The sequence below is a fragment of the Nonomuraea sp. NPDC003754 genome (assembly GCF_053605785.1).
Genome location: NZ_JBSGJX010000012.1, coordinates 168,073 through 214,686, shown reverse-complemented (window position 1 = coordinate 214,686; position 46,614 = coordinate 168,073). Strand labels below are relative to the sequence as shown.

At 71.4% G+C, this 46,614-nt stretch carries 43 protein-coding genes and 3 pseudogenes (1 of these 46 only partly in view); 26 read left to right on the top strand and 20 right to left on the bottom strand.

The features are described from left to right. Together ACWEVS_RS17875 and ACWEVS_RS17870 are read right to left on the bottom strand one after the other, a co-directional pair. Nucleotides 1-596: hypothetical protein (locus tag ACWEVS_RS17875; RefSeq protein WP_452552357.1), on the bottom strand; the 596-nt coding region annotated here is incomplete at its 3' end. Nucleotides 597-779: 183 nt separating this feature from the next. Then, on the bottom strand, nt 780-1,343 hold the full coding sequence (locus ACWEVS_RS17870; protein ID WP_449924529.1) for a YbhB/YbcL family Raf kinase inhibitor-like protein: 564 nt from the start codon (nt 1,341-1,343) through the stop codon (nt 780-782). 240 nt (nt 1,344-1,583) lie between these two features. Here ACWEVS_RS17870 and ACWEVS_RS17865 point away from each other — a divergent pair, with 240 nt between their 5' ends. Beyond that, entirely contained in the window at nt 1,584-2,114 is a 531-nt protein-coding gene (locus ACWEVS_RS17865; protein WP_354904562.1) for a PH domain-containing protein, read from the top strand. Next, nucleotides 2,111-3,619 carry a PH domain-containing protein gene (locus ACWEVS_RS17860; RefSeq protein ID WP_449924526.1) on the top strand — a complete coding sequence of 503 codons (1,509 nt, stop codon included), beginning with the start codon at nt 2,111-2,113 and terminating at the stop codon, nt 3,617-3,619. The genes ACWEVS_RS17865 and ACWEVS_RS17860 overlap by 4 nt, the downstream gene beginning before the upstream one ends. A 403-nt stretch (nt 3,620-4,022) precedes the next feature. Here the strand turns inward: ACWEVS_RS17860 and sepH are convergent, their stop codons facing one another. After that, entirely contained in the window at nt 4,023-7,034 is a 3,012-nt protein-coding gene (sepH, locus tag ACWEVS_RS17855; protein WP_452552355.1) for a septation protein SepH, read from the bottom strand. A 165-nt stretch (nt 7,035-7,199) separates the two neighbouring features. Continuing rightward, on the bottom strand, nt 7,200-8,165 hold the full coding sequence (locus ACWEVS_RS17850) for a S8 family serine peptidase (RefSeq protein WP_452552353.1): 966 nt from the start codon (nt 8,163-8,165) through the stop codon (nt 7,200-7,202). A gap of 112 nt (nt 8,166-8,277) precedes the next feature. On the opposite strand from ACWEVS_RS17850, the gene ACWEVS_RS17845 reads away from it, so the two are divergent. Beyond that, entirely contained in the window at nt 8,278-9,075 is a 798-nt protein-coding gene (locus tag ACWEVS_RS17845; protein WP_452414240.1) for a hypothetical protein, read from the top strand. Here the strand turns inward: ACWEVS_RS17845 and ACWEVS_RS17840 are convergent. From ACWEVS_RS17840 to ACWEVS_RS17825, 4 genes are all read right to left on the bottom strand, one after another. Then, complete coding sequence (locus ACWEVS_RS17840) at nt 9,072-9,419, bottom strand: hypothetical protein (RefSeq protein ID WP_452552351.1); 348 nt, start codon at nt 9,417-9,419, stop codon at nt 9,072-9,074. The genes ACWEVS_RS17845 and ACWEVS_RS17840 overlap by 4 nt on opposite strands. Nucleotides 9,420-9,490: 71 nt before the next feature. Next, nucleotides 9,491-10,783, bottom strand: a complete 1,293-nt coding sequence (locus tag ACWEVS_RS17835; RefSeq protein ID WP_452552350.1) for a D-arabinono-1,4-lactone oxidase — start codon at nt 10,781-10,783, stop codon at nt 9,491-9,493. Nucleotides 10,784-10,826: 43 nt separating this feature from the next. Beyond that, a complete protein-coding gene (locus tag ACWEVS_RS17830) occupies nt 10,827-11,546 on the bottom strand; it encodes a polysaccharide deacetylase family protein (protein WP_354904546.1) in 720 nt (239 codons plus the stop codon). 55 nt (nt 11,547-11,601) lie between these two features. Further along, nucleotides 11,602-12,804, bottom strand: coding sequence for an MFS transporter (locus ACWEVS_RS17825; RefSeq protein ID WP_452552348.1), 1,203 nt, complete (start codon nt 12,802-12,804; stop codon nt 11,602-11,604). 122 nt (nt 12,805-12,926) lie between these two features. On the opposite strand from ACWEVS_RS17825, the gene ACWEVS_RS17820 reads away from it, so the two are divergent. Further along, nucleotides 12,927-14,024, top strand: coding sequence for a lytic murein transglycosylase (locus ACWEVS_RS17820; RefSeq protein WP_452552346.1), 1,098 nt, complete (start codon nt 12,927-12,929; stop codon nt 14,022-14,024). Between the two features lie 31 nt (nt 14,025-14,055). Here the strand turns inward: ACWEVS_RS17820 and ACWEVS_RS17815 are convergent, their stop codons facing one another. Beyond that, the gene (locus ACWEVS_RS17815) at nt 14,056-15,003 is read right to left on the bottom strand and encodes a ferrochelatase (RefSeq protein ID WP_449924501.1); all 948 of its coding nucleotides are present in this window, start codon (nt 15,001-15,003) and stop codon (nt 14,056-14,058) included. Between the two features lie 39 nt (nt 15,004-15,042). On the opposite strand from ACWEVS_RS17815, the gene ACWEVS_RS17810 reads away from it, so the two are divergent. Together ACWEVS_RS17810 and ACWEVS_RS17805 are read left to right on the top strand one after the other, a co-directional pair. Continuing rightward, nucleotides 15,043-17,022 (top strand): prolyl oligopeptidase family serine peptidase, encoded by a 1,980-nt coding sequence (locus tag ACWEVS_RS17810; RefSeq protein WP_449924498.1) that lies wholly within the window; start codon nt 15,043-15,045, stop codon nt 17,020-17,022. Next, nucleotides 17,023-17,826, top strand: coding sequence for an inositol monophosphatase family protein (locus tag ACWEVS_RS17805; RefSeq protein WP_452414231.1), 804 nt, complete (start codon nt 17,023-17,025; stop codon nt 17,824-17,826). It abuts the gene before it with no gap. Between the two features lie 78 nt (nt 17,827-17,904). On the opposite strand, the gene ACWEVS_RS17800 is transcribed toward ACWEVS_RS17805, so the two are convergent. Next, entirely contained in the window at nt 17,905-18,069 is a 165-nt protein-coding gene (locus tag ACWEVS_RS17800) for a hypothetical protein (protein ID WP_354904533.1), read from the bottom strand. A 228-nt stretch (nt 18,070-18,297) separates the two neighbouring features. Here ACWEVS_RS17800 and ACWEVS_RS17795 point away from each other — a divergent pair, with 228 nt between their 5' ends. From ACWEVS_RS17795 to ACWEVS_RS17780, 4 genes are all read left to right on the top strand, one after another. Continuing rightward, nucleotides 18,298-18,951 (top strand): response regulator transcription factor, encoded by a 654-nt coding sequence (locus tag ACWEVS_RS17795; RefSeq protein ID WP_354904531.1) that lies wholly within the window; start codon nt 18,298-18,300, stop codon nt 18,949-18,951. Then, a complete protein-coding gene (locus ACWEVS_RS17790) occupies nt 18,948-20,297 on the top strand; it encodes a sensor histidine kinase (protein ID WP_452414229.1) in 1,350 nt (449 codons plus the stop codon). Before ACWEVS_RS17795 ends, ACWEVS_RS17790 begins: the two co-directional genes overlap by 4 nt. Before the next feature lie 284 nt (nt 20,298-20,581). Continuing rightward, a complete protein-coding gene (locus ACWEVS_RS17785; protein WP_354904527.1) occupies nt 20,582-20,881 on the top strand; it encodes a DUF4193 domain-containing protein in 300 nt (99 codons plus the stop codon). Between the two features lie 51 nt (nt 20,882-20,932). After that, the gene (locus ACWEVS_RS17780) at nt 20,933-21,766 is read left to right on the top strand and encodes a hypothetical protein (RefSeq protein ID WP_452552343.1); all 834 of its coding nucleotides are present in this window, start codon (nt 20,933-20,935) and stop codon (nt 21,764-21,766) included. A gap of 51 nt (nt 21,767-21,817) precedes the next feature. Here ACWEVS_RS17780 and ACWEVS_RS17775 read toward each other — a convergent pair whose 3' ends face one another. Both ACWEVS_RS17775 and paaK read right to left on the bottom strand, forming a co-directional pair. Continuing rightward, nucleotides 21,818-22,414 carry a TetR/AcrR family transcriptional regulator gene (locus tag ACWEVS_RS17775; RefSeq protein WP_449924485.1) on the bottom strand — a complete coding sequence of 199 codons (597 nt, stop codon included), beginning with the start codon at nt 22,412-22,414 and terminating at the stop codon, nt 21,818-21,820. Nucleotides 22,415-22,417: 3 nt separating this feature from the next. Beyond that, a complete protein-coding gene (paaK, locus tag ACWEVS_RS17770; protein ID WP_449924484.1) occupies nt 22,418-23,647 on the bottom strand; it encodes a phenylacetate--CoA ligase PaaK in 1,230 nt (409 codons plus the stop codon). Nucleotides 23,648-23,765: 118 nt separating this feature from the next. On the opposite strand from paaK, the gene paaN reads away from it, so the two are divergent. From paaN to ACWEVS_RS17755, 3 genes are all read left to right on the top strand, one after another. Beyond that, nucleotides 23,766-25,412, top strand: a complete 1,647-nt coding sequence (paaN, locus tag ACWEVS_RS17765) for a phenylacetic acid degradation protein PaaN (RefSeq protein ID WP_452552341.1) — start codon at nt 23,766-23,768, stop codon at nt 25,410-25,412. A gap of 14 nt (nt 25,413-25,426) precedes the next feature. Then, on the top strand, nt 25,427-26,260 hold the full coding sequence (locus ACWEVS_RS17760) for a 3-hydroxyacyl-CoA dehydrogenase family protein (RefSeq protein ID WP_452414226.1): 834 nt from the start codon (nt 25,427-25,429) through the stop codon (nt 26,258-26,260). Between the two features lie 69 nt (nt 26,261-26,329). Further along, on the top strand, nt 26,330-27,715 hold the full coding sequence (locus ACWEVS_RS17755; protein WP_354904514.1) for an alpha,alpha-trehalose-phosphate synthase (UDP-forming): 1,386 nt from the start codon (nt 26,330-26,332) through the stop codon (nt 27,713-27,715). Here the strand turns inward: ACWEVS_RS17755 and ACWEVS_RS17750 are convergent. Continuing rightward, nucleotides 27,696-27,977 carry a DUF4235 domain-containing protein gene (locus ACWEVS_RS17750; RefSeq protein ID WP_449924475.1) on the bottom strand — a complete coding sequence of 94 codons (282 nt, stop codon included), beginning with the start codon at nt 27,975-27,977 and terminating at the stop codon, nt 27,696-27,698. The genes ACWEVS_RS17755 and ACWEVS_RS17750 overlap by 20 nt on opposite strands. 69 nt (nt 27,978-28,046) lie before the next feature. On the opposite strand from ACWEVS_RS17750, the gene valS reads away from it, so the two are divergent. From valS to ACWEVS_RS17720, 6 genes are all read left to right on the top strand, one after another. Then, nucleotides 28,047-30,503: a valine--tRNA ligase gene (valS, locus tag ACWEVS_RS17745; RefSeq protein ID WP_452552339.1), complete on the top strand. Its 2,457-nt coding sequence runs from the start codon at nt 28,047-28,049 to the stop codon at nt 30,501-30,503. A gap of 94 nt (nt 30,504-30,597) precedes the next feature. Further along, the gene (locus ACWEVS_RS17740; RefSeq protein ID WP_452552337.1) at nt 30,598-31,749 is read left to right on the top strand and encodes an AI-2E family transporter; all 1,152 of its coding nucleotides are present in this window, start codon (nt 30,598-30,600) and stop codon (nt 31,747-31,749) included. A gap of 46 nt (nt 31,750-31,795) precedes the next feature. Beyond that, on the top strand, nt 31,796-32,233 hold the full coding sequence (gene dut, locus ACWEVS_RS17735) for a dUTP diphosphatase (protein ID WP_449924466.1): 438 nt from the start codon (nt 31,796-31,798) through the stop codon (nt 32,231-32,233). A gap of 13 nt (nt 32,234-32,246) precedes the next feature. Next, nucleotides 32,247-32,906 (top strand): DUF3710 domain-containing protein, encoded by a 660-nt coding sequence (locus ACWEVS_RS17730; protein WP_449924464.1) that lies wholly within the window; start codon nt 32,247-32,249, stop codon nt 32,904-32,906. A gap of 27 nt (nt 32,907-32,933) precedes the next feature. Beyond that, nucleotides 32,934-33,323 (top strand): OB-fold nucleic acid binding domain-containing protein, encoded by a 390-nt coding sequence (locus tag ACWEVS_RS17725; RefSeq protein WP_354904501.1) that lies wholly within the window; start codon nt 32,934-32,936, stop codon nt 33,321-33,323. A gap of 18 nt (nt 33,324-33,341) precedes the next feature. Further along, on the top strand, nt 33,342-33,998 hold the full coding sequence (locus ACWEVS_RS17720) for a DUF3159 domain-containing protein (RefSeq protein ID WP_449924460.1): 657 nt from the start codon (nt 33,342-33,344) through the stop codon (nt 33,996-33,998). 190 nt (nt 33,999-34,188) lie between these two features. Here ACWEVS_RS17720 and ACWEVS_RS17715 read toward each other — a convergent pair whose 3' ends face one another. Beyond that, a complete protein-coding gene (locus ACWEVS_RS17715) occupies nt 34,189-34,551 on the bottom strand; it encodes a DoxX family protein (RefSeq protein ID WP_354904496.1) in 363 nt (120 codons plus the stop codon). A gap of 153 nt (nt 34,552-34,704) precedes the next feature. Here ACWEVS_RS17715 and ACWEVS_RS17710 point away from each other — a divergent pair, with 153 nt between their 5' ends. From ACWEVS_RS17710 to ACWEVS_RS17700, 3 genes and pseudogenes are all read left to right on the top strand, one after another. Next, on the top strand, nt 34,705-35,592 hold the full coding sequence (locus tag ACWEVS_RS17710; protein WP_449924457.1) for a LysR family transcriptional regulator: 888 nt from the start codon (nt 34,705-34,707) through the stop codon (nt 35,590-35,592). A 414-nt stretch (nt 35,593-36,006) separates the two neighbouring features. Continuing rightward, a pseudogene (locus ACWEVS_RS17705) lies at nt 36,007-36,660 on the top strand (serine/threonine-protein kinase); the annotation flags it as partial. Nucleotides 36,661-38,037: 1,377 nt separating this feature from the next. Continuing rightward, the gene (locus ACWEVS_RS17700; RefSeq protein WP_452552375.1) at nt 38,038-38,703 is read left to right on the top strand and encodes a hypothetical protein; all 666 of its coding nucleotides are present in this window, start codon (nt 38,038-38,040) and stop codon (nt 38,701-38,703) included. On the opposite strand, the gene ACWEVS_RS17695 is transcribed toward ACWEVS_RS17700, so the two are convergent. Both ACWEVS_RS17695 and ACWEVS_RS17690 read right to left on the bottom strand, forming a co-directional pair. Continuing rightward, nucleotides 38,704-39,363 carry a potassium channel family protein gene (locus ACWEVS_RS17695; RefSeq protein ID WP_354904480.1) on the bottom strand — a complete coding sequence of 220 codons (660 nt, stop codon included), beginning with the start codon at nt 39,361-39,363 and terminating at the stop codon, nt 38,704-38,706. It lies immediately after the preceding gene. After that, on the bottom strand, nt 39,363-40,028 hold the full coding sequence (locus ACWEVS_RS17690) for a potassium channel family protein (protein WP_354904477.1): 666 nt from the start codon (nt 40,026-40,028) through the stop codon (nt 39,363-39,365). Before ACWEVS_RS17690 ends, ACWEVS_RS17695 begins: the two co-directional genes overlap by 1 nt. Before the next feature lie 89 nt (nt 40,029-40,117). Here ACWEVS_RS17690 and ACWEVS_RS17685 point away from each other — a divergent pair, with 89 nt between their 5' ends. From ACWEVS_RS17685 to ACWEVS_RS17675, 3 genes and pseudogenes are all read left to right on the top strand, one after another. After that, complete coding sequence (locus ACWEVS_RS17685) at nt 40,118-42,160, top strand: APC family permease (RefSeq protein WP_449924446.1); 2,043 nt, start codon at nt 40,118-40,120, stop codon at nt 42,158-42,160. 7 nt (nt 42,161-42,167) lie between these two features. Next, nucleotides 42,168-43,406 (top strand): class I SAM-dependent RNA methyltransferase, encoded by a 1,239-nt coding sequence (locus tag ACWEVS_RS17680; RefSeq protein WP_449924443.1) that lies wholly within the window; start codon nt 42,168-42,170, stop codon nt 43,404-43,406. A gap of 243 nt (nt 43,407-43,649) precedes the next feature. Next, a pseudogene (locus tag ACWEVS_RS17675) lies at nt 43,650-43,823 on the top strand (WhiB family transcriptional regulator); the annotation flags it as partial. A 39-nt stretch (nt 43,824-43,862) separates the two neighbouring features. Here the strand turns inward: ACWEVS_RS17675 and ACWEVS_RS17670 are convergent. From ACWEVS_RS17670 to ACWEVS_RS17660, 3 genes and pseudogenes are all read right to left on the bottom strand, one after another. After that, nucleotides 43,863-44,072 carry an endonuclease domain-containing protein gene (locus ACWEVS_RS17670; protein WP_452552371.1) on the bottom strand — a complete coding sequence of 70 codons (210 nt, stop codon included), beginning with the start codon at nt 44,070-44,072 and terminating at the stop codon, nt 43,863-43,865. 762 nt (nt 44,073-44,834) lie between these two features. Continuing rightward, nucleotides 44,835-45,158: a hypothetical protein gene (locus ACWEVS_RS17665; protein WP_452414530.1), complete on the bottom strand. Its 324-nt coding sequence runs from the start codon at nt 45,156-45,158 to the stop codon at nt 44,835-44,837. A gap of 24 nt (nt 45,159-45,182) precedes the next feature. After that, nucleotides 45,183-45,314, bottom strand: a pseudogene (locus ACWEVS_RS17660) (hypothetical protein); the annotation flags it as partial. Between the two features lie 314 nt (nt 45,315-45,628). Here ACWEVS_RS17660 and ACWEVS_RS17655 point away from each other — a divergent pair. Then, entirely contained in the window at nt 45,629-46,165 is a 537-nt protein-coding gene (locus tag ACWEVS_RS17655; protein ID WP_452552334.1) for a hypothetical protein, read from the top strand. Nucleotides 46,166-46,313: 148 nt separating this feature from the next. Here the strand turns inward: ACWEVS_RS17655 and ACWEVS_RS17650 are convergent, their stop codons facing one another. Beyond that, nucleotides 46,314-46,614, bottom strand: partial view of a protein-L-isoaspartate O-methyltransferase family protein gene (locus tag ACWEVS_RS17650; protein WP_449924434.1) — the final stretch only. Its footprint extends 746 nt past the window's final position; the window shows 301 of its 1,047 coding nt (coding positions 747-1,047); the start codon falls outside the window, past its right edge; its stop codon occupies nt 46,314-46,316.

Here is a 46,614-nt window from a genome sequence, read left to right as displayed (position 1 = left end):
GCGGCCCTGCTCGACCGGGTGGAGCGGGCCGGCCTGGCGGCGGGCGCGGGCGGTGCGGAGGCGGCCGGAGCGGCGGGAGCGGCCGCGGCGGGCGCCGGGGGGGCGGCCGCGGCGGCGGCGGGCCGCGGCGGCAGGGGAAGCTGGACGGTCCGCTCGCCCGAGGGGTCGGCCGCCGGGCGCTCCGGCTCGACGGGCCTGCTGGCCGCCATGCGCGCCTTCACCGTGCCGCCCGCGCCGAAGCCGCCCTCGGTGGCCTCGTTGCGGATGTTGGCCCAGAACTCCTCGTCGTCGTCCTCGGCCGCGCCGTTGCCCCACTCGTCGACACCACGCCTGCCGCGCTGGCCCGTACGTACGGGTTTGGGCTGCTTCGCCTGGTCGATGGGGCTGAAGTCGGGGCTGAAGTTGGACATGCGCGGCTCGTGGGCGGCGAACTCGTCCGTCGACCGAGCCTGGGTCATCTCCTCTTTCTCGGCCATCGCCTTCAGCCGCTCCGGAGGGAGCGAGCTCTCACGCTTGTTCATCGAACGCATGCCCAGTGCCACGACTACGAGCACGAGGAGCACGACGGCGACGAGAACCAGTACGACCGCGGTCATTGCACCACCCTCAAGGCCATGGCCTGCCAGCAGCGCCGGTGAGATCGCGCGGCCATCGACGCGATCTGCCCCCTTTGATCACCAACGCACAGCGAACGGATCTGATTGTGTCGGACCACTATGAGCGTTGTCACACCCAAAGTGAAGAATTGGTAACCATCACTACCGGCAGCGTTTAGGTCATCACTCGATGTGCACCGCCGTCAGGCGCCCGCGCGCGATGGTGTGGTCGGCGATCATCTTCAGGATCTCGGGGAGGGAGGCGCCCACCGGGTCCTGCAGCCGCCCGCTCAACGCGTAGACGCTGAATCGATAGCTTCCGGTCTTCTCGCAGGGCGGCTCGTAGCCGACCTTCGTGCTGGTCACCGCCGCTTGGGCGGCCTCCTTCGGCAGGTCGGAGGCGGCGTCCTCGCCGAGCTCGGTCGTGCGGGGGTCGATGTTGTAGACCACCCAGTGCACGGCGGGGCTGGGGGAGGTGGTTTCGTCGACCACGATCGCGATCGACTTGGCACGGGAGAGCACATCGCTCGACCAGCGCAGCGGCGGGCTCTTCCGGGTGCCGTGACAGGAATATTCCGACGGCAGGGGAGTGCGGTCACGCAGTCGCGAACTGCTGACGTTGATCTCCCTGATCTCCCTCGCGGGACCGTTCAGGATGCCGCAGCCGGACACGCCGAGCGTCAGCGCGGCCACCATCCCCATGACGGTGACGCGCCGTACGCGCGTGGACGTGTTCGCCTGCCCCATGCCGGAAGATGCTACGCGCCTGCCGGTGGTGCGCCGACCGGTTCGGGAGGTTCGGTCGCGAGGAAAGCCACGGAAATCCACCATAATCAGGGCATCGAAGGGTGACCTTGGACACAACCCTGACCGTCGCGGTCAGTTCCGCGCCGCGCCGGCCAGCCGTTTCAGCCGTCCGGTGACCCTTGATCGATCGATACGGCCGAGACGGAGGGAAACCGGGTGGGCCCTTCTAAGCTGGGCAGTGTGAGTGAGCAGCCCGACCCCGTCGCGGGTCCCCTGCGCGACCCCGAGCATCGCGTCTCGCCCAAGGCCGTGCGCCTGTGGCTGCTGGAGGCCGTGGTCGCCTTCGTGATCTTCGCGGGGGGCTCGTTCGGGCTCGCCGCCTGGATCCCGAGCTGGTCATGGCTGCCGGAGTGGCTGTCGGGCAACTCCTGGCTGGTGCCCGTGCTGGTGCTGGTGCCCGGCACGCCGCTGCTCCTGCTGGAGCCTTTCGTGCGCTATGCCGTCCATCGCTGGGAACTGTCCGGCGACGTCGTCTACGCCAGGTCCGGCTTCCTGACCAGGGAGTGGGTGTTCGTGCCCGTCAGCCGCATCCAGACGGTCGACAAGGCGCAAGGGTGGTTCGAGCGGATGCTGGGGCTGGCCACGCTCGAGATCCGCACCGCCTCACACGCCGGGTCGTCCAGCATCCAGGGTCTCGACCAGGCGGTCGCCGCCGGCCTCGCCGAACGGCTGGCGCGAAGGGCCGAGGAGCTCAGGGACGACGCGACATGAGCGAGGAGGCCCCCGGCACGAAGCTGAGCCCCAAGGTGCTGCTCATCGATCCCGTGCGCATGCTGCCCTCGCTGCTCGTGCCGCTGGTGGGCGTGCTGTTCGTGGGCGGCTTCTCGCCGCGCTCGTTCGGGTGGGCCGCCGTCGGCGTGGTCGGCGCCGTCGTCTTCGCCGTCGTGCGCTGGGCGACGTTCAGCTACCGAGTCGCCGGCGACCGGCTGGAGATCAGGCGGTCGCTCATCAGCAGGTCGGTGCGGACGATCCCGCTGGAACGCATCAGGGGCGTGGACGTCAGCACCCCGCCCATGCACCGGCTGCTGGGGCTGGCCGTCGTCAAGATCGACACGGGCGCCAGCGGAGGCGGCGAGCAGGAGGGCGAGCTCGACGGGGTGACCGTCGCGGAGGCCGAGAGGCTCAAGAGCGTCCTGCTGCGCCGCGCCAGAGCGGTCAGGGCCGAGGAGGCGCGACAGCCGGGAGACACCCTCACCGAGGCGCCCCCGCCGCCGCCCGAGGAGCGGGTGATCGTCAAGGTGCCCCGCGCGTGGCTGCTGTACGGCCCGCTGTCGGGCGCCTACTTGCTCACCCCCTTCGCCCTTGCCGGCGGCGCCATCGGCCTGGTCCTCCAGTGGGGCAACGACCTCGGCCTGCGCGACGTCGCCTGGTACGCGGGCGAGTGGCTGTGGCGGCACCCCCTGCTCATCGTGGCCGCCGTCGTGCTGCTGGTGCTGGCCATGCCGTTCGTCGCGGCGGTCATGTACGCCGTCTTCAACTGGGACTTCACGCTGACCGAGCGCGAGGGCTACCTGGTCGCCGAACGCGGCCTGATCACCAGGCGCAGCGTCTCCCTCGAGGCCCGCCGTACCAGGGGCTACGAGATCGTCGACGCCCTGGCCGAGCGCAAGGCGGGCGTCGTCAGGATGTGGGCGATCGTCACCGGCCTCGGCGACTCCGAGACCCGGGGGCAGTTGCTGCCCGACGTCCCCCGCCCCATGGCGCTGGAGGTCGCCGCCCGGGCCGTGGGGCCGTTCACCGCGCCGCTGCGCCCGCACCCGCCCATCGCCCGCAACCGCCGCCTGTTCAGGGCGATCGCCCCCTGGCTCGCCGTGGCGGCCGCCTTCGCCGTCCTGGCCCTGGCGACCGGGACGGGGCTGTGGTGGCTCGTGGCCGGCGTGGCGCTGGTGCTGGCCGGTCTCGGCCTTCCCCTCGGCGACGACCGCTACCGGTCGCTCGGCCACGGCTACGACGGGCGGCTGCTGTCGGTCCGCTCGGGTTCGCTGCGGCGCGCCCAGGCGGTCGTCGAACGGCGGGCGGTCGTCGGGTGGCGGCTGCGGCAGACGTGGTTCCAGCGGCGGGCCGGAGTGTTCACCCTCATCGCGGGGGTGGGCGCGGGCAAGGGCGGCTACGAGGCGGTGGACGTCTCCGCCGTGCAGGCGGTCGGATTCCCCGCCGAGGTCACGCCCGAGTGGATGACCCCGTTCCTGCGCACCCCGGACAGCCGCCACCCCTGACGGCTCCCCCCGCCCGACCGCTCCTGGCCGCCTGTCCGGGATCCGCCTGAGCGCTCGGTGGTCTGCTTGGGGGTTCGCCGGAGCGCTCCCCGGCCGGGCCCGCCCTTTTGGTCGGGCCTGCTCTCTCGGGCGGGCCTGCTATTCGGGTTCGGGCCGGGTCTGCACGTCCGAGGTGGGTCCGCTCGCACGGCTCAGGCGTGGTTGGTTCGCGCCGGGGTTGCTCGCGGGGCTCAGGCCGGGGTGGCTGGCGCTGTTGGGTCGGGTCGCGCGCTCCGCGTGCGGGTGCGGGGACGGCGCCGGGCGGCGCGTGCGGGTGCGGGGACGGCGCCGGGCGGCGCGTGTGCCCCCGATGACGCGAACGAGGGGCGGTCCCGTGGACCACCCCTCGTGTCGGCTGCTCGCGTCAGTCCTGGCGGCGGGCGCCGAACATGATCTCGTCCCAGGTGGGCACCGAGGCGCGGCGGCCCCTGGAGCCCTTCTTGGGCTGGCGCGCGGCGGGCGCCGGCGGCGGCGACGGCACGGGCCCCGCGTCCCCCGGCTTCTTGGGGACGGGCGGCTTGGGCACCGGCGGCTTGTCCGGGACCGGCCTGCTCTCCTTGGCGCCCTCGTCGGTGCTCGGGCGCGCGGCGGGCACCTGGGCCTTCTCCTCGGGTACGGCCTGCCCCGCCGCCTTCACCGCCTCGGCACCCTGCCCAGCCTCGGTGCTCTGCCCGGCCTCGGTGCTCTGTCCGGCCTCGGTGCCCTGTCCGGCCACGGCTGCCGCCGAGTTCTGGACGGCTTCCTCGGCCTGGGGCGCCTTGGGTGTCTCCGCGTCCCGGTCGGCCTGGGCTGCCTCCACGGCGTCGGCGCTCTGCCCGGACTCCGCCCCCTTCGAGACCTCGCCGACCTCGCCGACCTGGTGACCCCGTCCACCCTGGGCGCCCTGCCCTAGCTGCGCTGTCTGGTGAGCCTGTCCTGCCTGGGGAACCTGCCCGGCCTGGTCAGCTTGCCCGGCCTCGTCGGTCTGCCTGGTCTGGTCGGTCTGTCCGGCCGGGTCGGCCTGCCTGGTCTGGTCGGTCGCGTTCGCCGCCGGACTTCCAGCGCCCGGGTCGGTCGCTGTCGCGGTCGCGGTCGGTGTGCCGGTGCTCTGCTCGGTCACGTCAGGCTTCGGCGCCTCGGTGGTCTGGGCGGTCACATCGGGCTTGGGCGCTTCGGCGCTCACGTCGGGCTTCGGCGTCTCGGTGGCTGGCGCGGTCGTGGCGGGCTTGGGAGCCTCGGTGGCCTCGGCGCTTACCGCTGGCTTCGGCGCCTCGGCGGCCTGCCGCGTGGCTGCTTCGGAAGTTCCTGCGGCCTGCTGCGTGGCGGCTGCTTCGGAAGTTCCCGCGGCCTGCGTGGCGGCTGCCCCGGGAGTGTCCGCGGCCTGCGGGGTTGCGGCTGCCTCGAGAGTCTCGACCGCCTGCTGAGTCGCGGCGGCCCCGGGAGTTTCGGCGGCTTGCGGCGACTCGACGGCCTTCTGCTCCCGCACGGACGCGTCAGCTGCCTCCGACCGCCCTTCGGCCGCCTGCGGCTGCTCAGCGAGGTCCGCGTCGACCCCCTGGGAAGCCCCGGCTGGAGTGGTCGCGTGCTGAGCGGCCTCCGGCTCGGCGGTAGCCACCTGCGCGGCCGCAGGGACGACCTCCGGCCCGGCAGGGGCGACCTGCGCGGCACCAGGGCCATCCTGCGCAGCGGTCGAAGCATCCTGCGCAGTGGCAGGGCTGTCCTGCACGGTGGTCGAAGCGTCCTGCGCAGTGGCAGGGCCGTCCTGCGCTGTGGTCGAAGCGTCCCGCGCCGCGGCAGGGCTGTCCTGCGCGGTCGCCGCAGTGTCCTGCGCGGTGGTCTGCGGGGTCGTGGGGACGGCTTGTGCGGTCTCGAGGGCGCCGTCGACAGGCGGGGACACCTCCCCGGTCTCCTTCACCGCGGCGGATCCCTGAACAGCGGCCACGTCGGCGGCTGCCGGTGCGGTCGCGGCGTCAGAAGCAGGCTGCGCGGTGCCGGAAGAGGGCAGCTCGGCGTCGGAAGCGGGCCGTGCGGTGTCAGCGGCTCCTGGTGACTCCACGGCGGTGGCAGCCTGCACGGTCGCGGCGGCCTCCGGAGAAGCGGCGGCCTCCGGAGAAGCAGGAGTCTCCGGAGAAGCGGTGGCCTCCGGAGAAGCAGGGGCGACGGAGGCAGGCGCGGGCGCGACGGCCCCAACCGTGTCCTCGACCAGCGGAGCGGCCGTGACCGGCGCCTCACCGGGACCGGCGTCGCCCGTGGCGGCGGGAGCCGGGACGGCCTCGGCTCCGTCAAGCAGGGGCCGACCGGCGGCGGAACCCGCAGAGCCGTGCGCGGGGCCTGCGGGCGCTTCGGGCGACGGCGACGGTGCGGGCTCGCGCACCGCGGGTGCGTAGATCGACTCCGGCTCCCGGGCGGCGCCGCGCCCCCCGGCCTCGGCCGTACGCGAAAGGCTCGGCGTCCACGCCGCGGGCGGCTCGGCAACGGCGGGATGCGCCACCGGCGGCGGGAAGGCCGTCGGATCCTGGCGTGCCACCGGCGGCGGGAAGCTCGTCGGGTCCTGGAACGCCGCCGGAGCGGGCGGCTCCTGCCTGGCCGCCGGCGCGGGCGCCTCGTGGTGGATCAAGGCGGCCGGCGGCTCGTGGCGGACAACCGGGGCGGGTGGTTCGTGGCGGGCCACCGGGGCCGGCGGTTCGTGGCGGGCCACCGTCGGGAACGGCACGGGCGGCTGCATCAGCGGCTCGGCGGCCAGCGGCGGCACCGGCTGCAGCTTGGCCACACGCGGCGCGAAGGGCGTGACGGTGGTGTCCTCGACCTGCGGGTTCGGGTCGAAGTCGGCCGACGACAGCCGCATGGCCTCGTCGTCGTGCGGGGTGACGTGGCGGCGGCGCGGGTCGAACAGCCACTCGGCGTGCCGGGTGTGACCGTTCCACACGTAGCCGAGCTTGACCCGCCACATGCCGTCGTCGCGCTTGGCGGAGTCCCAGTCGATCTCGTCGGACGGCACGCCACGCCGGGTGAGCCGCTCGGCGACCAGGTCGCCGAGCGTGGGGCCGGGGGCCGACTCCCCAGGCATGCGCACGGACACGCGCTGCGCCTGCTGGGCGACGTACTCCCTCTCCTGGAGCACGGGGCCCTCGAACCAGCGGACCCGCTCGACGGGGATTCCCGCGGTCGCGGCGATCTCCTCCGCGGTCTCCCCGGCTCGGATGCGGGCCTGGATCTCCTTGGGGCGCAACGGACTCTCCACTTCGATCTCGTACTGGCCGAGACGGGAGAAGTTTCCGCGGACGGCAGCGCGGAGCCGGTCGTCCACGGGAAGCGTGAAGCGGGTCCCTCTCCCGGCCGTCGCCAGCACGAGATAGGTGCCGTCCTCGCTCACCGCGACGAGTCGGAGCTCCTGCATGCGAGTCCCTTCGTCAGCGTCGTGCTCAATCTTCCCCCGGACCCTTGAGTCTCTCGCGTGTGCCGGTTGCCTGCCAGCACCGTACCCGGCATGTCCGAACATCGCCTTCATGGGACGGGCCCTGTTCGATGTGACGCCGGTCACATTTGACGTTTCCATCCGGAATTACAGCCCGCCACCGTGCAGCAGGAGGTTAGGCGTCCCCGAGGGATTCTGGCGAATCGCGTCACGCGTCGCCGTGAACTTCGGCCAAGTGGCCTGATCTGGCGGGTCGCCGGACGGTCGGGGCTCCAGGTGGCGGGCGAGGACGCCCGCCGCGCGTGGGGAGGTGACCACGGCCACTCCGGCCTCGCTGAGCCGACGTACGGCGGTGGCGAGGGCGGGGGAGTCGCCGGAGTCGACGGGCAGGGTGGCCACGGCGGGGCGGTGGGCGTGCCTGCGCACCCAGTCGAGTCCCGCGATCACGTCGGACAGGCGGCCGGAGCCGTCGCAGCCGAGCACCTTGACCGAGCCGACGTGGGCGCCGGGCGCCCTGCCGTACGGGCTGCCGGCCGCGATGGCGGCGGCGCGGGTGCCGTGCGAGCCGCAGAAGCGGCCGCGCGCGCCCGTGGCGTCGAAGGCGTGCCAGGCCCGGCCGCCGAAGTCGGGACGGGTGACGTCGACGCCGGTGCCGAGCACGTAGACGGTGACGCCCCTGCCGGTCGACGGCGAGCGGGACGGCCCGGCCGACGCCAGGCCGAGCGCGTGGCCCGGCCCCGGCTCGCCCACGCGGTCCCCGAGATCACCCGCGCGGCCGCCGAGTCGGAGCGCCCGGACCCTGCTGTCGGGTTCCACCGCGCTCACCCTGGCGTCGGCGCGCAGCTCGGCCGCCTCCGCCGGAGTCAGCACGGTGGCGAAGCCGGGCAGCGCGGCGGCGTAGTAGCGGCGTACCCGCCAGCGCGCGTCGCCGACCAGTGCCCGGGCCTCGGCTCTGCCGACGGCGGTGACGATGGAGGGGCGGGGCGGCTCGTCGGGCACGGTGAGCGTGGCGGCGGGTGTCACGACAGAGGCCACCACGGGGGCCGCTGTGGTGACCGCCGTCGCCACGGCCGCGGCGGCGTAGACGGAGGGCAGTCCGAATCGGCGGGGCACGAGGGTCCAATCTGCTGTCACGCAGGTCACAGGAACAACAGGACACGCGGTCGCGTCTAGTTACGAAGAAGCTCTTTACCGAACGCGTGACAAGAGGGGACTGATCCGGGGGATGAGCGGCGAGCAGCAGAAGTTCGAGCTGAGCGTGCCGCAGATCGCAGGGGGAGCGCTGGCCGCGGTGACCGCGGCTGTCGCGGCGTCGTACCTCGGGGTGGCGGGGACCTTCGTCGGCGCGGCCGTGGCGAGCGTCGCCAGCACGATCGGCGGCGCGGTCTACACGCACTACCTGAAACGCGCCAACGAGCAGATCAAGCAGCATACCGTCGTCGCCTGGCGCGACCGGTCCGAGCCGCCGGCCCGCGTCGAGGGGGCGGGGGAGCTGGCCACGGCGGTGCAGGCCACCGTGCGGGAGGAGGGCGAGTCCGCGCCCACGCTGGTGATGGCCCCGGTGGTGCCGAAGCGACGGCTGCCGTGGCCGAAGCTGCTGGCGGCCGCGGCGCTGGTGTTCGCGATCAGCACCGGGGTCATCCTCGCCTACCAGGCGCTGGCCCACGAGACCGTGCACGAGACGGTGACCGGCAGGTCCAGCGCCGTCCAGCAGAAGAAGGAGCCGAAGCGCGAGCGGGAGGAGCCGGTGGCGCCGCCGTCGTCCGAGGCGCCGCGGTCGCGGGAGCCGGCGACCACGCCCACCCCGTCTCCCACGCCGACGCCGACCCCCAGCCCGACGCCCACCCGGACGCCCGCGGCGACGCCCACGCCCACGCCACCCGCGACCGAGCCCACGCCGGAGCCCACCGGCTCGGCCACCGAGGCGCCCACGCCCGCCGAGACGCAGAGCGACAGGGGCACCGAGCCGGACCAGGACGCGCCCGCCGAAGACCGTCTCGAGCAACTGCCCGGCCAGTCCTAGCGCTTTCCGGCCTCATCGCGACGCAGGAAGCTCCGGATGTCGTCGAGGCCGTCGAGCGCCCGTCCGTCCACGTCCGACGGATCGGCCTCCGCTCGCGCAGCCAGGGACGTCGCGAGCGCGACGGCGTGATCGCTGAGGTGTCCGAAACGTCGCGCGGTATGCCCCAGGCACAGGCCGGCCAGCCCGAGCAGCGGACTGCCGGCCGAAGCCCGCGTTCCGACCTCCACGCAGCAGTGCTCGACGAACGCCCGGTCGTCCTCGTTCAACGCGGTACCGACCAGAGCGTCCGCCGCGGCGGCCTCCTGCGAGCGGTCGCTCAGAGCCCGCTCCAGCGTCTCGAGCACCACCTCATGGGGCAGTGCTGGAGGGTTCCCGAAGCGCCGGTGCGCATCCACCTGGATCGCGGCCTCGGCCCTCAGGCGCCCAGGACGGTGTCCAGGTAGGGGTTGGTGAACACCCTGCCGGGGTCGAGGCGGTCGCGCAGCGCCACGAAGTCGGCGAACCGCGGATACACCCCGCGCAGGTAGGCGGCGTCCCTGGTGTGGAGCTTGCCCCAGTGCGGCCGCCCGTCGAGGCGCGTCATGATCTCCTCGACGCCCTCGAAGTAGGCGGGGTTCGGGGTCGGCCGGTAGATGTGGCAGGCGATGTAGGCCGACGGCCTGCCGTACGCGGTGGACAGCCAGGCATCGCTCGGCGGCGTGACGCGCACCTCGATCGGGAAGGTGATCTTCCAGTCCATCCGCTCGACCAGGTCCCTGGTCTCGCGCAGCGCCTGGCCGAGCCGTTCGCGGGGGACGGCGTACTCCATCTCCAGGAAGCGCACGTCACGCACGGAGGTGAAGACCTTGTAGCTGGTGTTCACCGATTCGGAGTCGCCGAGGAAGGCCGCTGACAGCGCGTTGAGCCGGGGGATCGCGGCGGGGAAGCGTCCGCCGATGCCGCACAGCGCCCCGAAGAGGGTGTTCTCCAGGAACACGTTGTCCAGCCAGTGCTTGACGGCGCCGGGCGGGCTGGCCGGGCCCGGGTGCCGGTTGTTGGTCTTGACCAGGCAGGCGTCGGTGTGCGGGAGCCAGAAGAAGTCGAGGTGCTCGTTGTCGGCCGTCATCGCGTCGAGGCCGTCCAGGATGTCGCTCAGCGGCATCGCCCTGCGCCGGTTGTGCAGCAGGAAGGAGGGCTCGACCCGGAAGGTGACGGCGGTGAGCACGCCCAGCGCGCCGAGCCCGACCCTGGCGGCGTCGAACAGGTCGTCACCGGGGACGGCCGTCGCCACGGAGCCGTCGGCCAGCACCATCTCGAGCTTGACCACCTGGTCGGCCAGGCCGCCGGTGTCGCGTCCGGTGCCGTGGGTGCCGGTCTGGATGGCGCCGGCGACCGTCTGCGCGGTGATGTCGCCCATGTTGGCCAGCGCCAGGTCGCGCTTGGCGAGCTCCTCGTTGAGCACGCTGAGCGGGGTGCCCGCCAGCACGCACACCGAGCTGGAGCCGTTGTCCCTGGTGACCGAGCGGATGCCGGTCAGCTTGTGCGGCCTGAGCATGATGCCGTCGGTGAGGGCCACCCCGGTGAAGGAGTGGCCCGTGCCGACCATGCGGACGCGGCGCCCGCTCGCGGCGGCGTCCTGGACGGCCCGCGCCACGTCCTGCACGGAGGATGGGGTGCGCACCTCGGCGGGCGTGGCTGACTGGTTGCCGGCCCAGTTCGTGAAGACCATGCGCACCCCTCCGGAGCAACGTTCGGTTAAACGCGAACGATACTCACTTTTCCCATCCTTCGGGAACGGGGAAGATGTCGCCCGGCTGCAGGTTCTGGCTCTTGACGACCTCGGAGACCGTCACGAGATGGTAGCCCTTGCCCTGCAACGTCTTGATGAGCGCGGGCATCGAGTCCACGGTCTGCTTCACCCAGTCGTGCATGAGGATGATGCCGTCCTGCTTGGCCACCGCGAGCGTCTGCTTCTTGATGGCCGCCTCGTTCTTGGACTCCCAGTCGCGAGAGCCGCCGGTCCACAGGATCATCGGCATCCCGAACTCCGCCGCGATCTCGGAGACCTGCAGGTCGGCCAGGCCGTACGGCGGGCGCAGCAGCTTGGGCTCCACGCCGGCGGCCTGCTTGACGGCGTCCTGGGTCTTCTTGATCTCGTTCCGGATGGCCCCCGGCTCGAGCGTGGTGAAGTTGGGGTGCTTGTAGCTGTGGTTGCCCAGCTCGTGCCCTTCGGCGGCCATGCGCTTGACGAAGGCCGGACGGCTCGTCACGTACTGGCCTTCGAGGAAGAACGTGGCCTTGGCGTTGTACTTCTTCAACGTGTCGAGCAACTGGCCCGCGTACTGGCCGGGGCCGTCGTCGAAGGTCAGCGCCAGGCACTTGACCTGGGTGCAGTCGACCTCTTTGGGGGCGGGTGCGGCTGTCGCGGCGGCGGGGGTCGATGCGACCGTTACCGCGGCGATGGCCAGGAGTGAAAGGAGATGTCGGGACATAGCAGACTTTCGTAGGTTGAGGGGGTGTCTGAGGGGATCTCCCGACCGTAGCGGATCATCCTTTGGCGGGTGAAGGAGCCTCAGGAAGTCTCAGCAAACCCGAACCTCCGATGCCGACGACGGCCGCCAGCAGCGCACACGTCAGCGAGAAGCCGTAGGCGTTGGAGGCGCCGAACGCCTCGGTGAGCCGCCCGCCCGCCCACGCGCCGACCGCCACGCCGAACCCGATCGAGGTGGAGATCCACGCCATGCCCTCGGTGAGCAGCGACGGCGGCACCAGCCGCTCGGTGAGCGAGAAGCCGGTGATGAGCGTCGGCGAGATCGCCAGGCCCGCGATGAACAACGCGATCGCCATGACCGGCGCACTGCCGATGAAGGCGATCGGCAGCAGGCCGACCGCGAAGACCGCCAGCGCCCTGACGAACCTGGCCCGCAGCGACACCTTCCACGCTCGCGAGCCGAACCACAGGCCCGACACCATCGAGCCGCCCGCGAAGGCCGCCAGCAGGAAGCCGGCCATGCCCTTGACGCCGTGCTCGTCGGCGAAGGCCACCGTGATCAGGTCGACCGAGCCGAAGACCGCCCCCAGCGCGAGGTAGACGCACGACAGCAGGGCGATGCCGGGGATGGTGATCGGGCTGCCGCCGACGTGCCGTACCAGGGCGACGGGAGGCTCGGTACGGCGCTGCATCGCGAACGCGAGCGTGCCCACCAGCATGAGCACCAGCGCCACGATCAGCCCCGCGAACGGGTTGACCATGGTCGCCAGGACGGTCACCGTCGCTGGCCCGGTAACGAAGATCACCTCGTCGGCCACCGACTCGAACGCGAAGGCGGTGTGCAGCCGCGCCGAGCCGCCCAGCAGGTGGGACCAGCGCGCCCTGACCAGCGACCCGAGGGAGACCGAGCTGGCGCCGACCACGAAGCCGGAGACGTAGAGCGTCCAGCCGGGCAGGCCGAGTCCCGCGCACAGCATGAGCGCCGCCATGGCCGCGCCGTTGACCAGGGCGAGCGGTGTGATGATCCGGCCCTGGCCGAACCTGTCGACCAGGCGGCCCGACAGCGGGGCGGCGATGGCGTAGGAGAGGTTGGTGACGGCGGCGACGGCGCCTGCCGTGGCGTACGAGCCGGTGATGAAGGAGATGAGCAGGACGATGCCGATTCCCAGCATCGACATCGGCATCCTGCCGATGAATCCCGCGACGACGAAACCCTTCACGCCGGGCATGTTGAACAGCCCCCGGTACGGCCCGACCACTTGTGTCCCCCTACTCTTCAAGCGTTCAACGTTTGCGCACCGTGTGTCCGGACAGCAAGTGATTTTTCGCCTGATCGTCTAACGTGGCGCAGGTGTCTGCTCTTCCCTCTGTCCGGGGACTCATGATCGTTCTCGCCGTCGTGGTGTCGGTGGGCGCCGCGGGCGCGTTCGCGTTCACGATGAGCGAGGAGAAGAAGAAGGGCGCCGATCCCGCCCCGCCCGTCGTCCTCAAGGAGGAGACCCCGCGGCTCGACCAGCTGGTGCCGGTCAAGGAGTTCGGGCAGGGCGGCCCGGGGGTCTCGGTCACGCCGCCGCGCATGCTGGGCATCGCCCGGGCCACGGTGCCCAAGGACACCCGCCTGGCCCTCGGCGGCCTCAAGCACGTGCAGAAGGTGATCGTGGTGGACGCGGGCTCGGTCAGGATCTCCGGCACCGGCGTCAACCTCCTGGCCGTCGACCCCACCGAGTACCGCTCGTGGACCCCGCAGGCGGTCGCCGACCAGCCGGAGGTGTGGAGCGCGCTGGCCAGGGGCGAGCTGGTCGCCGACACCTCCGCCGCCCGCAGGTTCGGCCTGGTCCTCGGTGCCACGTACCAGATCGACGGCGGCCCGAGACTGCGCGTGGCCGCCTCCGCCACGCTCGGCCTGCCCGGCGTGGACGGCGTCGTCAGCACCGAGGTCGGCCGCAGCCTCGGCCTCATGCAGGGCGTGGCCGTCCTCCTGCACGGCAAGGAGGGCAAGATCCGCGAGGCGGGCGTGCGCCGGCTGCTGGGCAAGGACACCCAGGTGGTCACCATCGGCCGCGCCCCCGCCCGGCCCCGGCCGCAGAAGCAGGTGGTACGGCAGGGCAGCTACCTGGACCTCTACAAGTCGGCCGCCACCCGCTGCCCCGGCCTGTCGTGGACCGTGCTGGCCGCCATCGGCCAGGTGGAGAGCTCCCACGGGCGCAACAACGGCCCGTCGAGCGCCGGCGCCCTCGGCCCGATGCAGTTCATGCCCGCCACCTGGAAGGCCTACGGCGTCGACGGCGACGGCGACGGCCGCAGGGACATCTGGAGCCCCTACGACGCGGTGCCGGGCGCGGCCAACTACCTGTGCGCCAACGGCGCCGGCCAGGGCGGGCAGAAGCTGCGCAAGGCGGTGTGGTTCTACAACCACTCCTGGGACTACGTGAACAAGGTCCTCGGCCTGGCCGAGGCCTACGCCCGCGCCTACACCTGACCCCGCCCCGCCTGACCCCGCCGGCCCTGGTCTACGAGGGGCGTCGCACGGGCGCCGGGCAGCAGGTCAGCGGGCACGCCACCGGCTCCGGCTCGTCCATCAGCTCGCGCACCATGCGCACGAAACGCGGATGCGTGCCCGCCGTCGCCGCCCGCTCCAGCGGCAGCCCCAGCTCGGCGGCCAGTTGCCGGGCCTCGACGTCGAGGTCGAAGACGACCTCCATGTGGTCGGAGACGAAACCGATCGGCACCAGCACCACGGCGGGCGCGTTCGTCTTGCGCAGGTGGTCGAGCACGTCCGGCTCCAGCCACGGCACCTGCGGCGGGCCGCTGCGCGACTGCCACACCAGATCCCACGGCTCGTCGCGGCCGAGCGCCTGGTTGACCAGCTCGGCCGACCTGCGCAGCTGCGCCTCGTAGAGCCCGCCGGAGGGGCCCGCCGTCTCGGCCATGGAGACGGGGATGCTGTGCGCGGTGAACACCAGCCTGGCGTCGTCGCGGCCCAGCCGGTCGAGCGCCTGCCTGGTGTGGTCGGCCAGCGCGGCCACGAACCCCGGATGGTCGCCGAAGTGGCGCATCTTGACCAGCTCGGGCCCGCCATCGAGGGAGATGCGCCGGATGTCCTCGTAGTACTGCCGGCAGCTGGAGTAGCCGGCGAAGGCCGAGGTGGCGAAGACCGCCGCCTTCCTGACCCCGTCGGCCTTCATCTGCTTGACCGTGTCCTCGCCGAACGGCCGCCAGTTGCGGTTGCCCCAGTAGACCGGCACGTCCAGCTCCGGGCGCAGGGCCGCCATCAGGTCGCGGTTCTGCTGGTTGATCGGGCTGACCCCGCCGAAGGACTGGTAGTGCTCGGCCACCTCGAGCAGCCGCTCGCGCGGCACCCCCCGGCCCCGCACGACGTTCTCCAGGAACGGCATGACGTCGTCGGGCCCCTCGGGACCGCCGAAGGACAGCAGCAGCAGCGCGTCGTAGTTCCCCACGCCGGTAAGCCTAGGCGGACCACGATGTAGGTTCGTGACGTGAGCTCATTCAAGGATATTCGAGACTACGTTGCCATCCCCCGAGTTCTCTCGCTGAAGCTGTCGCCGGACGGATCCCGGCTCGTCAGCGCCGTCCAGTCGCTCAATCCCGACGGCAAGTCGTTCGGCACCGCGCTGTGGGCCATTCCCGTGGACGGCGAGCCGTACCGTCTCACCAGGAGCGCCAAGGGAGAGACCGGCACCGAGTTCACCTCGGCGGGTGACGTGCTGTTCGCCTCACGCCGTCCCGATCCGACCGTCAAGGACGCCGACGAGGAGGTGCCCGCCCTCTGGCTGCTGCCGCGCGCCGGCGGCGAGGCCCGCCAGGTGGCCGCCCGCCCCGGCGGGATCGCCGCGGCCAGGACGGCGGGCGACGTGGTCGTCTTCGCCTCCGACGTGCTGCCCGGCGACGAGGCCGCCGACGAGGAGCGGCGCAAGGCCCGCAAGGACGCAGGGATCAGCGCGATCCTGCACGAGGGGTACCCCGTCCGCTACTGGGACCACGACCTCGGGCCCGGCCGTACCCGCCTGTTCGCCGGCAGGCTCGGCGCCGACCGGCTGGAGGACGTGCGGGATCTGACCCCCGACTCCGGCAGTTCCCTCGGCGACCACCTGGACTTCGCCCTCACCCCCGACGGCGCCACGGTCCTGAGCACCTGGGCGGTGCCGACCGGCGCGGGCCAGCAGCGGATCGAGGTGGTCGCCATCGACGTGGCCACCGGCGAGCGGCGCACCCTGTTCGCCGCCGACGACCACGACTTCGAGGGGCCGCTGCGGATCTCGCCCGACGGCGCCCGCGTGGCCTGCTCGCGCAGCCGCCACACCGCGTTCGACGTCTCGGCCCGCTCCGAGCTGTGGATCGGCGAGATCGCCACGGGCGAGGGCAGGGTCCACGCCGACGACCTGTTCCCCACCGACCTGGCGTGGGCGGCCGACTCCACGGCCGTCTACCTCGCGGCCGACCACCAGGGCCGCCGCCCGGTCTTCCGCGTCTCCCTCGACGGCGCCGTCACGCGGCTCACCGCCGACGACGCCGCCTACCTGGCGCTCAACGCCTCCGTGGACGGCCGCTTCCTGTACGTCCTGCGCAGCGGCTACCACGCCCCCGCCACCCCGGCCAGGATCGACACCGCCACCGGCGAGGTCGTCGAGCTGCCCTCGCCCGCCCCCGCGCTGGAGCTGCCCGGCACGCTCACCGAGCTGACGGCCGTGGCCGACGACGGGCAGGAGATCCGCGGCTGGCTGGTGCTGCCCAGGGACGCCTCGGCCGAGAACCCGGCGCCGTTCCTGCTGTGGATCCACGGCGGCCCGGTCGCCTCCTGGAACGACTGGTCGTGGCGGTGGAACCCGTGGATCATGGCCGAGCACGGCTACGCCGTCCTCATGCCCGACCCCGCCCTGTCCACCGGCTACGGCCAGCACATGATCGACCGCGGCTGGGGCGACTGGGGCCCGCGCACGCTGGCCGACCTCGACTCCATCGTCGACGAGGCGCTCAAGCTGCCCGAGATCGACGAGACCCGCCTGGGCGCGATGGGCGGCTCCTTCGGCGGCTACATGGCCAACTGGGTGGCCGGGCACTCCGACCGCTACCGCGCGATCGTCACCCACGCCTCGCTGTGGAACCTCGACCAGTTCGCCGGCACCACCGACGCCTCCATGTACTGGCAGCGGGAGTTCGGCGCGCCCGGCTCCGAGCGGTACGGCAAGCTGTCCCCGCACGTGGCCCTCGACCGGATCAGCACGCCGATGCTGGTCGTCCACGGCGACAGGGACTACCGGGTGCCGATCGGCGAGGCGCTGCGCCTGTGGTGGGACCTGCAGCGCAGCGACGTCGAGTCGAAGTTCCTCTACTTCCCCGACGAGAACCACTGGATCCTCAAGCCGGGCAACGCCGTCGCCTGGTACGAGACGGTGCTCGCCTTCCTCGCTCAGCACGTGCTCGGCCAGGAGTGGAAGCGCCCCGAGTCGGTGGCGTAGATGACCGACTTCGCGGCACTGGCCACGGACATCGCCCGCGAGGCGGGCGACATGCTGCTGGCCAAGCGGCCGAGCAACCCCGAGGTCGTGCAGACCAAGTCGAGCCCCACCGACGTGGTCACCGCGCTCGACCGGGCCTCGGAGGAGCTCATCAGGGCCAGGATCAGGCAGGCCAGGCCCGACGACATGATCCTCGGGGAGGAGGGCGGCGACACCCCGGGCTCCAGCGGCGTGCGGTGGGTCGTCGATCCCATCGACGGCACCGTCAACTTCCTGTACGGCCTGCCCGAGTGGGCGGTCTCCATCGCCGTCGAGGTGGACGGCAGGGTCGTCGCGGGCGCCGTCAACGTGGCGCCGCGCGGCGAGCTGTTCAGCGCCTCCCTCGGCGGCGGGGCCGTCCTGCACAAGGACGGGCTCGCGCAGGAGCGGCTGCGCTGCAACAGCGGGGTGCCGCTGGCGCGGGCGCTGGTGGCGACCGGGTTCGGCTACGACGCCGCACGGCGCAGGGTGCAGGGGCAGATCGTGGCGGCCGTGCTGCCCGCCGTACGCGACATCAGGCGGGGCGGTTCGTGCGCGATCGACTTGTGCTCGGTGGCGGCGGGCCGGGTGGACGCCTACTACGAGCGCGGGATCAACTACTGGGACCACGCCGCGGCCGGGCTGGTCGCCACCGAGGCGGGGGCCAGGGTCGGTGGCCTGCACGGCAGGCCGGCCGGCGGTGAGCTCACCATCTGCGCCGCGCAGGGGCTGTTCGAGGAACTGCACGACCTGCTCGTGCCGCTCGATCCCGAGCGCGACGCCTGACCGGTGGGGTGCGGCGCACCCCGGACACGACGACGGCCGGAGCCTTCAGGCTCCGGCCGTCACGCGTGCGGGTGCGGTTCAGCGCGGCAAGGGGACGCCGTGGTCGTCGGCCAGGCGGCGCAGGTCCTCGATCTCCGCGGTGAGGGTGTCGGCGAGGTAGTCGTCGCCGACGGACCTCGCCTCGTCGAGACCCTTGTAGGCCTGGCAGAGGCGGCGTTCGATCGTGATCGTGAACTCGCCCATCTCACCTTCTCTCTCACATGCATCTCGGGGGCGGCGCGTGCGGTCATGGGGGTTCCACGGCACGCGGCGATGAGTGTCTGCCGGGTTTACCCACCCCGGCCGCGGTCCGAAACCTCCGATCGCGTGTGCCCTGCGTCACGCTGCCGCCGAACATGGCTTACCGTGCGTTTATCGGGGATGTGGGGACAATGAAGCCACATCGAGGAGCAGGGAGAGGGGCCGGCAGCCGTGCGGGTGCTTGTGGTGGAGGATGAGCGGGTGCTCGCCGACGCGATCGCGACGGGGTTGCGTCGTGAGGCCATGGCCGTGGACGTGGCCTACGACGGCGGAACGGCGCTGGAGAAGACCTCCTACATCGACTACGACGTGATCGTGCTGGACAGGGACCTGCCGGTGGTCCACGGCGACGAGGTGGCCCGCCGGCTGGTCGCCGACCGCAGCGCCTCCCGCATCCTCATGCTGACCGCCGCGGGCGACGTCGACGACAAGGTGGAGGGCCTCGGCCTCGGCGCCGACGACTACCTGGCCAAGCCGTTCGTGTTCATCGAGCTGGTGGCCCGGGTGCGCGCCCTCGGCCGCAGGTCGGCGCCCGCCCTGCCGCCGGTGCTGGAACGTTCGGGGGTACGGCTGGACCCCGGCAAGCGCCTGGTGGAGCGCGACGGCAGGGAGATCCAGCTGACGAAGAAGGAGTTCGCGGTCCTGGAGGAGCTGCTGCGCGCCGACGGCGCCGTGGTCAGCCAGGAGGACCTGCTGGACAAGGCATGGGACGAGAACATCGACCCGTTCACCAACGTCGTGCGCGTCACCATGATGACGCTGCGCAAGAAGCTCGGTGAGCCCCAGGTGATCGAGACCGTCCCGGGAGTGGGATACAAGTTGTGAGCGACGAGCAGGACCGCCCGGCGGTCCCCACCCATCCGATGATCAGCCCGCACTCGGAGCGGGCGAGCATGACACGGACGCGGATGGAGCAGCTGGGCCAGGGGGACGGGGACAAGGGCGGGCAGCGGCCGCCGCAGGAGGAGACGTGGGACGGCCCGCCGCCCATCCAGCCGGCGGCCGAGGAGACGATGGCCGAGCGCATCAGGGTGATGCGCGACAGGGTGAGCATCCGCTGGCGGCTCACCCTCACCTACAGCGCGCTGTTCTTCGCCGCGGGCGCCTTCCTGCTCGCGGTGATGTACCTGATCGTCAGCGCGGTGCTGCACCAGGGCTTCTCCTTCACCCTGAAGCTGCCGCAGTGGGCGCCGGAAGGGCTGGCCGAGTCCCTGAACGACCAGTCCCAGCTGCTGATGAACAACAACATCAACCTGATCCTCGAGAACCTGATCAGGCAGTCGATCATGGTGTTGATCGGGGTCGGCATCCTGGCGCTGATCCTCGGCTACTTCGTGGCCGACCGGGCGCTGCGTCCCGTGACGCAGATGACCGCGACGGCCAAGAAGCTGTCCGAGAGCAACCTCGCCCACCAGCGCATCGACCTCAAGGGTCCGCAGGACGAGCTGAAGGAGCTGGCCGACACCTTCGACGCGATGCTGACCAGGCTCAACATCGCCTTCGACACCCAGCGCAGGTTCGTGGCCAACGCCTCGCACGAGCTGCGCACACCGCTGACCATCAACAGGACGGTGCTGGAGATCGCGCTGTCCGACCCTGAGGCGTCCGAGGACCTCAAGGCGCTGGGCCGTACCCTCCTGGAGGTCAACGCCCGCAACGAGAAGCTGATCGAGGGCCTGCTGCTGCTGGCCAGGAGCGAGCGCGAGCTGCGCGTGCGCAAGCCGGTCGACGTCAAGGAGGTCGCGACGACGGCCGTGGAGCAGCTGGCGCCCTTCGCGGCCGAGCACGGCGTCACCGTCACCACCGAGCTGTCGGCCGCGCCGACGCTGGGCGACCCCGTCCTGCTAGAACGCTCCATCAGCAACCTGCTCGAGAACGCCGTCAAATACAACATCCCAGAAAACGGAAAAGTCTGGATCCGGACGGGAATGGTGGACGGGGCACTGGTTGTTCAGGTGGCCAACACGGGACAGCATGTCCCGGCGTACGAGGTCAACAGCCTGTTCGAGCCCTTCAGACGGCTCCACGCCGACCGCGTGGACTCGGCGAAAGGCTCGGGTCTCGGCCTGTCCATCGTCCGCGCGGTCGTGCAGGCGCACGGCGGAAACGTGGCCGCGGTGCCGCGCGACGGCGGAGGACTTGTCGTGACCATTCGACTTCCCGGGCGCTAGTCCGGCGTGTTGATCTGACGGGGGAGTCTCGTTCGCGCCGTACATGTGGTTGGATGTGCCGTCGAACACGGTGGTGCATGCCGCCAATGCTGTGTGTTTCGCCATATTTGGCTAACCACGGGCCGTTGGTAGCACGCCCCAACGTGTCGGGAGGTTCAGCAGCCGTTCCTTCGGGGTACCGATGCACAAATCTCCCGGAGGAATCGGGCACAAGATGGGCCTCTCGGACGTTAGACACGCGCGACGAGCGCGAGACCATAGATGAGGGGGATGGAGCGAGCACAATGGCAACCGACTACGACAGCCCGCGCAAGACCGACGACGACCTGGGGGAGGACAGCCTCCAGGAACTCCAGGCGCGGCGCACTGACAAGTCGTCCGGCAGCATCGACATCGACGAGACCGACCTCGCCGAGTCGCTGGAGCTGCCCGGTGCTGACCTGTCGAACGAGGAGCTGTCCCTGCGGGTGATCCCTCGCCAGGCCGACGAGTTCACCTGCTCGCGGTGCTTCCTTGTGCACCACCGCAGCCAGCTGGCCTCCGAGAGGAACGGGCAGCAGGTCTGCAAGGAGTGCGCCGCCTGACGGAGAGGGCACCTCATCGTGTCATCCAGGAATGAGGAGCGGGACGACCCTGTGAACGACCCGACGGTCGCAGAGTCGTCCGCTGCCTCCACCGCGGACGAGGATCGCGAACACGAGGCCGCGGACCTCGACAACGAGGTAGGCGAGCTCGTCGGCCGCCTGGTGCGGCCCGGTGAGCTGAAGAGCGCCGAGCGGCGCAGGCTGCTCGGCCGCCTCGGCGTGGCACTGTCCGAGGGAGCCAGGAAGGCGCAGGCCTCGGGCGTCGGCCGGGGCAGGTGGCTGGCCGAGGTCTTCCTGAAGATCGCACCACGCATCCCCATCCGAGACCTCGCGACCCTGTCCGACCACCACCACGGCCTCACCGGCGAGCAACTGGCCGACGATCTCGTCCGCACCGCGCAGAAGGCGACGATGACGATCGGCGCGATCGGCGGGGCACTGGCCGCCGCCGAGTTCGCCGCGCCCCCGCTGCTGCTGTCGGCGCCCGCCCAGCTGGTCGCCGAGACCATCCTGGTGGCCGCGATCGAGGTCAAGCTGCTGGCCGAGCTCCACCAGGTCTACGGCGTCGAGGTGCCGGGCACGGGCACCCAGCGGGCCGTCGCCTTCACCGTGGCGTGGTCCAAGCAACGCGGCATCGACCCCCTCGCCCCCGCCTCGGTCACGCTCGCGCTGGGCGGGGCCGCGAAGACGGCGCTCCGCAACAGGCTGATGCGGACCCTCGGACGGCACCTGACGACGCTCGGCCCGTTCCTGACCGGAGCCGTGGCCGGTGGCGCGCTCAACCGGGCCGCGACCAGGCGACTCGGCGCGGCGATCCGCGCCGACCTGCGCATCAAGGGGTCCGCTCTGCCGCGGCCCGCCGACGCCGCCGAGCTCGAGAGCTGATCCGCGCCCAGGTGGCGTGGCCCTTCCCCCGTCGCGCCCCTGGGGTCCGTGTCAACGGGTGCGCAACCCGTCGAAGGCGATCGTCAGGATCGCCTCGGCCAGCTCGTCGGCCGATCCGCCGCGTGACGGCTGGTACCACTCGGTGATCGAGTTGACCGTGCCGAACAGCAACCGTGTCACCAGCGCGGGATCCACGTCCGGTCTGATGTGCCCCTCGGCCGCGGCCTCCTTCACCAGGTGGCTGACGAACCTGTCGAACTCCCTCCGCCGCTCGAGCGCCTGCTGCTCGGTGGCGCTGTTGCCGCGCACCCTCAGCAACAGTGTCACGTACGGCAGCCGTTCGACGAGGATCGACACGCTGCGCCGGACCACCCACTCCAGCCGCGCGATCGCGGGGCCCGAGGTGGCCATGGGGTCGGCGATCATCGTGAACAGGCCGTCCAGCGCCCGGTCGAGGGCCCGGGCGAGCAGCTGCTCCTTGCCCGGCACGTGGTAGTAGATCGCCGACTTGGTCATCCCGAGGGCGCGGGCGAGGTCCTCCATGCTGGTGCCGTCGTAGCCGCGCTCGTTGAACACCGTCACGGCCGTGTGCAGGACGGACTCGGGGTCGTGCCCGCGCCCGCGCTGACGGGTCGGAGTGGTGGTCATGGGCTAATTATCCCGAAGGTCCACTACGCGCTGGAGCTTTCCCGCCGACCTGGCCAGCGTCCCCTGCGCCACGAGCTCGACCGCGATCGTCACGCCGACGGTGTCCTTGACCGTCCTGGCGAGCGCCTCGCCGGCGCCTTCGGCCCCCGGGGCGGCCTCCACCCGGACCGTCATCACGTCGAGGCGCCCGGGCCTGCTCAGCTCGATCAGGAAGTGCGGCGACAGGCCCGGCGTGCGCAGCACGATCTCCTCGATCTGCGTGGGGAAGACGTTGACGCCGCGCAGGATGATCATGTCGTCGGTACGGCCCCGGACCTTCTCCATCCGCCGGAAGGCGGGCATCGCCGTACCGGGCAGCAGGCGGGTCAGGTCGTGGGTGCGGTAGCGGATGACGGGCATGGCCTCCTTGGTGAGCGAGGTGAAGACCAGCTCGCCCCTGCCGGAGGCGTCCGCGTCGACGATCTCGGGATAGAAGTGGTCCTCCCAGATGTGCAGGCCGTCCTTCGTCTCGACGCACTCCTGGGCCACGCCGGGGCCGATGACCTCCGACAGGCCGTAGATGTCGACGGCGTCCAGGCCGAAGGCGTCCTCGATCTCGGCGCGCATCTCCTCCGTCCACGGCTCGGCGCCGAACAGGCCGACCCGCAGCGAGGTCGCGCGCGGGTCGAGCCCCTGCGCCTCGAACTCCTCCAGCAGCGCCAGCATGTACGACGGCGTCACCATGATGACGTCGGGGCGGAAGTCGGTGATGAGCTGGACCTGGCGGGGCGTCATGCCGCCGGAGACCGGCACCACCGTGCAGCCGAGCCGCTCGGCGCCGTAGTGCGCGCCGAGCCCGCCGGTGAACAGCCCGTAGCCGTAGGCGACGTGCACGATGTCGCCGGGCCTGCCGCCGGCCGCCCTGAGCGACCTGGCCATGACGTCGGCCCAGGTGTCGATGTCGCGCCTGGTGTAGCCCACCACGGTGGGCCTTCCGGTCGTGCCGCTGGAGGCGTGGATGCGCACCACCTGCTCGCGCGGCACCGCGAACATGCCGAACGGGTAGCGGGACCGCAGGTCGTCCTTGGTGGTGAAGGGGAACATGGCCAGGTCGTCCAGCTTCTTGCAGTCAGCCGGATGGACCCCCGCCGCGTCGAACTTCTCCCGGTACAGCGCGACGTTGCGGTAGGCGTGGTCGAGGGTCCACCGCAGCCGCTCCAGCTGCAGCGCGGCCAGCTCGTCCGACGAGATCATGGCTCCTCCTCCCGCAGGCGCGGACACGCCGGCGCGACACGGATGTCTCCCTTGTCAGCTGACCGAATGTTCGGTAAACACATCATCGTCCGCAGGTCCTGTCAAGGGAGGGGCGACCATGTTCGACCAGCACAGGCAGACGCTCAGCCGGGCCATGGAGGCCATCGCCGAGCGGGGCTACTGGAGCGCCTACCCCGAGTCGCCGAGCCCCCGGGTCTACGGCGAGGGCGCGGCCGAGCGGGGCAAGGAGGCCTTCGAGTCCTACCTGGGCAAGCCCTTCCCGCTCGACCAGCCGGGCACCGGCCTGTGGATCGGCGCCGAGCGCTCGCCGTACGGGATGGAGCTGGGGGTGACCTATCCGGAGCCGTCGCCCGAGCAGCTCGTCGACGTCGCCGGAGCCGCGATGCCCGCCTGGCGCGACGCGGGCCCGCAGGTGCGCGCGCAGGTCTGCGCCGAGATCCTGCACCGGATCAACCAGCGCAGCTTCGAGATCGCCAACGCCGTCCAGCACACCACCGGGCAGGCGTTCGTCATGGCCTTCCAGGCCGGCGGGCCCCACGCGCAGGATCGCGGGCTCGAGGCCGTCGCCTACGGCCTGGCCGCCATGACCGCCGCCCGGCCCCGCGCGCGGTGGGAGAAGCCCGGCAAGGGTGACCCGCTGGTCATGGACAAGACGTTCACCGTCGTGCCCCGCGGCGTCAGCCTGGTCATCGGCTGCAACACCTTCCCTACCTGGAACGCCTACCCGGGGCTGTTCGCCTCGCTGGTGACCGGCAACCCGGTCATCGTCAAGCCGCACCCTGGCGCGATCCTGCCGCTGGCCATCACCGTGGCCGTCGCCAGGCAGGTGCTGGAGGAGGCCGGCTTCGACCCCAACCTCGTCACGCTCGCCGCCGAGGAGGGCCAGGGCCTGGCCACCCAGCTCGCCACTCATCCCGACGTGCGGATCGTCGACTTCACCGGCTCCACCGAGTACGGCGACTGGCTGGAGCGCAACGCCACCCAGGCGCTCGTGCACACCGAGAAGGCCGGGGTCAACCCGATCGTCGTCGACTCCACCGACTCCTACCGGGGCATGCTCGGCAACATCGCCTTCTCGCTGTCGCTCTACAGCGGCCAGATGTGCACGGCGCCGCAGAACATCCTCATCCCCTCCGGCGGCATCGAGACCGACGCGGGTCACAAGAGCTTCGCCGAGGTGGCCACCGACCTGGCCGGCGCCGTCACGCGGCTGCTCGGCGACGACACCAGGGCCGTCGAGTTCACCGGCGCGATCGTCAACGCGGGCGTGCTGGGCCGGCTGGAGGCGGCGCCCTCCCTCGGCGAGGTCGTCCTGGAGTCCAGGGCGGTGGCCCACCCCTCCTTCCCCGAGGCGACCGTGCGCACCCCGGTGATCGTCAAGCTCTCCCAGGCCGACGAGGAGATCTACGGGCGCGAGCACTTCGGCCCGATCGCCTTCGTCATCGCCACGGGGTCCACCGAGGAGTCCCTGGCCGTGCTGCGGCGGACGATCTCGGCCCGCGGCGCGCTGACCGCCTCGGTCTACTCCACCTCCGCTCAGGTGCTCGAGGCGGCCGAGCGGGCGGCGCTCGACGCGGGGGTCAACCTGTCGTGCAACCTGACCGGCGGGGTGTTCGTCAACCAGTCGGCGGCCTTCAGCGACTACCACGGCACCGGGGCCAATCCGGCCGCCACCGCCTCGCTCACCGATCCGGGGTACGTGGCGAGCCGGTTCTTCGTCGTCCAGTCGCGTCGCCACGCCTGACCCGGCGGCGTGAGATGAGTGTGCGGGTCGCGGTGATCGGCGGCGGTCGCATGGGCGCCGGCATCGCCCAGGTCTTCCTCGCCACCGGCGCGCTGGTGACCGTCCAGGAGGCCGACGACCGCGCGGCAGGGGCGGCCGCCGAGCGCATCGCCAAGGGTCTGCGGACGGCCGAGTCCCGGCAGCCGGACGTGCGCGCCGCCGAGGCGCTGCGGCGGCTGTCTCTCGGCCCGGTGCCCGAGACGGCCGACCTGGTGATCGAGGCGGTGCCGGAGGACCCGAAGCTCAAGGCCGAGGTCCTGGCCGAGGCCGAGGCGCGCGTCGGGCCGCAGGCGCTGCTGGCCACCAACACCAGTTCGCTGTCCGTCAGCGAGCTGTCGGCCGCGCTGCGCGGCCCGCACCGGCTGATCGGCCTGCACTTCTTCAACCCCGTCCCGGTCCAGCGCCTGGTCGAGATCGTCGTCACCCCGCACACGCCGCCCGCGGTGCTGGCCGCGGCCCGGCGGCACGTCGAGGCGCTGGGCAAGACAGGCGTGGTGGTCAACGACTCGCCCGGCTTCGCCACCAGCCGCCTCGGCGTGCTCCTCGGCCTGGAGGCCATCCGCATGGTCGAGGAGGGCGTGGCCGGCGCCGAGGACATCGACACCGCCATGACCCTCGGCTACAACCACCCCATGGGCCCGCTCCGGCTCGGCGACCTGGTCGGCCTCGACGTACGGCTGGCCATCGCCGAGTACCTGCACGCCAGGCTCGGTGCCCGCTTCGAGCCGCCCGCCCTGCTGCGGGCGATGGTGGCCAGAGGGGAGCTGGGCCGCAAGACGGGGAAAGGATTTTACATCTGGGACAGTTGACCGATTTGTGTTTCTTTGTGCACGTCCGGGGTATGGGTCTGCGGACCCTCGACTCCCAGGAGGACATGCGTGACCGGCCGCAGCTCGTTCCTGATCGTCGCCAACCGGTTGCCGGTGGACAGGACGACGGAACCCGACGGCACGGCCTCATGGCGCCGGAGCCCCGGCGGGCTCGTCACGGCCATCGCGCCCGTCATGCAGCGCCGCCAGGGCGCCTGGCTCGGCTGGCACGGCGCGCCGGACGAGCACCTGCGGCCGTTCGAACACGAAGGCATGAGCCTGATCCCGGTCCCGCTGTCGGCCGAGGAGGTCGAGCTCTACTACGAGGGCTTCTCCAACGCCACCCTCTGGCCCCTCTACCACGACGTGGTCGCCACACCCGTCTTCGAGCGCCCCATGTGGGAGGCCTACCGGCGGGTCAACGAGCGCTTCGCCGACGCGGCCGCCGCGACCGCGGCGGAGGGGGCGGTCGTCTGGATCCAGGACTACCAGCTGCAGCTCGTGCCCGCCATGCTCCGTGAGCGCCGGCCCGACCTGCGCATCGGCTTCTTCCTGCACATCCCCTTCCCGCCGGTCGAGCTGTTCTGGCGCCTGCCGTGGCGTACCGAGCTGCTGGAGGGCCTGCTCGGCGCCGACCTGGTCGGCTTCCAGCTGCCGGGCGGCGCCTCCAACTTCATCAGGCTGTGCCGCCGCCTGCTCGGGCTGTCGTACAAGAGCAACGAGGTCTACGTCGGCGACCGCGTCGTCACCGCGCAGGCCTTCCCCATCTCGGTCGACTTCTCCGAACTCGACGTCCTGGTCCGCGAGCAGCACATCGTGCAGCGCGCCAAGGAGATCCGCGCCGAACTCGGCGACCCCGAACACGTGCTGCTTGGCGTCGACCGGCTCGACTACACCAAAGGCATCGGCCAGCGCCTGGAGGCCTTCGGCGAGCTGCTGGGCGAGGGCCAGGTCAGCCCGGGCGAGGCGGTGTTCGTCCAGATCGCCACACCGAGCAGGGAACGCGTCGAGGAGTACCGCAGGCTCCGCGACGACATCGAGCTGCAGGTGGGCAGGATCAACGGCGAGCACTCCCTGCTCGGCCACCAGCCGATCCAGTACTTCCACCAGTCGCACGACCGCGACGAGCTGGCCGCCCTCTACCTGGCGGCCGACGTGATGGTCGTGACGCCGCTGCGCGACGGGATGAACCTGGTGGCCAAGGAGTACGTCTCCTGCCACCACGACCTGCGCGGGGCGCTGGTGCTGAGCGAGTTCGCCGGCGCCGCCGACGAGCTGCGGCAGGCCTACCTGGTCAACCCCTACGACGTCGAGGGGCTCAAGCGGACGATGATGACCGCCATGCGGGCCACCCCGCACGAGGTGGCCCGGCGGATGCGCGCGCTGCGCCGGCGGGTGTCTACCTACGACGTCGACCGCTGGGCGAGCGAGTTCCTCACTGCTCTGGAGTCTTGAGCGACTTCCAGGCCAGGTAGCGCTTCTTCGCGGTCTTGTTGACCACGATCTGGGCCACCTGCATGCCCACGCCCATCACCACCGCGTAGCCGATCGCCTCGGCCATGCCGACCTCGTCGGACTCGGTGTCGACGGGCGGCTGCTTGCCGGTCACCTTCAACCAGGCGTAGCCGAGCAGCTTCTTGGCCGCCCAGGCGGTGGCAAGACCCACCAGGCCGCCGATCACCCGCCACGCCAGGTCGGGCTTCTCCTCTGTCTTCATGTGTGCAACCCTATTCGCCTTCGCCGCGTACCATTTGGAGGCATGACTCAGCGATCACGCCCTGTGCCCATGCCCGAGAAACCCACTCTCGACGGCCTGGAGCAGGTATGGGTAGAGCGCTGGGACTCCGATGGCGTCTACCGCTTCGACCGGTCGAAGACGCGGGAGCAGATCTACTCCATCGACACCCCGCCGCCGACCGTCTCCGGCTCGCTCCACGTCGGACACGTCTTCTCCTACACCCACACCGACACCATCGCCCGTTACCAGCGGATGCGCGGGCGCGAGGTCTTCTACCCCATGGGGTGGGACGATAACGGCCTGCCGACCGAGCGCAGGGTGCAGAACCACTTCGGCGTGCGCTGCGACGCCTCCGTGCCCTACGACCCCTCCTTCCGGCCGCCCGACAAGCCGGGCAAGCAGCAGATCAGCATCTCCCGGCGCAACTTCGTCGAACTGTGCGAGCGGCTCACCCTGGAGGACGAGAAGGCCTTCGAGCACCTGTGGCGGCGGCTGGGCCTGTCGGTCGACTGGAGCCTGACCTACGCCACCATCGACGGCGCCTCCCGCGCCGCCTCCCAGCGCGCCTTCCTGCGCAACCTGGCCAGGGGCGAGGCCTACCAGGCCGAGGCGCCGACGCTGTGGGACGTCACCTTCCGCACCGCCGTCGCCCAGGCCGAGCTGGAGGACAGGGAGTGGCCGGGCGCCTTCCACCGCGTCTCCTTCTACGGTGACCAGGGCCCGGTCTGGATCGAGACCACCAGGCCCGAGCTGATCCCGGCCTGCGTCGCCCTCGTCGCCCACCCCGACGACGAGCGCTACCAGCGCCTGTTCGGCACCAGCGTGCTGTCGCCGCTGTTCGGCGCCGAGGTGCCGGTCCTGGCCCACCACCTGGCCGAGCCCGACAAGGGCTCCGGCATCGCGATGATCTGCACCTTCGGCGACGTCACCGACGTCACCTGGTGGCGCGAGCTCAACCTGCCCACCAGGCCCGTCATCGGCTGGGACGGCAGGCTGCTGCCCGAGCCGCCGGACGGCGTGGAGGCCGAGCCGTACAAGGAGCTGGCGGGCAAGACCGTCCACAGCGCACGCGAGCGGATCGTCGAGATGCTGCGCGCCTCCGGCGACCTCGCCGGCGAGCCCCGCCCCGTCAGCCGCCCGGTGAAGTTCTACGAGAAGGGCGACAAGCCCCTCGAGATCGTCACCACCCGCCAGTGGTACATCCGCAACGGCGGGCGCGACGCCGAGCTGCGCGAGCGGCTGCTGGCCAGGGGCGCCGAGCTGGTCTGGCACCCGCCGCACATGCGGGTGCGCTACGACAACTGGGTCAAGGGCCTGGCGGGCGACTGGCTGATCTCCCGCCAGCGTTTCTTCGGCGTGCCGTTCCCCGTCTGGTACGAGGTCGACACCGGGGCGCTGATCCTGCCGGCCGAGGACACGCTGCCCGTCGACCCCTCCTCCGACGTGCCGCCCGGCTACACCGAGGACCAGCGCGGCGTGCCGGGCGGGTTCGTCGGCGACACCGACGTCATGGACACCTGGGCCACCTCGTCGCTGTCGCCGGAGATCGTCGGCGGCTGGGAGCAGGACCCCGACCTGTTCGCGCGGGTCTTCCCGATGGACCTGCGGCCCCAGGCCCACGAGATCATCCGCACCTGGCTGTTCTCCACGGTGGTCCGCGCCCACCAGGAGTTCGACTCGCTGCCGTTCAGGAACGTGGCGATCTCGGGCTGGATCCTCGATCCCGACCGCAAGAAGATGTCGAAGTCCAAGGGCAACGCCACCACGCCCATGGCGATGCTGGAGGAGTACGGCTCCGACGCCGTCCGCTACTGGGCGGCGGGCGGCCGTCCCGGCACCGACACCGCCTTCGACACCGGCCAGATGAAGATCGGCCGCCGGCTGGCGATCAAGATCCTCAACGCGTCGAAGTTCGTGCTCGGCTTCCCCGAGGGAGACCGGGTCACCGAGCCGCTCGACCTGTCGATGCTGGCCGCGCTGGCGCAGACGGTGCGTGAGGCCACCGACGCCTTCGAGGGCTACGACTACGCGCGGGCCCTGGAGGTGGCCGAGCGCTTCTTCTGGTCCTTCTGCGACGACTACCTCGAGCTGGTCAAGGCCCGCGCCTACGACGGCGACGCGGCGGCCTCCTCCGCGCACGCCGCGCTCAGGCAGGCGCTCGACGTGCAGCTGCGGCTGTTCGCGCCGTTCCTGCCGTTCGTCACCGAAGAGGTGTGGTCGTGGTGGCGTGACGGGTCGGTCCACCGCGCCTCGTGGCCCGTGGCCGAGCCAGGCCAGGGCGACCCCGCGCTGCTGGCGGAGGTGTCGGAGGTGCTGCGGCAGGTCCGCAAGGCCAAGTCCGAGGCCAAGGTGTCGATGCGCGCCGAGATCGCCAGGCTCACCGTCGGCACGCCGCAGGCCGGGCTGGTCCGCCAGGGCGCCGACGACCTGTGCGGCTCCGGCAACGTCGACGAGTTCGTGCTGGAGCCGGCCGAGGAGCTGACCGTCTCCGTCGAACTGGCGTGATTTGCGGGGGTACGGCCCGCGCCGTACCCCCGTATCTTTCGTCGACGGCGATAACCGCGCGCGTTCGGGCCGGTGACATGCCAGTCTTGAACATGTGTTCTCCGACCGCCCAACCCAGCTGGTACCTCCCGTCGTGGCCAAGATGGCCGCCTGGAGTGCGTGCCTGATCGTCGTCGGCGTGGTCGTCTACGTCTTCGCCTCGATAGTGGCCAGGCTCAGCTTCGTGGCCCTGCCGGTGGCGATCGCGCTGTTGCTGACCGCGCTGCTCTTTCCGCTGACCAGCAGGCTGACCCGTGCGGGTCTGCGGCCCATCTACGCCACCTGGATCACGCTGCTGATCGCGCTCGCCGTCCTGGTCGGCGCGGGCTGGCTCATCGGGGCCAGAGCCAGCGACGAGTTCCCGACCGTGGTCGACCAGGTGCAGAAATCGATCAACGAGCTGCGCGACTGGCTGGTGACCGGACCCATCCACCTCGACACCAAGCAGCTCGACGACTGGGTCCAGACCATCACCAACCAGCTGAAGACCTCGCAGGCCGCCCTCACCAACACCGTGCTGACCGCGGGGCAGGTCGCCATCGAGGTGCTCGCCTCGATCGTGCTCATGCTGTTCGTGACCTTCTTCCTGCTCAAGGACGGCGACCGGATCTGGTCGTGGTTCCTCAAGGGCTTCGGCGGGATGTCCTCGCGCGTCGACCGGGCGGGCCGGGCCGCGTGGACCACCGTCTCCCACTACGTGCAGGGCACGGTGGCCGTCGCCGCCGTCCACGGCCTGCTCATGGGCATCGTGCTGGCCGGGCTCGGCGTGCCGCTGTGGGCGCCGCTGGCCATCCTCATCTTCCTGGCCAGCTTCATCCCCATCATCGGCATCTTCATCGCCGGCACGGTGGCCACGCTGGTCACGCTCGGCACCACCAGCCCGCTCAAGGCGCTGATCTTCCTGGCGGTGCTCATCGTCGAGCAACAGCTGGAAAACCACGTGCTGCAGCCGCTCATCGTGGGGCGGGCGCTCAACTTCCACCCTCTGGCGATCATCATCGTGCTGGCCGTGGGCGGCATCCTCGGCGGCATCGCGGGGGCGGCCGTGGCCGTACCCGTCGCGGCGGTCATCTACCGGGCGCTCCCCGAGCTCCGGCACGAGACCCCCGCGCTGCCACCGGCGGAGAAGCCGCCGCCCCCGACGACGGAGACGCCACCATCGCCGCAGCCGCCCGCGGAGAAGGAATCCGAGCAGTCCAAGGGGTAGTCTCATGCCTCATGACGCGTACGTTGGGGTGTAGCGAGGAGACCGCATGACCGTAGAGGTGCTCATTCACCGCCTCGACCCCGACCTGCCGGCGCCGAGCTACGCCCACCCGGGCGACGCGGGGGCGGATCTGGTGGCCGCGGCGGACGTCGAGCTGCTGCCGGGCGAGCGGGCACTGGTCGGCACCGGCGTGGCGATCGCGCTGCCCGACGGCTACGCCGCCTTCGTGCACCCACGGTCCGGTCTGGCCGCCAGGCACGGCGTCACGCTCGTCAACGCGCCGGGCACCGTCGACGCCGGCTACCGGGGCGAGATCAAGGTGACGCTTCTCAACACCGACACCAAGGAGCCGGTCCGGCTGCGCCGCGGCGACCGCATCGCCCAGCTGGTCGTCCAGCGGGTCGAGCGGGCCACCTTCTACGAGGTCGAGCGGCTGCCCGGCTCCGTGCGCGGGAACAACGGCTTCGGTTCCACGGGCAGATAGGGAGTGATCGACAGTGTTCCGACGTCGCAGGCGTGAGCAGCCCGAGCAGGCTGCCGCCGAGGCGGCCGTCCAGCAGCCGCAGGACATACGCGAATCGGGCCCGTGGGACGCCGACGAGCCGCACCCCGAGGCCGACCGCGTCGATCTCGGCGGCATGCGCGTCAACATCGGCTCTGGCTTCGACGTGCAGATCGCGGTGGCCGGCGACCAGCCGATCGGCGTGGTGGTCATCCAGGGCGACAGCGCCCTGCAACTGCACGCCTTCGCCGCGCCCAAGCGGGGAGGGCTGTGGGAGGAGGTCAGGACCAAGCTGGCCGCCAGCGTGAAGGAGGCGGGCGGCACGGTCGAGACGACCGAGGGCCCGTTCGGCCCCGAGCTCGTCGGCACCATCCCCGCCGAAGGCGGCGCCCAGCCGGTCCGCTACGTGGGCATCGACGGCCCGCGCTGGTTCCTGCGCGCGGTGATCAACGGCAAGGCCGCCGTCGACGCCGCCGCGGCCGGGCCGTTCGAGGCCGTCATCCGCGACGTCGTCGTGGTCCGCGGCGAGGAGCCCATGGCTCCCGAAGAGCCCATCCTGCTGCGCATTCCCGGCGACCGGCACGCCGCGCCTGGCGCCCCGGAAGCCGGTCTCGACCCGTTCACGAGAGGGCCGGAAATCACCGAGACCCGTTGAGCGCCGCATCGCATAAGCTGGGTCATCATGACTAGTACGGCAGAGCCCTCCAAACGCGGGGGATTGCGCGGATTCTTCAGCAGACTGGCCTCCACGCAGGCCGAGCTGGAGGCCGAGGAGCTGCGGGAAGACGCCGACCAGGCGGGCGCCACGCCGATCGTCTCCTGCGGAGGCAGGCGGCGCTTCTGCGTAGCGGGTACGCTACGAACGGTGACGTTGCGGCCCCGGGGCGGCGCCCCCGCGCTGGAGGCCGAGCTCTACGACGGCTCCGACGTGATCGACCTGGTGTGGCTGGGCCGACGCAAGATCGCGGGCATCGAGCCGGGCCGCGCCGTCAAAGCCGAGGGCCTGGTCAGCATGCAAGACGGGCGCAAGGTGATGTTCAACCCGCGCTACGAACTGCGCCCAGGCGCCTGACAGGGAGCTAGCGAACACGTGACAGAGCAGGCTACGGCACACCAGACCGTTGAGGCGGCCATCAGGGCGCAGCTGTCGAAGGCGCTCGGGGGCATCCGCGGCATCGTGGAGGCCGCGGTGCCGACCATCGCCTTCACCGTGTCGTGGCTGGTGACCGGGCAGCTCAACAAGTCGCTCATCATCAGCGCGTCCATCGCGGGCGTGCTGCTGGTGGCGCGCCTCGCGCAGCGCTCCACGCCACAGTTCGTGATCAACAGCCTGATCGGCATCGGCATCGGCTGGTTCTTCGCCTCCCGCACCGGTGACGCGCGCGACGTCTACCTGCCGGGCATCCTGTACAACGCCGGATACGCCGCGGCCATGCTGATCTCCATCCTGGCCCGGTGGCCGGTCGTCGGCTTCATCATCGGCTCGGTCACCGGCGATCCCACCGGGTGGCACAAGGAGCCGAGCGTCGTGAAGCTGTGCACCAGGCTGACGTGGCTGCTCATGCTGCCGTGCGTGGTGCGGGTGGCGGTGCAACTGCCGATCTACCTGTTCGGCGGCGGCGACGAGGCGATCGCCGCGCTGGGCATCGCCAAGGTGCTGATGGGCTGGCCGCTGCAGGTCGCGAGCCTGGCCGCGATGGCCTGGATCCTCAGCCGCGGCCGCACCCCCATCGCCGCCGCGGTCTGAGAGCTTCGCCGTACGGCGGGCACAGAAGAGGCCACCGGGGTCACCGGTGGCCTTTCGTCATTTCCGACGCCCTGAGAACCCGCCGTCACGGCTGTCCGGCGCTCTGAGAGCCCGCGGTCACGTCTGTCCGGCGCTCTGAGAGCCTGCGGTCACGTCGTTATCGCCGGCGGGCCGGTGGGCGAACCCCTGGTCAGGCGGTGGCGCCCGACGCGGTGGACAGGACGAGTGACGCGACGGCCAGCGCGAGGAAACCGCCGGGGAAGGCGATGTTGTGGAACACCCGCGTGCGCACGTGGAGGGCGACGGCGCCGACGAAGAACAGGACGAGTCCGATCGCGGCGGCGATCCCGATGAACGGAACACCCAGGAGCCCGAGCAGGAGCCCGGCGGCGCCGGCGGCTTTCAGGGCGGCCAGCAGCGGGATCCACGAGTGCGAGATGCCCAGCTCAGCCGAGTTGGCCAGGACGAACCGGGCCCGAGCGAAGTCGGCGGAAGCGGCCCCGGCGTTCACCACGATCGTGACGAGGGTGACCAGGACATAGGCGATGGACATGCGGAGGGCCTCCGTTCGGCCGGGATGCGGCAAGTGTCGGCGAGGTCGGGTGGCCGAGGTGTCTCCACCACCGTGGACCGTCGCGGCCACCTGCACCAAGCCTCGTCGAGCGCCGGCTTGAACGTCCAATACCTGCATCTATAACCTGACGGCATGGATGTCGACACCCGGTTGCTGCGGTACTTCGTCGCCGTGGCGGAGGACGGCAGCCTCACCCGGGCCGCGGAACGGCTGTTCGTGTCGCAACCGGCGCTGACCAAGCAGATCAGGCAGCTCGAATCGCAGCTCGGCGTACGGCTGTTCACCCGTTCCCGAGCCGGCATGGCTCTCACCGAACCGGGCCAGGCCCTGGCGGAGCAGGTCCCCGCCCTGCTGGACGACTGGGACCGGGTGCTGCGGGAGACCAGGCGCGTGGCCGGCCGGGCGGCCCGCGTGCTGCGGGTCGGCTTCCTGGCCAGCGCCGCCAACGAGGCCACCCAGGACATCATCGCGGCCTTCGCCCGGCGCCGGCCGGGCTGGCGGGTCGACATGCGCCAGGCGGCATGGTCGGACCCGGCGGCCGGACTCGCCGACGGAGAGGTCGACGTCGCCCTGCTGCGCCTGCCCTTTCCCGGCCAGGACGCCCTGCGCGTCGAGGTGCTGTTCACCGAGCCCCGCTGGGTCGCGCTGCCCTCGGCGCACCCGCTCGCCACACGGGAACTGATCCCCTTCCGGGACCTGTGGGACGAGCCGTTCGTGGCGGCCCCGCCCGAACCCGGCCCCTGGCGGGACTACTGGCTGGCTGTCGACGAGCGTGACGGCCATCCGGTCCGCATCGGCGCCGTCACCGACCAGCCGGACGACTGGCTCAGCGCGATCGCCAACGGGTACGGCATCGCCCTGGCCCCCGAATCGGCCGCCCGGTTCTACGCGCGACCCGGCGTCACCTACCGGCCGGTCAGCGGTGTCGGCCCCAGCGAGGTCGGCGTCGCCTGGGCCCCGGCCGACGACGCCAACCCGATCGTCCAGGACTTCGTCGGCTGCTGTCTGGCCAGCCGGTGAGCCGGGGGCGTCGGCTCCGGCCCTGCTGATCTGATCGTTCAGAGGTCGTCGGCTGCTGCCTGGTCGGCCGGGGGCATCGGCTCCGGCCACGACGTTGCCGGTCTGATCGTTCAGGAGGTCGTCCGCTCCTCCGGGACGGCCGGTCGCCGGGTTGTCGGCGGGCCGGGCCGGTGTGGTGGGGCGTCGGCTGACGGTGCGGGCCTTGCCGGTCAGGATGTGGGCGCTGCCGTCCGGACAGCCTGCCATTCCGGTTCCGGTCCGAGCCCAGGGTTCGAGAACGGGGCATCTCATGCGAGTGTTGACGTAACGGGATGAGAACGGCGACAGGGGTGGAAGCGGAGCGTGGGTGAGCCCTCCGGGATACGGCTGGTCGGCGGCAGGTACCTGCTGTCCGACGAACTGGGGCGTGGCGGGATGGGCGTCGTGTGGCGAGCCCACGACCAGGTGCTCGACCGGCCCGTGGCGCTCAAGCAGGTGCTGGTCCCCGGCTGGATGGCCGACAAGGACAGGGAGCGCGCGTTCGCCCGTGTGCTGCGCGAGGCCAGGGCGGCGGCGCGGCTGCGCAACCCCTATGTGATCACCATCCACGACGTGGTCATGGACGAGGGCCATCCGTGGATCGTCATGGAACTGCTCGCCGCCTCCTCCCTGGCCCAGGCGGTGGCGCGGACCGGCCCGCTGCCGGAGCCAGTCGCCGCCGACATCGGCGTCAAGGTCCTGGACGCCCTGCGCACCGCCCACACCGCGGGAATCACCCACCGGGACGTCAAACCGGCCAACGTCCTCCTGCTCGACGACGGGGGAGTGGTGCTGACCGACTTCGGCATCGCGCACGTCGCCGACTCCCCGACGCTCACCGCGACCGGCATGCTCATGGGGTCGCCCGCGTACATGGCGCCCGAACGGCTCGAAGGCGCGCCCGCCACCGAGGCGAGCGACCTGTGGGCGCTGGGCGCGACGCTGTACACGGCGGTGGAGGGCGTCCCGCCGTACCCGATGGACAGCCCCGTCGCGATCATGGCCGCCATCCTCATGCGGGAGCCGCGGCCGATGCGGCGCGCCGACCGGCTGGAGGGGGTCGTGCTGGGGCTCATGCGCAAGGATCCCGCCGAGCGGCTCTCACACGAGCCGGCCGCCGCGGCCCTGCGCCGGGTGGCGGCGCGACCGCCGGGGGAGGAGGGGCGCCGGCGGCGGGGCTCGCGGGCGCTGGCGGCGCTGGTCCGGGACCCGGACGCCGCCGGTCCTCATCCCGACGCCCCGACCACCCCCGGCCCCACCGCCTCACGCCCCGCCGCCCCGGACTCCGCCGCCGCGGACTCCGCTGCCTCGGGTACGCCCGTTCCGGGTTCCGCCGCCCCACGCCCCGCCGCCGCGGACTCCGCCGCCGCGGACTCCGCTGCCTCGGGTACGCCCGTTCCGGGTTCCGCCACCCCACGCCTCGACTCTGCCGCCGCGGACTCCGCTGCCTCGGGTACGCCCGTTCCGGGTTCCGCCGCGTCGAGCTCTACCGGCTCGGGCACGGTCGTCCCCGGTCCCACCGCGTCGGGTTCCACCGCGTCGGGTTCCACTGCGTCGGGTCCCGCCGCCCCGACCGGGTCCACGGGCTCGGCGGGGGGCGGCGGCTCCGCCGGGCCCGTGGGGTCAGCGGATGACGACAGCCCGAGCAGGCCCTCGGGTCCTGCCCCGCCCGCCGCTCCCGCCGACCCCGTCGGGCCGGTCAGGTCTGCTGGTCCTTCTGGTCCTGAGGACCCTGCCGGTCCCGCTGGCTCGGCCGATGCTTCTGGGCCTGCAGGACCCGCGAGGCCTTCGGGTTCTGCGGGACCTGCCGAAGGCGGCACGTCTTCGGGGACTGCCGGTCTCGTTGGGTCTACGGGCCCGGCCGGATCCGGGTCTGACGGGTCTCTCGGGTCCGCCGGTGATGCCAGGTCTTCCGAGGCTGCCGGGGCTGCCGGCCCTGGTGGGGTTGCCGATGGCGGTCAGTCTTCCGGTGCCGGGGCGGGGGCGGCTGATGCCTCGCCGGACGAAGCGACCGGTGGTCCCGCCGGGGTGGCAGGTCGAGGCAGGTCGGTTGAGTCCGGTGAAGCCGCCGGGTCGGGTCGCTCTGCCGGGTCGGGTTGCTCCGCGGGGTCGGGTCGCCCCGGAGGGTCGGATCACGTCGCGGGGCCCGGTGGCTCTGCCGCGTCCGACCTCTCCGCCGGGTCGGATCGCTCCGCCGGGTCGGATCGCTCCGCCGGGTCGGATCGCTCCGTCGGGTCGGATCGCTCCGTCGGGTCGGATCGCTCCGCCAGGCCGGATCGCCCCGCGGGGCCCGGTCGCCCCGCCAGGCCGGATCGGTCCGGAGGGTCGGGTCACGCCGCGGGGCTCGGTGGCTCCGCCGGGTCGGATCGCTCCGCCGGGTCAGGAGCGGGGGCGGCCGGTCGTGAGGCGAGCGCTGGTTCGGCCGAGGTGCCGCAGGAGCGTGACCAGGGCGTGGGCGGCGCGCCGCGGGACGGCGCCCCCGTACGGGCGGGCCGGCGGGTGGGACGGCAGGCGGGCTGGCGGGCGGGACGGCGGGTGGCGGCGGGGCTCAGGGTCGTGGCGATGATCGCGGCCACCGCCGGGACGGCCGCCTACGCGCTGTCCTGGACGGCCGCGTCCTTCGCCGGGCCGCCCTGGACGGCGATGTCCTTCGCCGGGCCGGCCACCGCGCTGCTGGTGCTGTTCGCCGCCTTCGCGCTGCTGGCAGCCGTGCTGCCCGGATCGCTGCTGCCCGGCGGCGCCACGGCGGCGACCGTGACCAGGGCGCTGCCGTTCGTCGCGTTCGCCGGATACCTGGGCGGCTACCAGAGCGGCGGCGGATCGGCGGTGACCATGGCCATGGTCTACGCGCTGATGTGCGCGTGGACGGCCGTGACGGCGGCCCGCACCTGGCCGCGGTCGAGACCCGCGGCGGTCGTGGCGGCCGCCGCGGTGGTCTGCTTCGCGGTCCTGGCGGTGACGCGGCTCTGGACCGACCTAGCCTCGCCGGCCGGTCCTGCGGCGCCGATCCACCCGGTGACGGACGAGGTCACGCTCGCCGCCTGGCTGGCGGCCACCCTGTGGGGGTGGTGGGCGGCCCGCCGTACCGGCTAGCTAGTGGGGGGACAGGAGCTGGGCCAGCTCCTCCTCGACCTCCTGGCTGGCGACGAACATCAGCTCGTCACCGGCCTCCAGCGGGTCGTCGGCGGAGGGCACCAGCACGCGTCCCTCGCGCAGGATCGCCACCAGCGCCGAGTCGACCGGCCACGGCACCGAGCCGGCGCGCTGGCCCACGACGGGCGCGTCCTCGGGCAGGGTCAGCTCGACCAGGTTGGCCTGCCCCTGGCGGAAGGTCATCAGGCGGACCAGGTCGCCGACGCTGACCGCCTCCTCGACCAGGGCCGACAGCAGGCGCGGGGTGGAGACCGCGACGTCGACGCCCCACGACTCGTTGAACAGCCACTCGTTGTTGGGGTGGTTGATGCGGGCGACCACGCGTGGCACGCCGTACTCGGTCTTGGCCAGCAGGGAGACCACCAGGTTGACCTTGTCGTCGCCGCTTGCGGCCACCACGACATGGCAGTTGTTGAGCCCGGCCTCGTCGAGGGAGGAGATCTCGCACGCGTCGGCGAGCAGCCATTCGGCGCGCGGCACCGCGTCGATCTTGATCGCCTTGGGGTCGCTGTCGATCAGCAGGACCTCGTGACCGTTCTCCAGGAGCTCGGCGGCGATGGAACGGCCGACCGCGCCGGCGCCGGCGATCGCGATGCGCATCAGTGCTCCCCTTCCGGTGCGGCGGCCAGCACCTTGTTGATCCGGTCCATGTCGTTCTCGGCGGCGATCACGTGCAGGACGTCGCCTTCCTGCACCACCGTGTCGTGCCGGGTGACCAGCGCCTCGCCCATCCGGTTGACGAAGGCGACCCTGATGCCGGCGACGTCCTCCAGCGTGGTGACCTTGGTGCCGATCCACGCGGGGTTGGTGGCGACCTCGGCCAGCACGACCGTGCCCGTGGGGTCGCGCCACAGCGGCTCGGCGCCCTCGGGCAGGATGCGCCGCAGGATCTGGTCGGCGGTCCACCGGACGGTGGCCACCGTGGGGATGCCGAGCCGCTGGTAGACCTCGGCTCGCCGGGAGTCGTAGATGCGCGCCACGACGTTGTCGACGCCGAACGTCTCCCGCGCCACCCGGGCGGAGATGATGTTGGAGTTGTCGCCGCTGCTGACGGCCACGTAGGCGGCCGCCGACTCGATGCCCGCCTCCTGAAGCACGTCGCGGTCGAATCCGATGCCGGTGACCCGGCGGCCCCTGAACCCGGCCCTCAGTCGCCTGAACGCCTGCGGGTCACGATCAATGATCGCGACCGAATGGCCGTTGTCCTCCAGGATGTGGGCGATGGTCGACCCGACCCGCCCGCATCCCATGATCACGATATGCATGTGCTCCCCACGGGTTGCCTTCTCCTCAGTATGGCGCGCGGGGGGAGCGCCATGTCGGTGGGGAGGGGAAGGGCGACTAGCATCTTCACGTGGCGAAGGTGACAGATCTTGTCAAGCGTCTCCTGGTAGGACGCGCGCTCCGTAGCGGGCAGCTTCATGAACAGCTGCTGCCCAAACGGGTTGCGTTGCCCGTTTTCGCGAGCGACGCGCTCTCCTCCGTGGCGTACGCGCCGCAGGAGATCCTCGTCATCCTCTCCCTTGCCGGCGTCTCGTTCTACCGCTACAGCCCGTGGGTCGCCGCCGCGGTCGTCATCGTCATGCTCACCGTGGTCGCCTCCTACCGGCAGAACGTCCACGCCTATCCCAGCGGCGGCGGCGACTACGAGGTCGCCACCGTCAACCTCGGCAAGAACGCGGGGCTCACCGTCGCCAGCGCCCTCCTCGTCGACTACGTGCTCACGGTGGCGGTGTCGGTGGCCAACGGCGTCGACTACGTGGGCGCCACCGTCCCCTTCGTCGCCGAGCACAAGCCGACCGTCGCCATCGTCATCGTCATCCTCCTCACGATCGTGAACCTGCGCGGCATCCGCGAGTCGGGCGTCGCCTTCGCCGTCCCCACCTACGCCTTCATGATCGCGGTGCTCGGCATGGTCACATGGGGCGGCTTCCGGCTGCTGGTCCTGGGCGAGGACCTGCAGGCGCCCACCGCGGGCTTCAAGGTCGTGCCCGAGATGACGGACCTGACCTCCTTCGCCGCCGCCTTCCTCGTCCTGCGCGCCTTCTCCTCCGGCTGCGCGGCGCTGACCGGTGTCGAGGCCATCAGCAACGGCGTGCCGGCCTTCCGCAAACCCAAGAGCAAGAACGCGGCGACCACGCTGCTCATGATGGGCCTGATCGCCGTCACCATGTTCTCCGGCATCATCGCCCTGGGGCTGGTCTCGGGCGTCACCGTGGCCGAGCCGCAGCACGTCGCGCAGGACCTGCTGCGTCCCGACGGTACCCCGGTCGGTCCCGACTACTACCAGCAGCCGATCATCTCCCAGGTGGCCGACGCGGTCTTCGGCAGCGGCTCGCTGATGTTCGTCGTCATCTCCGCCGTCACCGCGCTCATCCTGTTCCTGGCCGCCAACACCGCCTTCAACGGCTTCCCCGTGCTCGGCTCGATCCTCGCCCAGGACCGCTACCTGCCCCGCCAGCTGCACACCCGCGGCGACCGGCTGGCCTTCTCCAACGGCATCGTCATCCTGGCGCTGGGGGCCTGCCTGCTGCTGTGGGGGTTCCAGGCGGACGTCAGCCGCCTGCTGAACCTCTACATCGTCGGCGTCTTCGTCTCCTTCACCCTCAGCCAGACCGGCATGGTCCTCCACTGGACCCGCCACCTGAAGACCGAGACCGACCCGCGCGTCCGCTTCCAGATGCAGCGCTCCAGGGTCATCAACTTCTTCGGCGGCGTCATGACCGCGCTGGTGCTGGTCGTCGTGCTGCTGACCAAGTTCCTGGTGGGCGCCTGGATCGTCTGCATCGCGATGCCGGTGCTGTTCCTGATGATGAAGGGCATCCGCCACCACTACGACAAGGTCGCCGCCGAGCTGGCCGTCACCGAGGACCTCGACGAGACCATACTGCCCGCGCGCAACCACGCGATCGTGCTCGTCTCCAAGCTCCACAAGCCCACGCTGCGGGCGCTCGCCTACGCCCGCGCCACCAGGCCCTCCACCATCGAGGCAGTCACCGTGGGCGTCGAGGGCGAAGAGGCCGCCAACCTGCAGGAGGAGTGGGAGCGCAGGGGCATCCCGGTGCCGCTCAAGATGCTCGACTCGCCGTACAGGGAGATCACCCAGCCCATCCTCGACTACGTCAAGACGCTGCGCCGCCGGTCGCCGCGCGACGTCGTGACCGTCTTCATCCCCGAGTACGTTGTGGGCCGCTGGTGGGAGCACCTGCTGCACAACCAGAGCGCGCTGCGGCTCAAGGCGCGGCTGCTGTTCAAGCCCGGGGTGATGGTGACCAGCGTGCCGTGGCAGCTCCACTCCTCCGACCGGCTGCGGGCCCGCCGCGAGCCGTACGCGCCGGGCGCGGTGCGCCGCCCGTGGCACGAGATCGAGGGCGACGACGAGAAGGCCAAGGCCTGAGTAACCTGTGCAGGTGGAACTCGAAGTAGGGCCGGTGGCCCATGGTGGTTGGTGTGTGGCGCGACACGAGGGGCGCGTCGTCTTCGTACGGCACGCGCTGCCAGGCGAGCGCGTCATCGCGGAGGTGACCGAGGAGACCACGCGCTTCCTGCGCGCCGACGCCGTCCAGATCCTGGAGCCCTCGCCCGACCGCGTGACGCCGCCCTGCCCCTACGCGGGGCCCGGCAGGTGCGGCGGCTGCGACTGGCAGCACGCCAGCATGGAGGCGCAGCGCGCGCTCAAGGCCGACGTCGTGGCCGAGCAACTGCGCAGGCTCGCAGGCATCACCCGCGAGGTGGTGGTCGAGGAGGTGCCGGGCGCCAAGGACGGCCTCGGCTGGCGCACCCGTGTCCAGTTCGCCGTCACCCGTGACGGGACGGTCGGCTTCCGCAGGCACCGCTCCCACGACATCGAGCCCGTCGCCGCCTGCCTCATCGCCCATCCCGAGGTCGAGGCCGTCGGCGTCGAGTCACGCACCTGGGAGGGGGCGTCGGCGGTCGAGGTCATCGCCTCCTCGAGCGGCGACCACGCCGTCGTCATCGCCCCCAAACCGCGCCGCTCCGTCGCCGTGCCCGTGCTCGAGGCGCCCGCCTCCATCCTGGTCAACCAGGGCAAGGGCCGTACCGAGCCGCGGCACGGCTCCGGCATGCTGCACGAGCGGGTCGGCGACCGCGAGTTCCAGGTGACGGGCAGCGGCTTCTGGCAGGTCCACCCCGGCGCCGCCGAGACCCTGCTCGACGCCGTGCTCAGCTACGCCGCCCCCGAGCCCGGCGAGTGGGCCCTCGACCTCTACTGCGGCGTGGGCCTGTTCGCGGCGGGGCTGGCCGAGGCCGTCGGGCCGTCCGGGGCGGTGTTCGGGGTGGAGAGCGAGGCGGCCGCCGTCCGCGACGCCCGGCTCAACCTGCGCGACCTGCCGTGGGCGCGGGTGGAGCGCGGCCGGGTGGAGGACGCGCTGGACCGCTACGAGATCGAGCGCGCCGACCTGGTCGTCGTCGACCCGCCACGGTCGGGGCTCGGCCGCCAGGTGGTCGACCGCATCGCGGCGCTGGAGGCGACGCGGGTGGTGTACGTGTCGTGCGATCCGGCGACGCTGGCGCGCGACCTGGCGTGGTTCGCGGAGCTGGGCTACAGCCTCGCGGACCTGCGCGCGTTCGACGCCTTCCCGATGACACATCACGTGGAGTGCGTCGCGCTGCTGGTCAGCTGATCGCGTGTCACGCTGACCAGCGGAAATGCAACAGATGATGTGTAGCTATGATCAGGGGCAACCTCTGTTGCTACCAAACTTTCGCGCATGAGATGCGCACGATCTTGAACGCCCCGCGACCCGCCAACGGTCGCGGGGCGTAACTTCCTCTCGCCCTCACTCCACACACCGCGCTGGAAGTCCTCGACGCCCTGTCACTGCGTCTCGCCGTCGTCATCAGGAAGCTGACCGCGGCTCGACTGGATGTCCTGGGCCCTGTGCGCGGAGACCGACCCGGAGACGTTCTTCCCCGGGAAGGGCGGCTCATCGCGAACAGGTAAGCGGGTGTGCCGCGGCTGCCCGGTGCGCGCCGAGTGCCTCAACTATGCGCTCGAGTGCGACGAACTGTCCGGCGTCTGGGGCGGGCTGTCCGAGAGAGCGCAGATACATCATGCGGAAGGTGGCCGCGTAACTCGACTATGCACTGCACTGCTCCTCTCCGTAGTGAGGGCACCAGCGGTAGTAGCTGGTGTCGAGGTTGCGGCTCGGTGCGGCTCTGCCGTGCTGAGGCTGCCACCCAGCCCAGTGGCGGGTGTTGCAGGTGTTGCACAGCGGCGCGCGGACGAATCCGTGGGTGTGGCAGTGGTCCCACACGCGCGCCCGCGCACTCATGCAGCCCGTGCACATGAACCGTGACGCTCTCGGCCAGCCATGGCGGCCGGCGCGGTCCGCGCGGTAGCGGCGACCCGCCAGCTCGCCGCCGTAGACCGTGGCGTCCGCGTCATCTTGTTTAGGTCCGTAGATGACGACGCTGCGGGTGATCTCGCCGAGGTCGGCCACCACCGCGTCTCTGACGCGCTCGAACCAGCCGCCGGAGTTCTCCCCGTGGTAAGCCCGAGCAGTCGCATTCCACCCCGGTCGCCTCAAGGCATGCCGTCGTGCATCGCGACAACCTCGACATGTCCCGCCACACCGCGATGTAGCCGTACCTGTCGACCGCTGCCGTCACCAGCTTGACCAGGCAGTTCCGCGGCAGGTGCCACCGGTCGCCGTCGAGGCGGGGGGAACGGATACGGACGGCCTGGCGTAGCCACCGCCAGTTCCCCTTCCTCGCCGGGATCTTCGCGATCACCTGCCCGTCGCGCGGAAGCCATACCTGCGCAATCGGGCCCACCCCGGGCGCAGTGACCACACACCCGTCAACGATGCGAACCTCAGGTACAGGGTCCTGCATTCCTCCACGGTGGCATACGAGTCGGGCAAACCGTGGATGGGCGTAGTGGAGGTGAGCCACGAGCGAGCGCTGGCAGTGTTCGACGAATGGCGACGCCGGGCCCGGCCTGACTGAGCGCCCTCACTCCGTGGGGTGAGAGCGCTCATCGTCTTCCGGGGGCGGGTCGACGCGTCACTGACCGCTGCGAGCGTTAAAGGAGCGGTTCGCCGTGCTGGCTACCTCCATGTGTAGGTGACGGCGTCGCTCCACGGGCCGCAATCCGAGCCGAAGGTGCCGTTGTCGCAGCCTTTGAGCCAGAAAGTCATCTCGCTTCGCCGCCTGGAGTGGCTGGAGGTGAAGCCGATGTCCATGACATCCCGCGTGTTGACGGTGAACTGGCCGCTCCATGGGGTTGTCCGAGCGACGTCGCGCTGGCGGATCTTGTTGCCATCTCGCGAGGTGACCACGACCCTGACGATGTAGAAGTCCCAGTGTGTGCCCATGTGGTCCCACTTGAGCGTGACATTTTGGCCGCGAGTGTTGCGGCCGTTGTCGATCACGGCCAGCGTGGCTGCGGGCCCAACTGCCGGCGACCAGGCGATCGCGCCCCGCGCGAACTGCTGTAGTGCTCCGGACCCGTTCGGGTGTTCGTTCTCGGAGGGGCAGCCGGCGGGCCATGAGGTTCCTTTCAGGCGAGGTTCGCTTGTGCGTCTCATGTATACGGACACCCCCTTTCATCAGGGAAAACGTGACTTGATGGCGGCTTTCGTGACACCTGCCGCTCGGCTCTCGCCCACCGCGGACCTCGTGGCGACAAGCGGCATCTCTCCAGCCATGGCCCGCCCTCCAGCCGGAGGACCGGCTGCTGATCCTCCTCGGCGCCGATCGTGAGCAGACACCCGGGGAACGGGCCGAGGCGACCACAAGGGTCATGCAGCCATAGAGCGAATGGATGGCCAACCCGCTACGGAGTAACGGGGTTCGCCCGCCCTGTGGAGGAGGAAGCGCTACGGTGACGACCATGTTCCAGATGCGGCCTGCACGTGTCGGGGACCAGCCCGAGATCGAGACGCTGATCCGGGCCCGCGCCGCATGGATGCGCGAGCGGGATCTACCCGGCTGGGAGGGCTGGCACGCGAAGGCGGCCGAGCTCGCGGCCCAGGCTGGCGACCCCGCGTTTCCGGTGTGGGCCATGACCGGCGACGACGGCCAGGTAGTCGGGGTGACCAGCCTCTACGAGGAGAGTTCGCCACTGCTGTGGCCAGACCCGTCCGAGCGGTCAGAGCCGTCGCTGTTCCTGGCCACCACGATCACCGACCCGAGCCTGAACGGTCGGCGGCCCGGCAGCCTGATCGCGTGGTGGGCGCTGCACCGGGCCGCCGCCCAGGGCCGCACGTGGGTGAGACGCGGCACCGGCCCATACCCCGGCCTTGTGGCCTACTACCGCGACGTGCAGGGCTGGACCGTCGTCCGCACCGTCGAGCACCAGGGCGTGACCGCCTACGCCCTCCAGCGGCGCGCCAAACCGCAACTGCAGCTCGCCGAGCTCGGCCTGGCGCTCAGCTGAACGCCTACGCCGTCTGTTCGGCCGCCAGACCTCGAACAGCGAGCGCCGCACCGAGCCATGACCGCTGTCCAAGCCCTCGGTGAGTCAATCCGATGACGAAGAAGGAGGCCGCCCATAGGCAGCCCCCTTCTCCTGCAGCAGACGTCCTCTATGCATCCGTAGTGGGAAGCGCCGCGCGTGCCTCCCAGCCGTGGTCGCCGGGCACGAGCGTCACATCGAGGCGGTCCACCCCGGGCCGGCCAACTTCCTGCCAGACTGCCAGGTAGTCCCGAAGTTTCGCCAGCGCAGGCGAGTCGGGCCCGTTGGCGCGCATCTGCCAGGAGTCGGTCAGGACCGCGGCGTTACGGCCGCTGCTGAACCCGAAACCGCTCATCCAGTCCGGCGCGCCCGTGCCCCAGGTGGTGAGGTTGGAGGCGCCAGCCCCGTGGTCACGGGCCGCGCAGTACGCG

Bases quoted from the DNA above. Each gene is read 5' to 3' on its own strand.
- ACWEVS_RS17860 (WP_449924526.1), top strand. From the start codon at position 2,111: ATGAGCGAGGAGGCCCCCGGCACGAAGCTGAGCCCCAAGGTGCTGCTC.
- ACWEVS_RS17870 (WP_449924529.1), bottom strand. From the start codon at position 1,343: ATGGGGCAGGCGAACACGTCCACGCGCGTACGGCGCGTCACCGTCATG.
- ACWEVS_RS17655 (WP_452552334.1), top strand. From the start codon at position 45,629: ATGCGGCCTGCACGTGTCGGGGACCAGCCCGAGATCGAGACGCTGATC.
- ACWEVS_RS17830 (WP_354904546.1), bottom strand. From the start codon at position 11,546: ATGTCCCGACATCTCCTTTCACTCCTGGCCATCGCCGCGGTAACGGTC.
- ACWEVS_RS17800 (WP_354904533.1), bottom strand. From the start codon at position 18,069: ATGGGCGAGTTCACGATCACGATCGAACGCCGCCTCTGCCAGGCCTAC.
- dut (WP_449924466.1), top strand. From the start codon at position 31,796: ATGACCGTAGAGGTGCTCATTCACCGCCTCGACCCCGACCTGCCGGCG.
- ACWEVS_RS17805 (WP_452414231.1), top strand. From the start codon at position 17,023: ATGACCGACTTCGCGGCACTGGCCACGGACATCGCCCGCGAGGCGGGC.
- sepH (WP_452552355.1), bottom strand. From the start codon at position 7,034: ATGCAGGAGCTCCGACTCGTCGCGGTGAGCGAGGACGGCACCTATCTC.
- valS (WP_452552339.1), top strand. From the start codon at position 28,047: ATGCCCGAGAAACCCACTCTCGACGGCCTGGAGCAGGTATGGGTAGAG.
- ACWEVS_RS17785 (WP_354904527.1), top strand. From the start codon at position 20,582: ATGGCAACCGACTACGACAGCCCGCGCAAGACCGACGACGACCTGGGG.
- ACWEVS_RS17750 (WP_449924475.1), bottom strand. From the start codon at position 27,977: ATGAAGACAGAGGAGAAGCCCGACCTGGCGTGGCGGGTGATCGGCGGC.
- paaN (WP_452552341.1), top strand. From the start codon at position 23,766: ATGTTCGACCAGCACAGGCAGACGCTCAGCCGGGCCATGGAGGCCATC.
- ACWEVS_RS17710 (WP_449924457.1), top strand. From the start codon at position 34,705: ATGGATGTCGACACCCGGTTGCTGCGGTACTTCGTCGCCGTGGCGGAG.
- ACWEVS_RS17695 (WP_354904480.1), bottom strand. From the start codon at position 39,363: ATGCGCATCGCGATCGCCGGCGCCGGCGCGGTCGGCCGTTCCATCGCC.
- ACWEVS_RS17690 (WP_354904477.1), bottom strand. From the start codon at position 40,028: ATGCATATCGTGATCATGGGATGCGGGCGGGTCGGGTCGACCATCGCC.
- ACWEVS_RS17670 (WP_452552371.1), bottom strand. From the start codon at position 44,072: ATGTGCACGGGCTGCATGAGTGCGCGGGCGCGCGTGTGGGACCACTGC.
- ACWEVS_RS17775 (WP_449924485.1), bottom strand. From the start codon at position 22,414: ATGACCACCACTCCGACCCGTCAGCGCGGGCGCGGGCACGACCCCGAG.
- ACWEVS_RS17760 (WP_452414226.1), top strand. From the start codon at position 25,427: ATGAGTGTGCGGGTCGCGGTGATCGGCGGCGGTCGCATGGGCGCCGGC.
- ACWEVS_RS17820 (WP_452552346.1), top strand. From the start codon at position 12,927: ATGATCGTTCTCGCCGTCGTGGTGTCGGTGGGCGCCGCGGGCGCGTTC.
- ACWEVS_RS17845 (WP_452414240.1), top strand. From the start codon at position 8,278: ATGAGCGGCGAGCAGCAGAAGTTCGAGCTGAGCGTGCCGCAGATCGCA.
- ACWEVS_RS17835 (WP_452552350.1), bottom strand. From the start codon at position 10,783: ATGGTCTTCACGAACTGGGCCGGCAACCAGTCAGCCACGCCCGCCGAG.
- paaK (WP_449924484.1), bottom strand. From the start codon at position 23,647: ATGATCTCGTCGGACGAGCTGGCCGCGCTGCAGCTGGAGCGGCTGCGG.
- ACWEVS_RS17715 (WP_354904496.1), bottom strand. From the start codon at position 34,551: ATGTCCATCGCCTATGTCCTGGTCACCCTCGTCACGATCGTGGTGAAC.
- ACWEVS_RS17725 (WP_354904501.1), top strand. From the start codon at position 32,934: ATGACTAGTACGGCAGAGCCCTCCAAACGCGGGGGATTGCGCGGATTC.